Origin of the sequence: Kitasatospora sp. NBC_00240 (assembly GCF_026342405.1) — a bacterium.
GTDB lineage: Bacteria > Actinomycetota > Actinomycetes > Streptomycetales > Streptomycetaceae > Kitasatospora.
This window is the reverse complement of record NZ_JAPEMU010000001.1, coordinates 5,387,739-5,443,921: the sequence shown is the minus strand read 5'-3', so window position 1 is coordinate 5,443,921 and position 56,183 is coordinate 5,387,739. Positions and strand designations below refer to the sequence as shown.

The 56,183-nt window shown below is 74.9% G+C and carries 52 protein-coding genes (1 of these 52 only partly in view); 26 read left to right on the top strand and 26 right to left on the bottom strand.

Annotated elements, in window-relative coordinates; translation table 11 throughout:
* Nucleotides 1–1,108, top strand: the 3' portion of a protein-coding gene (locus OG689_RS23125) for a SpoIIE family protein phosphatase (RefSeq protein ID WP_266322820.1). Its footprint begins 524 nt before the window's first position; 1,108 of the gene's 1,632 nt are visible here — the last part of the coding sequence; the start codon falls outside the window, past its left edge; its stop codon occupies nt 1,106–1,108.
* 193 nt (nt 1,109–1,301) lie between these two features.
* Here the strand turns inward: OG689_RS23125 and OG689_RS23120 are convergent, their stop codons facing one another.
* From OG689_RS23120 to OG689_RS23105, 4 genes are all read right to left on the bottom strand, one after another.
* Nucleotides 1,302–1,652, bottom strand: a complete 351-nt coding sequence (locus OG689_RS23120; protein WP_266322819.1) for a DUF2516 family protein — start codon at nt 1,650–1,652, stop codon at nt 1,302–1,304.
* A gap of 241 nt (nt 1,653–1,893) precedes the next feature.
* Nucleotides 1,894–2,466 carry a hypothetical protein gene (locus tag OG689_RS23115; RefSeq protein ID WP_266322818.1) on the bottom strand — a complete coding sequence of 191 codons (573 nt, stop codon included), beginning with the start codon at nt 2,464–2,466 and terminating at the stop codon, nt 1,894–1,896.
* Nucleotides 2,467–2,484: 18 nt separating this feature from the next.
* Nucleotides 2,485–2,949, bottom strand: coding sequence for a helix-turn-helix transcriptional regulator (locus tag OG689_RS23110; protein WP_266322817.1), 465 nt, complete (start codon nt 2,947–2,949; stop codon nt 2,485–2,487).
* 160 nt (nt 2,950–3,109) lie between these two features.
* Complete coding sequence (locus tag OG689_RS23105; RefSeq protein WP_266322816.1) at nt 3,110–3,553, bottom strand: SRPBCC family protein; 444 nt, start codon at nt 3,551–3,553, stop codon at nt 3,110–3,112.
* 326 nt (nt 3,554–3,879) lie between these two features.
* Here OG689_RS23105 and OG689_RS23100 point away from each other — a divergent pair, with 326 nt between their 5' ends.
* A complete protein-coding gene (locus OG689_RS23100) occupies nt 3,880–4,707 on the top strand; it encodes an alpha/beta fold hydrolase (RefSeq protein ID WP_266322815.1) in 828 nt (275 codons plus the stop codon).
* A 12-nt stretch (nt 4,708–4,719) separates the two neighbouring features.
* Here the strand turns inward: OG689_RS23100 and OG689_RS23095 are convergent, their stop codons facing one another.
* The 5 genes from OG689_RS23095 to OG689_RS23075 form a co-directional block, all read right to left on the bottom strand.
* On the bottom strand, nt 4,720–5,832 hold the full coding sequence (locus OG689_RS23095) for a MerR family transcriptional regulator (RefSeq protein WP_266322814.1): 1,113 nt from the start codon (nt 5,830–5,832) through the stop codon (nt 4,720–4,722).
* A 92-nt stretch (nt 5,833–5,924) separates the two neighbouring features.
* Nucleotides 5,925–6,830 (bottom strand): RNA polymerase sigma-70 factor, encoded by a 906-nt coding sequence (locus OG689_RS23090; protein WP_266322813.1) that lies wholly within the window; start codon nt 6,828–6,830, stop codon nt 5,925–5,927.
* A complete protein-coding gene (locus OG689_RS23085) occupies nt 6,827–7,384 on the bottom strand; it encodes a carboxymuconolactone decarboxylase family protein (protein WP_266322812.1) in 558 nt (185 codons plus the stop codon). Before OG689_RS23085 ends, OG689_RS23090 begins: the two co-directional genes overlap by 4 nt.
* 136 nt (nt 7,385–7,520) lie before the next feature.
* Nucleotides 7,521–7,862, bottom strand: a complete 342-nt coding sequence (locus OG689_RS23080) for a hypothetical protein (RefSeq protein ID WP_266322811.1) — start codon at nt 7,860–7,862, stop codon at nt 7,521–7,523.
* Nucleotides 7,863–7,864: 2 nt separating this feature from the next.
* Nucleotides 7,865–11,110, bottom strand: a complete 3,246-nt coding sequence (locus OG689_RS23075) for a DEAD/DEAH box helicase (RefSeq protein WP_266322810.1) — start codon at nt 11,108–11,110, stop codon at nt 7,865–7,867.
* 243 nt (nt 11,111–11,353) lie between these two features.
* Here OG689_RS23075 and OG689_RS23070 point away from each other — a divergent pair, with 243 nt between their 5' ends.
* Entirely contained in the window at nt 11,354–11,965 is a 612-nt protein-coding gene (locus OG689_RS23070) for a YceI family protein (RefSeq protein WP_266322809.1), read from the top strand.
* Between the two features lie 207 nt (nt 11,966–12,172).
* Here the strand turns inward: OG689_RS23070 and OG689_RS23065 are convergent, their stop codons facing one another.
* On the bottom strand, nt 12,173–13,147 hold the full coding sequence (locus OG689_RS23065) for a LysR family transcriptional regulator (protein WP_266322808.1): 975 nt from the start codon (nt 13,145–13,147) through the stop codon (nt 12,173–12,175).
* Nucleotides 13,148–13,259: 112 nt separating this feature from the next.
* Between OG689_RS23065 and OG689_RS23060 the strand changes: the two genes are divergently transcribed.
* Nucleotides 13,260–14,570: an MFS transporter gene (locus OG689_RS23060; RefSeq protein WP_266322807.1), complete on the top strand. Its 1,311-nt coding sequence runs from the start codon at nt 13,260–13,262 to the stop codon at nt 14,568–14,570.
* 10 nt (nt 14,571–14,580) lie between these two features.
* Nucleotides 14,581–15,063, top strand: coding sequence for an Appr-1-p processing protein (locus OG689_RS23055; protein ID WP_266322806.1), 483 nt, complete (start codon nt 14,581–14,583; stop codon nt 15,061–15,063).
* A 38-nt stretch (nt 15,064–15,101) separates the two neighbouring features.
* Here the strand turns inward: OG689_RS23055 and OG689_RS23050 are convergent, their stop codons facing one another.
* Nucleotides 15,102–15,650: a GNAT family N-acetyltransferase gene (locus OG689_RS23050; RefSeq protein WP_266322805.1), complete on the bottom strand. Its 549-nt coding sequence runs from the start codon at nt 15,648–15,650 to the stop codon at nt 15,102–15,104.
* Between the two features lie 97 nt (nt 15,651–15,747).
* On the opposite strand from OG689_RS23050, the gene OG689_RS23045 reads away from it, so the two are divergent.
* The 3 genes from OG689_RS23045 to OG689_RS23035 all read left to right on the top strand — a co-directional run bounded on the left by OG689_RS23045 (nt 15,748) and on the right by OG689_RS23035 (nt 17,742).
* Nucleotides 15,748–16,158, top strand: coding sequence for a hypothetical protein (locus OG689_RS23045; protein WP_266322804.1), 411 nt, complete (start codon nt 15,748–15,750; stop codon nt 16,156–16,158).
* 9 nt (nt 16,159–16,167) lie between these two features.
* Nucleotides 16,168–16,737 (top strand): DCC1-like thiol-disulfide oxidoreductase family protein, encoded by a 570-nt coding sequence (locus tag OG689_RS23040; RefSeq protein ID WP_266322803.1) that lies wholly within the window; start codon nt 16,168–16,170, stop codon nt 16,735–16,737.
* A 201-nt stretch (nt 16,738–16,938) separates the two neighbouring features.
* Nucleotides 16,939–17,742 (top strand): TetR family transcriptional regulator, encoded by an 804-nt coding sequence (locus OG689_RS23035; RefSeq protein ID WP_266322802.1) that lies wholly within the window; start codon nt 16,939–16,941, stop codon nt 17,740–17,742.
* 109 nt (nt 17,743–17,851) lie between these two features.
* On the opposite strand, the gene OG689_RS23030 is transcribed toward OG689_RS23035, so the two are convergent.
* From OG689_RS23030 to OG689_RS23000, 7 genes are all read right to left on the bottom strand, one after another.
* Nucleotides 17,852–19,147, bottom strand: coding sequence for a GNAT family N-acetyltransferase (locus tag OG689_RS23030; protein ID WP_266322801.1), 1,296 nt, complete (start codon nt 19,145–19,147; stop codon nt 17,852–17,854).
* A gap of 135 nt (nt 19,148–19,282) precedes the next feature.
* Nucleotides 19,283–20,695 (bottom strand): C40 family peptidase, encoded by a 1,413-nt coding sequence (locus tag OG689_RS23025; RefSeq protein ID WP_266322800.1) that lies wholly within the window; start codon nt 20,693–20,695, stop codon nt 19,283–19,285.
* Between the two features lie 192 nt (nt 20,696–20,887).
* Complete coding sequence (locus OG689_RS23020) at nt 20,888–22,009, bottom strand: hypothetical protein (RefSeq protein WP_266322799.1); 1,122 nt, start codon at nt 22,007–22,009, stop codon at nt 20,888–20,890.
* 71 nt (nt 22,010–22,080) lie between these two features.
* A complete protein-coding gene (locus tag OG689_RS23015; RefSeq protein ID WP_266322798.1) occupies nt 22,081–23,988 on the bottom strand; it encodes a threonine/serine exporter family protein in 1,908 nt (635 codons plus the stop codon).
* A 117-nt stretch (nt 23,989–24,105) separates the two neighbouring features.
* Nucleotides 24,106–24,795 (bottom strand): VTT domain-containing protein, encoded by a 690-nt coding sequence (locus tag OG689_RS23010; RefSeq protein ID WP_266322797.1) that lies wholly within the window; start codon nt 24,793–24,795, stop codon nt 24,106–24,108.
* A gap of 206 nt (nt 24,796–25,001) precedes the next feature.
* Nucleotides 25,002–27,365, bottom strand: coding sequence for a hypothetical protein (locus OG689_RS23005; RefSeq protein WP_266322796.1), 2,364 nt, complete (start codon nt 27,363–27,365; stop codon nt 25,002–25,004).
* A gap of 184 nt (nt 27,366–27,549) precedes the next feature.
* The gene (locus OG689_RS23000; protein WP_266322795.1) at nt 27,550–29,508 is read right to left on the bottom strand and encodes an ATP-binding protein; all 1,959 of its coding nucleotides are present in this window, start codon (nt 29,506–29,508) and stop codon (nt 27,550–27,552) included.
* A gap of 380 nt (nt 29,509–29,888) precedes the next feature.
* Between OG689_RS23000 and OG689_RS22995 the strand changes: the two genes are divergently transcribed.
* On the top strand, nt 29,889–30,206 hold the full coding sequence (locus OG689_RS22995) for a hypothetical protein (RefSeq protein WP_266322794.1): 318 nt from the start codon (nt 29,889–29,891) through the stop codon (nt 30,204–30,206).
* Between the two features lie 91 nt (nt 30,207–30,297).
* Here the strand turns inward: OG689_RS22995 and OG689_RS22990 are convergent, their stop codons facing one another.
* The gene (locus tag OG689_RS22990) at nt 30,298–31,473 is read right to left on the bottom strand and encodes a TetR/AcrR family transcriptional regulator (RefSeq protein WP_266322793.1); all 1,176 of its coding nucleotides are present in this window, start codon (nt 31,471–31,473) and stop codon (nt 30,298–30,300) included.
* A 324-nt stretch (nt 31,474–31,797) separates the two neighbouring features.
* Here OG689_RS22990 and OG689_RS22985 point away from each other — a divergent pair, with 324 nt between their 5' ends.
* Nucleotides 31,798–32,955 (top strand): acyl-CoA dehydrogenase family protein, encoded by a 1,158-nt coding sequence (locus OG689_RS22985; protein WP_266322792.1) that lies wholly within the window; start codon nt 31,798–31,800, stop codon nt 32,953–32,955.
* A gap of 121 nt (nt 32,956–33,076) precedes the next feature.
* Nucleotides 33,077–34,762, top strand: coding sequence for a class I adenylate-forming enzyme family protein (locus OG689_RS22980; protein ID WP_266322791.1), 1,686 nt, complete (start codon nt 33,077–33,079; stop codon nt 34,760–34,762).
* Nucleotides 34,763–34,922: 160 nt separating this feature from the next.
* On the opposite strand, the gene OG689_RS22975 is transcribed toward OG689_RS22980, so the two are convergent.
* Nucleotides 34,923–35,186: a hypothetical protein gene (locus OG689_RS22975; RefSeq protein ID WP_266322790.1), complete on the bottom strand. Its 264-nt coding sequence runs from the start codon at nt 35,184–35,186 to the stop codon at nt 34,923–34,925.
* 189 nt (nt 35,187–35,375) lie between these two features.
* On the opposite strand from OG689_RS22975, the gene OG689_RS22970 reads away from it, so the two are divergent.
* Complete coding sequence (locus tag OG689_RS22970; RefSeq protein ID WP_190211276.1) at nt 35,376–35,693, top strand: cupin; 318 nt, start codon at nt 35,376–35,378, stop codon at nt 35,691–35,693.
* A gap of 60 nt (nt 35,694–35,753) precedes the next feature.
* Here the strand turns inward: OG689_RS22970 and OG689_RS22965 are convergent, their stop codons facing one another.
* On the bottom strand, nt 35,754–36,347 hold the full coding sequence (locus OG689_RS22965) for a TetR/AcrR family transcriptional regulator (RefSeq protein WP_266322789.1): 594 nt from the start codon (nt 36,345–36,347) through the stop codon (nt 35,754–35,756).
* Nucleotides 36,348–36,482: 135 nt separating this feature from the next.
* Here OG689_RS22965 and OG689_RS22960 point away from each other — a divergent pair, with 135 nt between their 5' ends.
* The 8 genes from OG689_RS22960 to OG689_RS22925 all read left to right on the top strand — a co-directional run bounded on the left by OG689_RS22960 (nt 36,483) and on the right by OG689_RS22925 (nt 44,611).
* Entirely contained in the window at nt 36,483–38,039 is a 1,557-nt protein-coding gene (locus OG689_RS22960) for an MFS transporter (RefSeq protein ID WP_266322788.1), read from the top strand.
* Nucleotides 38,040–38,401: 362 nt separating this feature from the next.
* Nucleotides 38,402–38,698 (top strand): Sec-independent protein translocase subunit TatA, encoded by a 297-nt coding sequence (gene tatA, locus OG689_RS22955; RefSeq protein ID WP_266322787.1) that lies wholly within the window; start codon nt 38,402–38,404, stop codon nt 38,696–38,698.
* A gap of 468 nt (nt 38,699–39,166) precedes the next feature.
* Nucleotides 39,167–40,504, top strand: coding sequence for an ATP-binding protein (locus OG689_RS22950; RefSeq protein ID WP_266322786.1), 1,338 nt, complete (start codon nt 39,167–39,169; stop codon nt 40,502–40,504).
* Entirely contained in the window at nt 40,501–40,926 is a 426-nt protein-coding gene (locus OG689_RS22945) for a roadblock/LC7 domain-containing protein (RefSeq protein ID WP_266322785.1), read from the top strand. Before OG689_RS22950 ends, OG689_RS22945 begins: the two co-directional genes overlap by 4 nt.
* A complete protein-coding gene (locus OG689_RS22940) occupies nt 40,923–41,279 on the top strand; it encodes a DUF742 domain-containing protein (protein WP_266322784.1) in 357 nt (118 codons plus the stop codon). The genes OG689_RS22945 and OG689_RS22940 overlap by 4 nt, the downstream gene beginning before the upstream one ends.
* Nucleotides 41,257–41,865: an ATP/GTP-binding protein gene (locus OG689_RS22935; RefSeq protein ID WP_266322783.1), complete on the top strand. Its 609-nt coding sequence runs from the start codon at nt 41,257–41,259 to the stop codon at nt 41,863–41,865. The genes OG689_RS22940 and OG689_RS22935 overlap by 23 nt, the downstream gene beginning before the upstream one ends.
* Nucleotides 41,866–41,936: 71 nt before the next feature.
* The gene (locus OG689_RS22930) at nt 41,937–43,493 is read left to right on the top strand and encodes a cytochrome P450 (RefSeq protein ID WP_266327359.1); all 1,557 of its coding nucleotides are present in this window, start codon (nt 41,937–41,939) and stop codon (nt 43,491–43,493) included.
* The gene (locus tag OG689_RS22925) at nt 43,475–44,611 is read left to right on the top strand and encodes a cytochrome P450 (protein WP_266322782.1); all 1,137 of its coding nucleotides are present in this window, start codon (nt 43,475–43,477) and stop codon (nt 44,609–44,611) included. The genes OG689_RS22930 and OG689_RS22925 overlap by 19 nt, the downstream gene beginning before the upstream one ends.
* 79 nt (nt 44,612–44,690) lie before the next feature.
* On the opposite strand, the gene OG689_RS22920 is transcribed toward OG689_RS22925, so the two are convergent.
* Nucleotides 44,691–46,118, bottom strand: coding sequence for an MFS transporter (locus OG689_RS22920; protein ID WP_266322781.1), 1,428 nt, complete (start codon nt 46,116–46,118; stop codon nt 44,691–44,693).
* A gap of 137 nt (nt 46,119–46,255) precedes the next feature.
* On the opposite strand from OG689_RS22920, the gene OG689_RS22915 reads away from it, so the two are divergent.
* Nucleotides 46,256–46,891, top strand: a complete 636-nt coding sequence (locus OG689_RS22915) for a MerR family transcriptional regulator (protein ID WP_266322780.1) — start codon at nt 46,256–46,258, stop codon at nt 46,889–46,891.
* Nucleotides 46,892–47,027: 136 nt separating this feature from the next.
* Nucleotides 47,028–47,591, top strand: a complete 564-nt coding sequence (locus OG689_RS22910) for a potassium channel family protein (RefSeq protein ID WP_266322779.1) — start codon at nt 47,028–47,030, stop codon at nt 47,589–47,591.
* On the opposite strand, the gene OG689_RS22905 is transcribed toward OG689_RS22910, so the two are convergent.
* The 3 genes from OG689_RS22905 to OG689_RS22895 all read right to left on the bottom strand — a co-directional run bounded on the left by OG689_RS22905 (nt 47,592) and on the right by OG689_RS22895 (nt 51,414).
* Nucleotides 47,592–49,217: a protein kinase gene (locus OG689_RS22905; RefSeq protein WP_266322778.1), complete on the bottom strand. Its 1,626-nt coding sequence runs from the start codon at nt 49,215–49,217 to the stop codon at nt 47,592–47,594.
* A gap of 323 nt (nt 49,218–49,540) precedes the next feature.
* Nucleotides 49,541–50,575 carry a hypothetical protein gene (locus OG689_RS22900; protein WP_266322777.1) on the bottom strand — a complete coding sequence of 345 codons (1,035 nt, stop codon included), beginning with the start codon at nt 50,573–50,575 and terminating at the stop codon, nt 49,541–49,543.
* Entirely contained in the window at nt 50,572–51,414 is an 843-nt protein-coding gene (locus tag OG689_RS22895) for an RNA polymerase sigma factor (RefSeq protein WP_266322776.1), read from the bottom strand. The genes OG689_RS22900 and OG689_RS22895 overlap by 4 nt, the downstream gene beginning before the upstream one ends.
* A gap of 368 nt (nt 51,415–51,782) precedes the next feature.
* Here OG689_RS22895 and OG689_RS22890 point away from each other — a divergent pair, with 368 nt between their 5' ends.
* From OG689_RS22890 to OG689_RS22875, 4 genes are all read left to right on the top strand, one after another.
* Complete coding sequence (locus tag OG689_RS22890; protein ID WP_266322775.1) at nt 51,783–52,466, top strand: hypothetical protein; 684 nt, start codon at nt 51,783–51,785, stop codon at nt 52,464–52,466.
* A gap of 154 nt (nt 52,467–52,620) precedes the next feature.
* On the top strand, nt 52,621–53,349 hold the full coding sequence (locus OG689_RS22885) for a VC0807 family protein (protein ID WP_266322774.1): 729 nt from the start codon (nt 52,621–52,623) through the stop codon (nt 53,347–53,349).
* Nucleotides 53,350–53,495: 146 nt separating this feature from the next.
* The gene (locus OG689_RS22880) at nt 53,496–54,248 is read left to right on the top strand and encodes a tyrosine-protein phosphatase (RefSeq protein WP_266322773.1); all 753 of its coding nucleotides are present in this window, start codon (nt 53,496–53,498) and stop codon (nt 54,246–54,248) included.
* Complete coding sequence (locus tag OG689_RS22875) at nt 54,245–54,691, top strand: GNAT family N-acetyltransferase (RefSeq protein WP_266322772.1); 447 nt, start codon at nt 54,245–54,247, stop codon at nt 54,689–54,691. The genes OG689_RS22880 and OG689_RS22875 overlap by 4 nt, the downstream gene beginning before the upstream one ends.
* Before the next feature lie 858 nt (nt 54,692–55,549).
* On the opposite strand, the gene OG689_RS22870 is transcribed toward OG689_RS22875, so the two are convergent.
* Nucleotides 55,550–56,041, bottom strand: coding sequence for an NUDIX hydrolase (locus tag OG689_RS22870; RefSeq protein WP_266322771.1), 492 nt, complete (start codon nt 56,039–56,041; stop codon nt 55,550–55,552).
* Nucleotides 56,042–56,183: the final 142 nt, after the last annotated feature.

The following is a 56,183-nucleotide window of genomic DNA, read 5'->3' as shown; positions in this document are numbered from 1 at the left end:
GGACGGGCTGCGCGAGCTGCTGCGCCGGGCCCCGCAGACCGCCGTGGTCGTCCTCACCGACGCCGCCGGCGCCGAACTGGGGGCAGCCGCCGTCGCGGCGGGTGCCCAGGACTTCCTGATCAAGCACGAGACCAACGGTCCGCTGCTCGCCCGGGCCCTGCGCTACGCGGTGGAGCGCAAGCGGGCCGACGAGTCGCAGCGGCGGCTGGTCGAGGCCGAGCTGCGCGGCCAGGAGAACGCCCGGCTCCAGCGCCATCTGCTCCCGACCCCGCTGCTCGACGGCGCCGGGCTCGCCTTCACCCGGCGCTACCGCCCGGGTCGCCGCCGGGCCCTGCTCGGCGGCGACTTCTACGACGCCGTCCGCACCGACGACGGCACCGTCCACGTGGTGATCGGCGACGTCTGCGGGCACGGCCCCGACGAAGCCGCCCTCGGCGTGGCCCTGCGGATAGCGTGGCGCACCCTGGTGTTCGCCGGCCTCACCGGCGAGGAGCTGCTGACCACGCTTCAGCACGTGCTGGAGCACGAGCGCCGCAGCGACGAGATCTTCGCGACACTCTGCATGCTCGTCATCGAGCCCGGCGACGACCCGACCGGTCCGGCCGCCCGCACCGACCGGACCGCGAAGGCCACGAAGCCGGCCGGCGCCCCGGCGGTCACCCGGGCCGACGGCCGGAGCCCGGCGGCGGACGGCGCGGTCGAGCACGCCCGGCTCTACCTCGCCGGGCACCCCGTCCCGCTGCTCCTCGGCCCGGACCACACCCCCGAGCTGCTCCCCGCCGGGCAGGCCGGCCCCGCCCTGGGGCTGCTCCCCTGCGACGACTGCGAGGCCGCCTGGCCGGCGCAGCGGCTGGAGCTGCGGCCCGGGTGGCGCCTGCTGCTCTACACCGACGGGCTGGTCGAGGGCCGGGTCGGCGCGGGCTCCCGGCGGCTCGGCCAGGACGGCCTGGCCGAGCTGATCGGCGACCACCAGGCCGCCGGGCTCACCCGGGGCCGGCTGGTCGACAGCGCGATCGCCGAGGTCGAGGAGCTCAACGGCGGGGCGCTGACGGACGACGTCGCCGTCCTGCTGCTCGAACGCAATCCCGCCCCGCTGATCCTGGGCTGAGCTGGTCCTGGGCCGAGCTGCTCCTGGGCCGAGCTGGTCCTGGGCCGAACCGAACGGCGTCCCGCGGCCGGGGCCGCCTTCGGGCGGCGCCCCTCCAGGCGGTGCGCCGTCCGGGGATGAGAACGCCGACGGGCCGGGTGCCTGCGCACCCGGCCCGTCCACGCACGGCCGGCCCGTCCTGGCCGACCTGCCGTCACCAGGGCCCGTAGGGGCCCGTGTTCCGCTTGTTGTTCCCGCCCCGACCGTCCGTCAGCTGCTTGATCGCCGGTCGGACGTCGACCATGTAGACGATCGCGGCGACCAAGCCGCCGAGCGTCAGGAAGCTGTACAGGAAGTTCGCCCCGAACAGCAGGTCGAAGCCGAACGCGATACCCAGGAGGATCAGCCAGAACGGCTTGCTCTTCTTGTCGGCCGCCCGGTAGGCGTCGTCCCGCCGGCTCGCGGCGTCGAGCAACGCGGCCAGCTTGAACCCCAGGATTCCGACGGCCAGCCACCAGAAGGGGTTCAGGAAGTCGAAGGCCAGCACCTGGCCCAATCCGCCCACTACGGTCTCCTCACTCAGGCCCGCCCCGTTACGGCGGCGACGCCGCCCTTCGCGGCATGGCCACCCTGCTCGTTCAGGTGACAACGTACCGGGGCACCCGAATGTGCCCGGGCCCGCCCGGCTCGGCGGGCACCGCCCGCCGGCCGGCAGCTCGTGGCTGCCACGCTCCGCCTACCCGCCGGGGCGGGTGATCACCCGTCGCGGACCTCCCGAGGTCCGCGACGGCCGCCGTCCGCGGGTACTACTTCTGGGTGCTGCTCCGGCGCGCCCGCGGGGCCTTCTTCTCCGTCGGCCCCTCGGCGTCGGCCGCGTCGTCCCCGCTCGCGTCGCCCGTCACGGGCGCGTCGTCCTCGCCGTCCTCGTCCTCGACGAGCTCCGCCTCGACCGGCTCGGCCTGCTCGGGGACGGCCGTCCGGGGCAGCTCGCCGGCCTCCTCGCCGCGGCCCTTGTCGACCACGCCCTTGCCGCGGACGGCCAGCTCGTCGTACGTCTCCTTGGCCTTCACGGCCAGCTCGACGGCGCGGCCGACCTGCTGGAGCGCGAAGGTCTGCGCCTTCTCCTGCAGCACCTTGAGGTCGGTCGGGAGGGTGTTGACCGACTCGGTCACCTTGGCCTGCGCCTCGACCAGCCGGGCCTGGGCCTCCTGCAGTCGCGCGGTGGCGCGCTCCTGGGTGGCCTTGCGGTCCGCCGCGAGCGCCTCGACCTTGCCGGGCACCTCCCGCAGCTTCTCGTAGGCCAGGTCGCCGGCACCGGCGAGGGCGTACAGCGGGGTCGGGTCGTTGAGGGTCTTCTTGATCTCGTCGGTGATCGGCATGGCTGGTCCTCCTGGCGTCTAGATCTCTCGGTCGCGGCCGGCCTGCGCGGTCGGCTGCTCGGCCCGCGGTGCGTCCTGCTCCCCGTCGGCGGCCTGGTCCTGCTGCGGGGCCGCACCCTTGCGGGCCGGGCCCCTCGGAGCCGTGTTCTCTCTCAAGAAGGTGTCGTAGACCGCGAGCAGCGCGTGCTTCTGCTGCTCGTTGATCAGGGGGTCGGCCAGGATCGCGGCCCGTAGTTCGAGGCCCTCCCCACGCCGCTCCTCCAGAATCCCGGCCTGGACGTAGAGCGTCTCCGCCGAGATCCGCAGCGCCTTGGCGATCTGCTGCAGGATCTCCGCACTCGGCTTGCGCAGCCCGCGCTCGATCTGGCTGAGGTACGGGTTGGACACGCCGGCGGCCTCCGCCAACTGTCGGAGCGAGTACTGCGCGGTGCGCCGCTGCTCGCGGATGTACTCGCCGAGCGAGCCGACATTCAGTGAGGCCATGGCCCCAGCCTGCCCGACCGTGCTTGCAATTGCAAGCACATTGCTAGCGGGAGCAACCACGCGTGTCGCCCCGCCGCGCCCGCGGCCTCCCGTCCCGACCCCCGCCGCACCGACCCCGCAGGCGGCGGCCCCTGGAAACCACGCAGGAGGCCCCGGAGCTTCAGGAGGCCTCGACCGCCGCCTTGATCCGCCGGGCGAAGGCGTCGGCGTCCTTGCGTGCCGCGCTCAGTGCCAGCCCGACCAGGAGCTTGCCCACGCCGTGGCCCTCCAGGTCGTTGAAGACCCGCAGCCTGGTCCCGCCACCGGGGCTGGGCTCCAGGTCGTAGCCGCCCTCGGCGGTCACCAGGTTCTTCGAGATCTCGGTCCAGCGGATCCGGCCGGGCGGGTCGAAGGCGGTGATCCGGAACTCGCGCCGGGTCTTCATCCCGGCGTCCTTGACCGTGCTGGCGTAGACCGTGCCGACCCCGGTCGGGCCGTCCGTCCGCTTCGTCATCTCCAGCACCCGGGGGCTGAACCGGCGGTCGTTCTCGCCGTTCGCGAGGAACGCGAAGACCTCAGCCACCGGACGGTCGATGTCGACCGTTCCCTCGAAGCGACCGCCCATGAGCACTCCTCTGATCGCTCGCGCCCGGCCCGGGAGTCGAACGCGAGGTGCGGGGCCGGCCGCCCGGCACGCGGGGAGCCGGCGTCCGGAGCGCCGGCGCGCGGGATGCGCGATCCGGCGGCCCGGGTGCGGGCATCATCCCAAACCCGTCGGGGAGCACCCGGCAGGCTCGCCAGCACACCCGGGAGCCGGCCCGCCGGCAACCACCGCGACGGTCGAAGCCCCTCCCCTGCAACCCCGGTGACACCCCGGCACCCGCGGCGCCGCCCGGTGCGGCAGGCCGAATTCCGTGGAAGGGCGCCCGCCCGGCATGTGATCATGCCCGGATGCCGCACTTCACCTCGTACGACGGAACCCGGCTCCGGTACGACACCGCCGGCGACGGCCCGCCGCTGCTGGCGCTCGCCGGCGGGCCCGGAATGGACGCCCGCTACCTGGGGACGCTCGGCGGGCTCGACGCCGGGCGGACGGTGGTCAGGCTGCACGCCCGGGCGACCGGGCTCTCCGACGTCCCCGAGGACCGGGCGAGTTGCTCGTTCGCGGCGCAGGCCCGGGACGTGGAGGAGCTGCGCCGCCACCTCGCGCTGGAGCGGGTCGACCTGCTCGCCCACTCGGCCGGCTCGCTGGTCGCCCAGCGGTACGCCGCCGAGGCCCCCGAGCGGGTCGGCCGACTGGTGCTGGTGACGCCGGTGGGCCGGGCGGCGAGGGAACCGGACGAGGCGGAGCTGGCGGAGATCCGGGCCGGCCGGGCGGGCGAGGCCTGGTACCCGCAGGCCGCGGCGGCCGAGCGGAGGCTCGCCGGCGGGGCCGAGCCGACGCCCGAACTCCTGGCCGAGATGGCCCCGTTCAACTGGGGGGTCTGGAACGACGCCGCCCGCCGGGAGACCGCCCGGCCGCTCGTCCCCCCGCCGCCGTGGCTCCGGCAGGCCTTCTACGCGTCGGCCGGCGAGCCTGTCCCCCTGCCGGGGACCGAGATCCTGGCGCTCGCGGGCGCCCTGGACGGCCTGATCGGTACCGCGCCCGCCCGGCTGGTCGCCGCCTGCCATCCACGCGCCCGACTGGAGGTACTGGCCGGCTCCGGCCATCGGCCGTGGATCGAGGAACCCGGCCGGTTCGCCTCCCTGGTGGGGGAGTTCCTGTCCGGCCGGGGATGACTCCTCGTCCGCTCAGGCGAGTTCGGGGATCCGGACGGGCATCAGAAGCGAGAAGGTACCCTCCCGGCCGGCCGCGCGGATCGCCAACGGGGTGATCGGACTGCCGAGTTCGAGCACCAGCTGCTCCGAGGCGCCGGCCCGGAGGGCGTCCAGCAGGAACTCCCGGTCGACCGCCACCTGGACGGCCTCGCCCGAGGTGTCCTCGGCCGGCCCCCCGGCCGCGGACAGCTCGCCGTCCGGGCCGACGCTGAGCACGGTGACCTCGTAGTCCGCCCCGTCCGCGGCGCGCTTCATCAGCCGCACGTCCGCGTCGGTCACCGCCCGGCGCAGCGCCGAGGCCGTGATCTCGACCCGCCGGGTGTGCTCCAGCCGGATCAGCCGCCGGTAGTCCGGGTAGTCGTGGTCCAGGCCGGCGCCCTCGATCCGGTGTCCGCCGGCCTCCAGGGCGAACCGGGCCGCGCCGACGGTCAGCACGGCCTCCGCGCAGCCGGTGAGCAGGGCGCGGGCGCCGTCCACCAGCGCCGCCGGGACGATCGCGGCGGCCGGCGAGGCCGCGGCGGCGCCGTCCACCGCCCGGGCGGGCACCGCGGCGAGCGCCATCCGGTAGCGGTCGGTGGCGACCAGCCGCAGCTGCTCCCCCTCGATCTCGAACAGCACCCCGGCCAGGACGGGCAGTTCGGGGTCACCGCCGACGGCGAAGCGGACGGCGTCCAGGGCGGCCGCGAGTTCGGCGGCGGCGAGGGTGACGGTGCTCTCGGGACGGATCGGGTTCATCGGGTGCTCCCTCTGGTCGAGAAGTGCTCGGACGAAGGAGAGCTCGCGCCGGGCGTCGGACAGTCCGTCCTCCAGCCGGCGCAGGTGCGCGTCGACGATCCGGTGGGCCTCGCCGGTGCCGGGCACCGCCGTGAGGACGAGCCGGATCTCGGCCGGCGGCAGGCCCACCCGGCGCAGCCGTCCGACCAGCCTGGCGTCGGCCAGCTGCTCGGGCGCGTACCAGCGGTACCCGGTCTGCGGGTCGACCCGGGCGGGCCGGAGCACGCCGGCGCCGTCGTAGAACCGCAGGGCGCTCACGGTGAGGCCGCTGTCCCTGGCCGTCTCGCCGATGCTGCGCATGTCGCTCTCCATACCGGGGACTCTGGGGGCTCGACCAGGTCGAGGGTCAAGCCCGGCTTCCGGCGGCCGTGGGACCGGTGCCGGAACGAGGGCCGGTCAGGCGCTCAGGCCGGCCCGCCGGGCCGCAGGTGGGTGAGCTTGTCGGGGTTGCGCAGGATCCGGAGTTCGCCGATCCGGCCGTCCTCGATCTCCAGGACGACCACCGAGTCGACCCGCCCGGCCGCGTCGATCAGCAGGCCCGGCCGGCCGTTGACGTCCACCTCGTACACCCGCAGGTCCTCCAGCGGGTCGTTGGCCAGGACACCGAGCAGGAAGCGCGCGACCTTGTCCGCGCCGCCGATCGGCCGGATCGCCGCCTTGACCCGCCCGCCGCCGTCGCTCCAGGCGGTGACCGAGGGCGCGAGCAGCTCCAGCATCCGGTTGAGGTCGCCGCCGAGGCAGGCCGCCAGGAATTCGTTCGTCACCTGCCGCCGGACCTCGGCCGGCGCGTCGAAGCGCGGACGCCTGGCCTGGACGTGCGACTTCGCCCGGTGCCCGACCTGCCGCACCGAGGCCTCGCTGCGCTCCAGCGCCTCGCCGATCTCCGGGTAGGAGAACCCGAAGACCTCCTTGAGCACGAACACCGCGCGCTCCAGCGGCGACAGGCTCTCCAGCACCACCATCATGGCGTACGAGACGGACTCGGCCATCTCGACCTCCTCGGCGGTGTCCGGCGCGGTGACCAGCGGCTCGGGCAGCCACGGACCGACGTACGCCTCGCGCTGGACGGCGGCCGAACCCAGGCGGTTCAGCGCGAGGTTGGTGACGGTACGGGCCAGGAAGGCGCCGGGGTTGTCGACCCGGGTGGTGACCTGGCTCCAGCGCAGCCAGCTGTCCTGCACCAGGTCCTCGGCGTCGGCGACGCTGCCGAGCATCCGGTAGGCGATGCCGAAGAGCATCCGGCGGTGTTCCTCGAAGACGGCGAGGCGGTCGGGGCCGGCCGGGTCGGGCTGCGGGGCTTCTTCGCTCACCCGCCCGACGGTAGCGCACAGGCCTCGGAGAAACCCTGGCTGGTCAGGCCGAACGCGATGTTCACCCGGGAGCGCCAGTTCTCCAGCGCGACCATCGCGGTCAGCTCGACGAAGGCGGGCTCGCCCAGCCGGGCGATCAGTTCGGCGGCCAGTTCGTCGGTGACGGCGGGTTCGGTCTCGGTCATGGCCTCCGCGTACTCCATCACCAGCAGTTCCAGCGGGGCGAAGACCTCCTTGCTGTCACGCCACCGCGGCACGGCTTCGACCTTCTCCGGTGCCAGTCCGAGGCGGCCGCCCTCCCAGTGGCCGAAGTCCATGCACCAGGAGCAGTTGATCCTGGCGGCGGTGGCCATCACCGCGAGGTGCTTCAGCGCCGGGTCGAGCGCGGTCCACTTGGCGGCGCGCTGCTCCAGGCGGAAGTACGTGGACAGCACCTTGGTGTTGTGCCCGAGGGCCTGGCCCGGTTCGAGGACCTTGCCGTAGGTGCGGCGGGAGTACCACTCGCCGACGCGCATCAGCAGGGTCCGGGGCGGTTCGAGCGAGATCCGGGACATGGTGGCCTCCTGTGCTCCTGCGTGGCCCGGCCGGCCACGCTCTCCACAGGGAGGACCGGACAGCCCCGCGGAACGTGACATCCGTGCGGGATTTCTTCCGGAGAGGCCCACGGACGGCGTGCGGCGACCGGCGGCCTCAGGAGGTGAAGGCCCGGTACGCCGGGTCGAGCAGGGTGGCCAGGTCGCGCCCGCGCACGGTGATGCCGGACGGTCCGAGCCCGGCCCGGGCGGTGGCGGCAGCGGTGGCGGCGGCCTCCGGGCCGTCGTCGGGGGTGTCGCGAAGGGTGAAGTCGCCCTGCCAGTAGTCCGCCAGGCAGTCGGTGAGCGGCCGCTCCCCGGGCCCGGCCGCCGGATCCGGCCCACGGCCGCCGCCGGGCCCCAGCAGGCCGGCGGACCCCTCGACGGCGACCGCGGCGTCGGGGACGTCCCCGGGGAGCGCCGGGTCCTGCGGTGCGGGTACGGGCGTGGGCACCGGCATCGCTACTCCTCCCCCACCGCGTCGGCGGACAGGGCCACCAGGGCGCGCAGTTCGTCGGCCGGCAGCTCGGTCAGCCAGTGCTCGCCGGCGCCGACCACGGCTTCGGCGAGGGCCCGCTTGGACTCGATCATCTCGGCGATACGCTCCTCGACGGTGCCGACACAGACCAGCCGGCGGACCTGGACGTCCCGGCGCTGGCCGATCCGGAACGCCCGGTCGGTGGCCTGCTCCTCGACCGCCGGGTTCCACCAGCGGTCCAGGTGGATCACCTGGTTGGCGGCGGTCAGGTTGAGCCCGGAGCCGCCGGCCCGGAGCGAGAGCAGGAAGACCCCGGGGCCGTCCGGTGTTTGGAACCGGGCCACCAGCTCCTCCCGCCGGCGCTTGGGCACGCCACCGTGCAGGTGCAGCACCTCCTGGCCGAGCCGCTCGGCCAGGTACGGCTGGAGCAGCCGGCCGAACTCCGCGTACTGGGTGAATACGAGCGTCCGGTCGCCCTCCGCGGCGGCCGCCGCGAGGATCTCCACCAGCCGGGCCACCTTGCCCGAGCGGTCGGCCAACGCCGAATCATCGTGCAGGAGTTGGGCCGGATGGTTGCAGACCTGCTTGAGCCTCCCGATGGCCGCCAGCACGGTGCCGCGCCGCTCGACGCCGCGGATGCCCTCGACCCGGTGCAGCAGCTCGGCAACCACCGCCTGGTAGAGGCCGGCCTGTTCGGTGGTGAGGTTGCACCAGACCGTCATCTCCTGCTTCGCGGGCAGTTCGACGGCGATCGCCGGATCGCTCTTCAGTCTGCGCAGCACGAACGGCGCGGTGAGCCGCTGCAGTTCGGCCGCCACCGCGGCGCTGCCGTGCTGCTCCACCGGGATCGCGTACAGCTCCTTGAAGCCGGCGGCGGAGCCGAACAGGCCCGGGTTGGCGAAGTCCAGGACGGCGTGCAGCTCGGCCAGCCGGTTCTCCACCGGGGTGCCGGTGAGCGCGATCCGCTGGGTGCTCACCGGAAGCGAGCGGATCGCCCTGGCCTGGGCGGTGGCCGAGTTCTTGATGGACTGCGCCTCGTCGGCGACGATCCGGCGCCAGCGGACGGCGGCCAGGGCCCGGGCGTCGCGCTGCACCAGCCCGTAGGTGGTGATCACCAGGTCGGCGCCGCGGACGGCCGCGCGCAGCTCGTCCCCGGTGGGCCGCCCGGCGCCGTGGTGGACGTACAGCCCGAGGGCCGGCGCGAACCGCTCGGCCTCCCGCTGCCAGTTGCCGACCAGGGACATCGGGCAGACCAGCAGGGTGGGCCCGGTGACGCCCTCGGCCCGTTCGACGGCCAGCAGGGCGAGGGTCTGCACGGTCTTGCCGAGGCCCATGTCGTCGGCGAGCACCGCGCCGAGGCCGAGGCCGGCCAGCGACCGCAGCCAGGCCATACCCCTCTCCTGGTAGGGGCGCAGGGTGGCCCGGAAGTCCTCGGGGAGCACGGCTCCGGGCGCCCGGGCGACGGCCCGGCCGGCCAGCAGGTCGCCGAGCGGCCCGTCCGCGTGGACGGCCGTCACGGGCAGCCCCACGATGCTCGCGCCGGGGTCGAGCGCCGTCCGGAGCACCTGGGCGGTGGGCATCGCGCCCTCCTGGTGGCGGGTGAGGAAGGCCAGCGCGGCGGCGATCTGCCCGGCGTCGGCCTCGATCCACCGGCCCCGGATCCGGACCAGGCCCTGTTTGGCCTCGGCCAGTTCGGCCAGTTCCTCCTGGCTGAGGGTGAGGTCGCCGAGGGCGGCCTGCCAGCGGAAGGCCACCACGGCGTCCCGGTCGATCTGCCCGGTGCTCTCCACGATGCCGGCGGCAGGGGTGCGCACCTCCAGGGCGAACCCGAGCGTGGGGCGGTGGCGCCACCAGGTGGGGAGCAGGACGCCGAAGCCGGCCGCGGTGAGTTCGGGCGCGGCGGTGCGGAGGAAGTCGAGGGCGCCGGCCCGGTCCAGCGGCAGGGCGGTCGGGTGCAGGGCCCGCCGGGCCTCGCGCAGCACGGGCCAGTGCAGGGCGGCGCGGTCGAGTTCGGCGCTGTAGGCGTCCAGCGGGTCGTCCGTCCGGCGGGCGAAGGCGGCCAGGGCGGCGCTGCCGAACCTCAGGTCGGCGGCCGGGACCAGCAGGGAGGGCTCGTCGGCGGCCTGGAGCAGGAACTCCAGCTGCCAGTGGTCGTCGGAGGGGCGCCCCTCCGGGTCGTCGGGGTCGGGACCGGAGGGTTCCAGCAGCCGGAAGCAGAGCCGGAGCGGGGCGTCGGTGGGCGCCGGGCCCGCATACCAGGCGGCGAGGCGCTGTGCCAGGGCGGCGAACTCGGCGGGCTCGTCCGGGCCGGGCCCGGCGTCGGCCGTGCCGCTGTCGCTCCCGCCGCTCCCGTCACCTCCGCCGGTCCTGTCGCTCCGGCGGGGCTCGATCCGGCCGTCGGTGGTGGTGAGCGCCGCGAGCCAGCGCTCGGCGGCCGTGCCGGCCCCGGGGCCGGCGGAACCCCCGGGAGCGCGGGGGCCGGTCCGCAGCAGCGGGGGGCCGTCGGCGAGCACGGCCCGGGCCTCGGCGTCGACCATCACCTCCAGCAGCTCGGCGACCAGGTCGGCGCCGCCCCGCCCGGCCGCCGGGCCGGGCCACTCGCCGCGGCAGACCGGCGGGCAGCCGGCCGCCAGCTCGGTGGCCTCGCGCCGCCCGTCCTCGTCCAGGGCCGGGTGCCAGCGCGCGTACGGCTCACCGCCCTCGACCGTGGGCAGGGGCCGGGTGCGGCCGCGGTGGACCAGCCGCCAGGCGAGGTCGTGCACGCCGGTCAGCCAGCGCAGCGAGGCGCCGTGGGTGACCTCGACGCGCCCGGCCCCGGGCAGTTCGGCGGTGGTCACGGCCCAACGGGGGTCGAAGAGTTCACCGAGCAACTGGGCCGCGGCGGCGGGGTCGAAGAGCAGGGCCGGCACCCGCCAGGGGGTGAGCGAGCTGCCGCCCCGGCTCGGCGGTACCGGAAGTTCGGGGGAGGGCGTGGGTAGACCGCCGAAGGTGGGCAGCCGCAGCGTGGCCCAGCGCTCGGGGGCCTGGTCGGCGAGCCAGCCGAGCCCGGGGCCGATGCCGGTCAGCAGGCCCGCCACGGCGGAGGCGGGGCAGGCGTACGGGTGGGCCCGGCCGGCCCGCACCGGGCCGTCGGGCCCGGCCGGTGCCGGCTCGGCGGGGTGGGCCCGGGCGTCCTCGGCCCAGAGGGCCAGCCGCCCGTCCGCCCGCCAGAGCGCGTGCAGGGCGTACATGGGCGGGCCTTCCGGTCTGCGGTGACGGCTTCGGTCGACGGTCCTCGAAGCGTATCGGCACCGGCGGACATTCGAACGGACGAGCGATCTCCACCCGGGGGGCAATGACACCGGCCCCGACCTGCCCCCACCCCCACTTCCAAGAATCCGGCGCGCCGCATGGTTGAACTTTGAACGAAGCGGTGTATGGTGGAGCCATCAAGTTGAAGCCTAAACAAAAGGCTTCGAACCGAAGGAGGAGCCATGGGCCTGTTCAACCGCACCAAGACCGCCGACACCGCCACCGCCGTCGTGGAGGCCCCGGCCGGCCCCGGCCTGGGTCACCTGACCGGCGACTGGGCCATCGACACCACGCACAGCCAGGTCGGCTTCTCCGTACGCCACGCGATGGTCACCAACGTCCGCGGCGCGTTCACCGAGTACGACGGCAAGCTCCACCTGGACGGCAGCAACCCCGGCAACTCCTCCGCCGAGATCGTGATCAAGGTCGCCAGCATCGACACCAAGCAGGCCCAGCGCGACGAGCACCTGCGCACCGGGGACTTCTTCGCCGCCGAGGCCCACCCCGAGATCACCTTCCGCAGCACCTCGGCCGAGCGGCTGCGCGACGACAGCTACCGCATGATCGGTGACCTGACCATCAAGGGCACCACCCGTCCGGTCGTCCTCGACCTGGAGTACACGGGCAGCGCCACCGACGCCTACGGCGCCGAGCGGGTCGGCTTCGAGGGCGCCGCCACCATCGACCGCACCGACTGGGGCCTCAGCTACAACGCCGCGCTGGAGACCGGCGGCGTGCTGATCGGCGAGAAGGTCAAGCTCAACTTCGACATCTCGGCGGTCAAGGCGGCCTGAACCCCGTCGGCCCCGGAGCCGGCCCACCCGACGGCGGCCCGGCCCGGGCCGCCGCGGGCCCGACCCACCGGAGCCGGCCCCGCCCGTCGATCCGGGCCCGCCCCGCCCGCCGGGGCCTCCCGGCTCGACCGCGCCCCCTCTCCGCCCCTGCCGCCCCCCGACGGCAGGGGCGGCGCCATGCCCGCCCGCCGGCCACCGCCCCTCCGGTCAGCCGGCCAGCAGGGCGGCGTCCGCCGCCGGCAGCCAGCTGCCCGCCGAGCGTCGCAACCAGCCTTCCCCGCCACCGAGCTCGGCGGCCGCAGCGATCAGCGCGTCCAGCCCGGGGTGGCGCGGCTCGGGCCGGTGCACCAGCCCGATCAGGCTCAGCGGCACCGGCCGCACCAAGGGCAGGGTGACCGCGCCGGGGATCCGCGGGCCGCCGGTGGTGGTCAGCATCGGCTCGCCGTGCCGGGCGAGATAGCGGGCGGTCTCGTCCACCCCGACCGGGGCCACGTGCGGCTCCGCCGCCACCAGTCCGTGCTCGCCGAGGAGCCGGGCCCCGAGGTCGGTCCATTCGGTGGTCGCCGGGTTGCCCGCGCAGATGTCCACCGGGTGTCCGGCCAGTTCGGCGAGCGGCAGTTCGGTGCGCCCCGCCAGCGGGTGCCGGCCGGTCATCATCACCGCCATCTGCTCCAACCGGACGGGCACATGCACCAGTTGGGCCCGCTGACCGGCGGGCAGGCCGGCGAAACGCCCCATCGAGACGTCCAGCCGATGGGCGAGCAGCTCGGCCGCGGCGGCGGCGAGTCCGCCGTGGAACCGGGCCAGCAGCTCACCCTCGGGCCAGGCCTCCCGGACGTGCGCGAGCAGGCGGCCCGCGGTGAGGTCGTCGCCGGTCACATCGCTGTTGAGGTCCAGCAGCAGCGGTCGGTGCCCGGATCCCACCGTGGTCGCGAGGATCTCGTCGTGCAGGAGCAGCAGTCGGCGGGCGCGCGGCAGCAGCCGGGCACCGGCCGGGGTGAGCTCGACACTGCGGGTGGTGCGGGTGAACAGGGCGCCGCCGAGGGCCCGTTCGAGCGCCTTGATGTCCCGGCTGAGGGCCTGCTGGGCGATGTGCAGCCGCTCGGCGGCGCGGCCGAAATGCAGGGTCTCGGCGGTGGCGACGAAGCCGCGCAGCAGGCGGGGGTGCAGGTCACGGGGCATGGCGGCGATATTAACAACAGTCCGTTGTCAATAAGGCGAAACAGGTGTTGGACCGATCGGCCGCTCCCCCACGAGGCTGGAGGCATCCGCCGAACCCCCGCCCTGGAGACCCGTGTTCGCCTCGTACCGCCGCATCCTCGCCGCCCCCGGCGCCCTCGCCTTCACCCTGACCGGACTGCTCGGCCGGCTCGCCCTGTCCATGACGGGCGTCTCCACCGTGGCGATGATCGCCGCCCGGCGCGACTCCTACGCGCTGGCCGGCACCGTCTCGGCGGCCGGCCTGGTCACCGCGGCGGTCGGCCTCCCGCTGGTCGGACGGCTGGTGGACCGCTACGGCCAGGCCCGGGCCACCGTCCCCGCCGTCCTCGGCGGCGCGGTGCCGCTCGCCGGGCTGCTGCTCTGCGTGCACCTCGGGGCGCCGGACTGGACGCTCTACGCCTGCTGGATCGGATGCTCCTTCAACCCGAACCTCGGCGGCATGGCCCGCGCCCGCTGGGCGCACCTGTTCCGGGCCGACCCCGAGGCCCGCCACGTGGCCAACGCGCTGGAACAGGCCCTGGACGAGGCCTGCTTCATGGCCGCCCCGGTCCTGGCGATACTGCTCTGCACCTCACTGTTCCCCGAAGCCGGCCTGATCACCGCCGGGACGCTCGGCGCCGCCGGCGCCCTGCTGTTCGCCGCCCAGCGCCGCACCGAACCCCCCGTGCAGCCACCCGCACCCGACGGCCGCCGCCCGGGATCGCCGCTGCGCCGGCCCGGCCTGCGGGTGATGGCGCTGACCTTCCTCGCCACCGGCGCCGTGTTCGGGTCGATGGAGGTCACGACCCTCGCGTACGCCGACGCGCTCGGCCAGAAGTCGCTGGCGGGCCCGCTGCTGGGCCTGGTCGCGGCCGGCTCCTGCGTCGCCGGGCTGGTCTTCGGGCTGGTCCGCCCGCGCCGGGCACCCGCCGTCCGCTTCCTGTTCGGGGCGGCGGCGATGGCGCTGCTCCTGCTGCTCCCGCTCACCGCGGCGCTGGCCGGGGCCGGACTCGGTGTGCTCGCCGTCGCGCTGTTCGTGGCCGGCACGGGCACCGCTCCGACCATGGTGACCGGGATGACCGTGGTCCAGGAGCTGCTGCCGCGACGGCAGCTCAACGAGGGCATGTCGGTGGCGGTCTCCGCGCTGCTGGCCGGCATCTCGGCCGGCGCGGCGGCCGGCGGCGTCATCGCCCAGCACGCGGGCCCGGGGGCCGGCTACCAGCTGACCGCGGGCGCCGCCGTCCTGGCCCTGCTGATCGCGCTGGCCGGGCGCCGCGCTCTGGGGCGGAGGCCGGCCGCGGCCACGCCGGTGACCGCGTCGGAGGCGGGGTCAGGAGCGGGCGCCGGGCCGGAGACCGGGCCGGGCGCGGACATGGCCGGGCACCCTGTCGGTGCCGACCGCTAACCTCTCCGCCATGACGGCGACCATCGACTACGTCCGCGGCGATGCCACCGCCCCGCAGGGCAAGGGCGTGAAGGTGATCGCCCACGTCTGCAACGACCTGGGCGGCTGGGGCAAGGGATTCGTCCTGGCACTCTCCCGACGCTGGCCGGAGCCGGAGGCGGCGTTCCGTCGCTGGCACCGCGAGCGCGCCGCCAACGACTTCGGCCTGGGCGCCGTGCAGGTGGTGCAGGTGGAGCGCCTGGTCCACGTGGCGAACATGGTCGGCCAGCGCGGGATCCGGACCAGCCGCTCCCAGGGCGTCCCGGTCCGCTACCCGGCGATCGACGCCGCGCTCGCCCGGCTCGCGCCGCGGGCGCTGGCGCTCGGCGCCTCCGTCCACATGCCGAGGATCGGCTGCGGCCTGGCGGGCGGACGCTGGGAGCTGGTCGAGCCGTTGGTCCTCGCGCGGCTGACCTCCGCCGGGGTGCCGGTCACGGTGTACGACCACGACTGACGGCGCCACGCCTCCCCGGGCGTCGCGGCGGGGCGGCCTCAGCTCCGGGCGCCCTGGGCCGCCCAGGTGTACTCGTACTCGGGCAGGGTGAAGCCGCCTGGGAAGAACCCCTGCCGGGCGCCGGTCCGCCGGCCGCCCTCCCGCTCGTAGAAGGCGACCGCCCGGGTGTTGTCGCGCAGCACCTCCAGGTAGAGGTCGGCGCCCGGGTGCCGCCGCGCGACATGGGCGAGGGCGGCGCGCATCAGCATCCCGCCGGTGCCCCCGCCGGTACGGCCGGGGCGGACGTGCAGGTTGTCGAGCAGGATCCGGCCGTCGGGCTGCGGGACGAGGTAGGCGAAGCCGACGGTCTCCCCCGCGGTCTCGGCGATCAGCAGCTCGGGGGTGTTGGCGGGTTCGCCGTAGTCGACGCCCAGGCGGAGCGTCCAGAGTTCGCCGCGCTCGGCGGCCAGTCCGTCGCCGAGGGCCCGGTCGGGCACGATCCCCGCGTAGGCGGTCCGCCAGCTTTCGGCGTGCAGGGCCGCGACGTCCTCGGCGTCGTCGATGCTCCCGACTCTGATCGTCACGTCCTGGCCGCTCCGCTTCGTCATGGGGCGAGCCTCCCACAGCAACCGCTTGAACGTGTTCAAAACTCTCGCTACAGTCATCTCCACAAGGTTTTGAACGCGTTCGAAAAGGGTGGTCCCGATGGACTTCACAGTGGTCAGCTACGCCGTCTACCTGCCGATCGCCACCGGACTCACGGTCTGGGTGGCCCGCACGCTCTCGACCAACGGCAAGATCTTCCTGGCCGACGTCTTCGCCGGCGACGAGAAGCTCGCCGACGCGGTGAACCACCTGCTGCTGGTCGGCTTCTACCTGCTCAACCTCGGCTTCGTGGCCCTGTGGATGAAGACCGACGACAAGATCACCGGCACCCAGGGCGTCTTCGATGCGATGTCCGTCAAACTCGGCACCGTGCTGCTGGTCCTCGGCTTCATGCACCTCGCCAACGTCTACGTGCTCAACCGGATCCGCCGCCGCGGCACCCTGGAGCGCGGGCAGCGCCCGCCGGTCGCGCCGCAGGGCTTCCTCGCGCCGCGCCCGGCCCAGGCCTGAGGCCCGCCGGTGCACACCGCGGCGGACGCCCCGCCGGTCACCCGGATCACCGTGCTGCACGACCCCGGCTGCCCGCTCTGCCGCCGCCTCACGGCCTGGCTGCACGACCAGCCCCAGCTGGTACCGCTGGACTTCGTCGCGGTCGCCTCCGCCGAGGCCCGCGAGCGGTACCCGGACCTCGACCACGACGCCAGCCTCGGCGAGATCACCGTGGTCGCCGACACCGGGGAGGTCTGGCGGGGGCCGCAGGCCTTCGTCACCTGCCTCTGGGCACTGGCCGCACACCGGCCGCTCGCCCGACGGCTCAGTACTCCGGCCGGCCTCCCGCTGGCCAGAGCGGCGGCGTTCGCCGCCGGCAGGTACCGCGCGGCCACGGGAGCGGACCGTGCCGGACCGGGTGCGGAGGGGGCATCCGGTACGGCACGGACCGACGACAGCACCTGGGCGAGCGGATCACCGGCCGACCCGGTCGGCGCGGCCCGGACGGACGACAGCGCCTGGGCGACGACCTGGCCGGGGGCGCTCCTGGCGGACCAGCCGCCCCGCTGCGGCGACGGCGCCTGCGCCAGGTCGGGCTAGGCTCGACCACCGTGGACGACGTGACACCGACGAACGGCGTGGACAACACCGACCGGCAGCACCGGGGCGGCGACGGAGGCGGACCACCCGACGCCCTCGGGCGGAGCGCCGGTGACCTCGGCGGATCCGGTACGGCGGTCCGGCGGTCCGCCCCGGCAGGCGGGGCCGGCCGGGCCGCCACTCCGACAGGAGCCGTGAGCCGTGACTGACACCCCGGTAGGCTCGGCCAGCGTGGACGAGCCCAAGGACAGCGACAGCCCGAAGGACGAGCGCACTCCGGTGGCCCCGGAACTGCCCGGCGGCCGGGCGCTCCCGAAGACCGGGAAGAGCGAGCAGACCAGGGCTCTGATCCTGGAGACCGCGATGCGCCTCTTCAAGGAACGCGGCTACGACAAGACCACCATGCGGGCCATCGCCGCCGACGCCGGGGTGTCGGTCGGCAACGCCTACTACTACTTCGCGTCGAAGGAATTCCTGATTCAGGGGTTCTACGACCAGATGACGTACCAGCACGCGGCCGACGCCCGGGCCCGGATGGCCGGCAGCAAGGACTTCGCGGAGCGCCTGGAGATCGCGCTGACCTCCTGGCTCGACTGCGCAGCGGAGTACCACGAGTTCGCCTCGCAGTTCTTCCGGACGGCCGCCGACCCGACCAGCTCGCTCAGCCCGTTCTCGAACGAGTCGCACCCGGCCCGGGCGACCGCGGTCGAGCTGTTCCGCGAGGTGCTGACCGGCTCCGAGCTGGCGCCCAAGCTGGACGCCGAACTCGCCGAGCTGCTGCCCGACCTGCTCTGGCTGCACCTCATGGTCGTCGTCCTGTACTGGGTCTTCGACCGCACCCCGGACACCGAGCGGACCAGGGAGTTCGTCCGGCGCTCCACCCCGATGGCCGCGCGGGTCATCAACCTGTCGCGTTACCGGGTCTTCCGGCCGATCGTCCGCGACGCCAAGGGCCTGATCCAGGACTTCATCCTGCCGACCATCGGGCGGACCCAGGCCGGCTGAGCGGAGCCGCGACCGGCACCCCGGACGACCGCGGCGACGTCCGCGAGCCCCCGCCCCGGGAGGGCAGGGGCTCGTCGCACGACCGGGGACCGGACGGACGGACGGACCGTCAGAAGCCGTCCGGGTTCCACGGCCGGGCCGGCGTCCGCAGCAGCAGGTCGGCCTGGGCGACGGCGCCCGGGCGCAGCTCGGTGACCAGGGCGGCGGCGGCCAGCCGCGCGACGCTCTCACCGCCCAGGTAGAGCGAACCGAGCGGGCCGACGCCGAGTGCGAGGTCGGGCTCGTCGGTGGTCGCCGTGCAGCGGCCGGTGCCGTCGGCGGCGGCCTCGACGGCCCAGCGGCCGTCCGCGTACCCGAGCGGGTCGGTGACGTCCAGCACGATCCGGCCGGGCGCGCCGTAGCTGCGGGCGGCGAAGGCCGCCTCGGCGTCGAGCACCCGCAGCCAGGTGAAGTCGGAGTTGTCGGCGTACGGGGTGGCGGCGCGCGGCTCGGTGAGCAGCAACGGCAGCGGGTCGTCGGGGGCGAGGTTCTCGACGACGACCTTGCGCACCCAGTCGACGGAGAAGAGCAGACGCCACAGCTCGACGGCGGTGGGCATGTCCTGGGCCTGCAGGTCGAGGACGGTGAGGGTGCAGTCGGGGTAGCTGCCGTCCCAGTTGTCGTCCACCTTGTAGGCGACCAGGCCGGTGACGGTGCCGGTGGCGTCCCGGTGCAGGGCCACGAAGGGCTCCTGCCACTCGGGGCCGGGGGCCTTGACGTCCCCGGTGCGGACCCGCCAGCCGGTCTCGGTGCGGGTGATGGCGCCGGGCTGGGTGCGCCGCCAGCGCTCGTGGAACTCGGGGCCCACCTTGCGCACCTCGGCCATGGTGGCGAAGTCGACCCGGCCGCCGGGCACGGTCGGCAGCCCCCGGCGCAGGCCGCCGGCCCGCAGCAGGTCGATGTTCCAGCCGTGGGCGACGGTGGCGGGCCCGAAGCCGTACCGGCCGTAGATGTTGTACTCGGCGGCGATCAGGATGGCGACCGGGTTCCCGCGCTCGTGCGCGGCGGCCAGGTCGCGGGTCATCATGGCGCGCAGCAGGCCGCGCCGGCGGTGGGTGGAGCTCACGGTCACGGAGGTGATCGCGTCCGCCCGGACGGTCGCGCCGCCGGGGACGGTCAGCTCGGTGTCGAAGCTGCGGAACGTCCCGACGCAGCGTTCGCCGTCGTAGGCGCCGAGCGAGCGCCCGGGCTCGAAGCTGAGCCGCCGGTACTCGGTGGCCTCCCCGGCGTGCGGCCGGAGGAAGCCGACCGCGAGCGCGCGGTCCCAGCCGGGGATGTCGTCCTCGGTGATCGCCCGGATCTCGGTGCTGTCGTCCTGCCGGCCCCGACCCGGATCGCGGGTCCCGCCGTGTCCGTTGTCGCCCATCGCCCCACCGTACGACCGGCCGCCGGCCCGGGCACCCGATTTTCGGCCCGGCGGGGCGCACCGGGAGGCCGTGGTCGGGCGGGAAGCCCGCGTCCACGGGCGACCGGAGGTCCGGCCGATCGGGGCCGCCGCCCCTCAGGGCCGGGCGTAGAAGTCGGGCGTGCCCATGATCCAGAGGCTGGCCTGCTTGATCGGCATGCCGGCGCGGGGTGCCTCGATCATCTTGTCGTCGCCGATGTAGAGGCCGACGTGGTGGATGTCGGCGGCGCGGCCGGTGTCGCTCCAGAAGACCAGGTCGCCCGGGCGGAGCTGGCGGTACGTCACGGGGGTGGACTCGGCGTACTGGTCGGCGGCGAAGTGGGTGATCCGCCGGCCGCCGGTGCGCCAGGCCATCATGGTCAGCCCCGAGCAGTCGTAGCCGTCCGGGCCCTCGCCGCCCCAGATGTACGGCAGGCCGATCTTGGAGCGGGCGAAGGCGATCGCGGCCTCCGCTCCCTGTGCCGACCACACGCCGGGGCCGTCCGGCGGCGCGGCGGGTGGTCCGGCGGGCTGCTCCTGGGCGGACTGGTCGGCCGCCGCCCTGGCGGCCTCGGCGGCCTCCGTCGCTGCCCTCTCCGCCGCCGCCCTCTCCATCGCTGCCTTCTCCGCTGCCGCCTTGTCCGTCGCCGCCTGCGCGGCCGCGGCCGCCTCGGCCGCGGTCCTCGCCGCCGCCTCGGCGGCGCGGGCCGCGATCGCCTCCTGGGCCTCCCGGCGGCGGCGTTCGAGTTCGACGGTGGTGTGGCGGGCGGCAGCGAGCTCGCCGAGGAGCTGTTCGCGGCGCCGGCCGATCTCGGCCACCTTTGCCCGGCCGGTCGCGACCTGGGCCTGCGCCTGGTCCCGGGCGGTCCGCACCTCGCCCGCGGCCCGTTCGGCGGCGGCGGTGGCCTCCCGGGCGGCGGCGCCGGCGCGGGTCGCGGCGGCGGCGGTGCCGGTGGCGGCGTCCAGGATCTGCCGGGTACTGCCGCTGACCACCCGGACGACGGCCGCCTGGGCGCCGGCCGCGCGCGGGCCGGGGGCGCCGATCAGTGCGTCGATCGCGGAGAGTTCGGCGGTGGCGCCCTGGCGGTAGGTCTCGGCGGCCAGCCGGGCCGCCTCCTCGGCGGCGGCGTGCCGGGCGAGTTCGGCGGCGGCGGCCAGCCCGAGGGCCCGGCTCTCCGCGAGCCGGGCCCGGGTGAGCCTCGCCTGTGCGCCGTTGTAGTTCTCCACCGCCCGTTCGGCCGCCAGGGAGGCCTGCTCGCTTTCGCCCTGGGCGGCGGTGAGCCGGGCCTCGGCGGCGGCGCTCGCGGCGGCCCGGCGGTCGGTGTCGGCCCGGGAGCGGGCGATCTCCTCGGCGGAGGGGTAGCCCTCGCCCGGGTGCGGCCCGCCCGGTGGCGGGCCCGGCTCGGCGGGCGCCGCCGGCCCGGGGGCGTGCGGTACGGCGGCCGGCGCGGGGGCCGCGCCGGCCGCCGGGAGGGCGCCGAGGGTGGAGGTCAGAGCCAGCAGGAGGATCGGCAGGAGTCTGCGTGTCACGGGTGTCCTTCTCACGCGTCCGACGAGCGGCCGGATGTCTCTTCGGTGACAATTCGGTCACGCGTAGTGATCATCTCAAAGGCACCGATTCCCCGGGCCGACCCGGGCCGGGCAGCCGGGTGAGATGTCGGACCATCCGATCGGACGCCGGTCGCGACGGTGCACGGCCGGCCCCCGCCGGCCTCCGGTCGGCTACCGGCGGACCCTGGGCGTCCGCGGCCGCAGGTGCCGGTGGGCCGGGGTGGTGCCCGCCGGGGGCTGCCGCGGGGTGGGGTCGGTCGCGCCGGGCCGGACGGCGTACGTCCGGCTGCGGCCGGCCCGGACGGTGCGGCGGCGCAGGCCGGCCTGCCGGCGTTCGCCGTCCTGCTCGTGCAGGGACCCGCCGGGGGCGCCCGGTGCGGGTGCGGGCGCCCGGCGGACGCCCGCACCCGAGCGCCGGTCGGCGAGCCGGGCCGAGCGCCGGGCCAGGGCGCGGGCCTCGTGGGCGTCGAGGTGGGCGCTGGCCCGGGCGGCCATCCGCTCGGCCACCCGGTGGGTGGCGGTGTGGTGGGCGGGAACCTTGTCGGGTGCTCCGGCGATCAGGTCGAAAAGCCAGGTGCGGGCCCGGTCCGCACGCCGGTGGAGCAGGCGCTCACGCCGGAGCGCACGCGCCCTGCGGCGGGGGCGGGTGGCGTACCGCCAGCGCGCCCAGGGGCTGCTGGGGCGGGCCAGCCGGATCGCGCCGATCCAGGACAGGCCGGGGACCATGATGCCCAGCAGGCCGGTCCAGACCTTGCCCTTGAGCAGGGCGACGATCGACACCAGCGCGTTCACCACGATCACCGCGACCAGGCCCCAGCGGGTCTGCTGGCTGGGCACCACGCCGAGCGGGACGTACCCGGTGAGCAGCAGTGCGGTGATCAGAATGCCGAAGATCACCGCGTCCACCGACTTGCGGCCCTGCTCGCTCCAGTAGACGTCGTCCAGGTGCAGGATCAGCGCGAACTCGTCCAGCACCAGGCCGCAGCCGATGCCGAAGCTGAGCCCGAACCAGTCGATCCACGGGTGCCCGCCGTTGGTGGCGAACACCCCGATCCCGCCGACCAGCAGGAACCCCAGCCCGAACACCATGTGGTGGATGTGCAGGCCGCCCGGGGTGATGTTGCCCGGCCACCAGCGGACCTCGGCGCGGATCATCCGCACGCTGAACCGGATGCAGACGAAGGACACGATGAACCCCACCAGCAGCAGGAAGAGCGGCTGTTTGTGCGCGGCGACGATGTGCTGCTGGTAGCCGTCCAGCAGCGAGTCGAGGCTGAGCTGTGCGAGGTGCATGGGTCGTACCTTCGTTCCTGGTGCCGCACCGGATGGTCCGCCCGCCCGGTGCCGACGGGTCTAACGTCCGTTCAGAAGCCCCGGGTGCGCTTGGCGGCGCGCCGGGGGACGGCCGGGTAGAGCGTCAGCGGCTCCGTGCTGCCGGGGATCTTCATGAACAGACGCGCGATCTCACCTCCGAGGTTCACGCCGATGGCGAGGGCGAGGGCGATCGCGGCGGCGCGGGTGATCGAGACCAACCCGGCACTGGAGTGGCCCTGCGCGAAGGAGAGCATGCCGAGGTAGATCGCCGAGCCGGGCATCAGCGGGCCGATCGCCGCCGTCACGTACGGGAGGGCCGACGCGTACCGGTAGCGGGCCATCAGCTGGCCGAACAGGCCGACCAGGCCGGCCGCGACGCCGGTGGCGACGATCGGGGAAACCTGGGCGTTGTAGACCAGCACCCCGTAGCTGGACCAGCCGACGACGCTGTTCAGGGTGACCAGCAAAAGGTTTCTGCGCGCGGTCTGCAGCAGCATCGCGAAGGCCAGCGTCAGCACCATCGCGGCGATCAGCTGGACCGGCGGGTAGTTGATCCCGACCAGGCTCTCGTCCGGGTTGAGCTTGGCGTGGAAGCCGACGCCCAGGTAGAGGATCAGCATCACGCCGATCACGATGCCCGCGACCAGGTAGATCACTTCCAGCAGCCGGGCGGCCGCGGTGATGTAGAAGCCGGTGAGGCCGTCCTGGACGGCCGCGACCATGGCCCGGCCGGGCAGCAGCGCGAACAGCCCGCCGGTGATCACGACGGACCCGCGCAGACCGAGGTCGTTGAAGGAGAGCACGATGCCGGAGACCGCGGCCGGCATCGCGGCGACCACGAACTGGTAGAACTCCGGCAGTCCGCGCCGGGCGATCAGCGAGGCCAGCCGGTCGCCGAGGATCGCGGCGACGAAGGCGTTGGCGAACACCAGCCAGGCCTTGGCGTCCAGTCGGCCGCCGACCAGGAAGGTGGCCGCGCCGGCCAGCAGCCCGGTGGTGAGCGAGAGCAGCCAGACCGGGTACGGGTGCCGGTTGCGGCGGATCTCGGCGAGCCGGCGGTACGCGTCGTTGACCGTCACCTGCTCGGCGGTGATGTCGGCCACCAGCTTGTAGACGGCGGCGAGCCGGGTGTAGTCGGAGGTGCGGCGGCGGACCACCCGGTCGGCGGTGACGGGGGGCTCGACCAGAGAGGGCTGGTGGGAGATCCCGATCAAGGTGAAGGTCACCTGGGGCTCGCAGTGGTCCAGCCGGTAGGCGTGGGCGATGCCGAGCATGGCGGCCTCGACGTCCTCCGCCGCCTCGCCGCTGGCGAGCAGCAGTTCGCCGATGCGCAGCGTCAGGTCGAGGATGCGCGGGACGTTGCGCGCGGTCGCCTCGGACTGCCGCTCGCGCGGGGTGCGCTCGAAGGCCGGGCGCTCGGACATGGGCGTGCGCAGCAGGGTGCGCATCCGGTCCGGCCAGGGGGCGTCGCCGGGGGCGCCGGGGTTCAGGGTGGGGACGGCGATCCCGTTCGGCGGGGTGTAGCCGGCGGCGCGCCAGTCCTCGGGGCTGAGGGTGTCCTCCGGGCCGGGCGGCAGCGCGGCGTCGGACGGGTCGTCGCGGCCGGTCCCGGCGGGGCGGGCGGTGACGGGACCGGCGGTGACGGAGCCCGCCAGCAGTTCGGCGGTCCGCAGCCCGGTGGCCCGCAGCTCGGCGGCGCGGGACCGGTCGGCACTCGACCGAGCGGCGCGGGACTCGGCCGCCGGCGCCTCGACGGACGGGGTCAGCAGGCCCTCGGTGGCGGGGGCGGCCGGGGCGAGCGGCACGGCGGCGGAGTCGGCGGGCGGGGTGGGGTGGCCCAGCAGGCCCTCGGTGGGCGGGGCGTCGGAGGGGTGCACCTGACGGGTGTTCCGGGCGGGCCGGGCCGCCCTGCCGCCTCTGGCCTTCTTGCCGCCGCCCGGTCGGCCCCGCTTCGGCACTTCCGCTCCTCGCCGCCCCTGGTGGCCGGGCCACCCTTCGATCTTCGGTTACACCTTGCCCGATCGAACTCCCGGACGCACATGTACGTGGTGGCCTGCCGGGTCGGCGCCTTGGGCCTACCGGGCGCGGTCGGCGGCCGGCTCCTTGCTGTCGCCGACCGCGTGACGGTCGGCGTCCGCCCGGCCGGCGCCCCGCCGGGCCCGCAGCAGCTCGATCGCGACCGGCACCACGGAGAGCAGCACGATCGCGATCAGGATCGGCTCGATGTTGTCGCGGACGAAGGCGATCCGGCCGAGGAAGTGGCCGAGCACGGTGACGCCCGCGCCCCAGAGCACCCCGCCGATCACGTTGAACAGGACGAAGGTGCGGTAGTTCATCCGGCTCACCCCGGCGACGACCGGGGTGAAGGTCCGCACGATCGGCACGAACCGCGCCAGCACGATCGCCTTGGGCCCGTGCCGCTCGAAGAAGGCGGCGGCCTTCTCGACGTTCTCCTGCTTGAAGAGCCGGGAGTCGGGCCGGCGGAATAGGCCGGGGCCGACCTTGCGGCCGAAGAGGTAGCCGACCTGGTCGCCGGCGACCGCGGCGGCCACCACGAGCAGGCAGACCAGCCAGAGCGGCTGGTGCAGGTAGGTGCCGCCGGCCACCAGCATGCCGGTGGTGAAGAGCAGGGAGTCGCCGGGCAGGAAGAAGCCGATCAGCAGGCCGGACTCGGCGAACACGATCGCCAGGATCCCGATCAGGCCGAAGGCGGAGATCAGGGTGGTCGGGTCGAGCCAGGACGGGCCGAGGGCGAGGCTGGTCACGGTGGCGGCACTCCTGAAAGGTCGACGCTTGGCAATGAAAGAGTAAAGCATTCGCCAAGTCGCCGGGCCGTCCGCCGGGGACGGACCGTCAGATCACCGCTCGCCGTCCCGCCCACCACCGACTCCCCCGCGGACGACGCCGCCCCGGCCGCTGCCGATGAGGGCAGCGACCGGGGCGGTGCTGACGGGACGGGAGGGCCCAGGGGTCAGAGACCGTAGCGCGCGACCGTCTCCTCGTGCCGGGCGGTGTCCGCACCGGCCGCCTTGGCCAGGTCGAGCCAGGCGAGCGGGTGCTTCCAGCGCTTCGTCAGCCGCTGCAGCAGGGCGTCCGCCGCGGCCGCCCGGGCCGTGGGCGGAACGCCGACGGCCGCGTAGATGCCGGGCAGCATCTCGTCCTCGTCCTTGGGGTCGGTGACGGCGTACTCGTCCGAGCTGTAGGCCCACACCGCGTACCCGGCCTCGGACAGCTCCTGCCGGAAGGCCGCCCACTTCTTCTCCCCGGGCCAGGCGCCGTCGATCCACCAGGTGGTGTAGCCGGCCGGGTCGAGCAGGGTGAGCAGCTGGAACACCGGCCGCCAGCGCTCGCGGACCTGCTGCGGCGCGTCCTCCCCCGGCGGGCGCTCCAGCAGAGCGGGGGCGAAGACCACCACGTCGCCGTGGTTGAGGTCCAGGTCGTCCCCGAGCACCGGCAGCAGGCGGGCGGTGGCCGGGCCGGTACGGACGGCCGGCAGGTCCGCGGTGGCGCCGTTGGTCCGGGCCGCCCGGACGGTGACGAGCTGCCACTCCTCGTCCACCGGGCCCTCGGGCTCGTCGAACTGGATGCCGATCCGGGCGCCGGCCGCGCGGACCGCGGCCCAGTCACGGTTGGCGGTCGCGGCGGTGACCAGGTGCCAGAGGTCGGGCTCCTGGACGGTGCGGTGCTGCTCCTCCGGCGAGGTCCCCTCCGCGGGCAGGGCGTGCAGCAGGATCTCCTCGTACAGCCGCTGGGCCCTCGGGTGGTCGCCCAGCTCGGTGGCGGCGGCCGCGGCCAGCCGCCGGGTGTTGATCCGGGTCGGCTCCTCGGCCAGCAGGGCGGCGCAGTGCTCGCCGACCTCGACCCAGCGGCTCTCGGCGGCGGCCCAGCGGGCCCGCGTCCAGTGCGCGTCGGCGGGGCTGGTGGCCATCAGGCGGTCCGCGAGGCGGCGCACCCCGTCGCCGTCCCCGGCGTCGATCAGGACGGCGCCGAGCAGGCCGGTCAGCGCCTCGTGGCCCGGGTCCTGGTCCAGCCGCTCCCAGAGCAGGTCGGCGGCGGCCCGGGTGTGGCCGAGCGCGCCGAGCAGCCCGGCGAGGTGCAGCACCAGGTCGGTGGCCTCGGCCCGGTCGCCGCGGTGCCGGCTGCGGGCCGCGGCGATCAGGTCGGCGTCGGCCTCCGGCGCGCCGGGCTCCGGGCGGGCGGCCAGCAGGGCGATCAGCTCACCCGGCGGCACCGGCAGCTCCGGCTCGGGCAGCGCCTCGGCGGCCGCCCGCAGCGCGGCGACCTGCTCGGCGACGCCGTCGGTGCGGCGCAGCTGGGTGAGCTTGCGCTCTCCGGTGGCGGCCAGGGCCAGCGCCACCGTGCGGGCGCCGCGGGCGAGGGCGAGCCGGCCGGCCGCCAGCAGCAGGTCCACGCAGGGGCGGTGGGAGCCGGTGGAGTCCAGGTAGCCGACCCAGCCGGTCAGGGCGGCGCCGAGTTCGGCGGTGTTCTCGTGGGCACCCGTGGCGTGCAGGATCTCGATCGTGGCGACCCAGGCCGGCCGCAGGTCGGGGTGCTGCTCGGCCTCGTCGGCCGAGGGCAGCAGGGCGAGCGCCTCCTCGGTGCGGCCGAGCCGGGCCAGTGCGCGGGCCCGCAGCATGGCGCCCCAGCGGCGGTCGCTCTCGTTGAGTTCGGCGCCGCGGGCGCGTTCGGCCTGCTCGGCGGTGTCCAGCAGGGCCAGCACCTCCTCGTCCCGGCCGAGCAGGTGCAGGGTGCCGGCCCGGGAGTGGTGGAAGTGCAGCGAGAGCCGCTGGCCGGCGGCCCGCATCCGGGTGGCGGCGGTGTCGAGGTGGCTGAGCGCGTCGGCGGGGCGGCCGTCGTCCTCCAGCGCGTCGGAGTACTCGCGGGAGAGGCAGTCGAAGCAGGCCCGGGCAGGCTCGATCCGGTCCAGGGTCTCGCCGAGGACGGCGAGCCGCTCGGGTACGTAGCCTGGGCCGTCGACCCGGGCGTGGCAGATGGCGAAGTCCTGGACCACGCAGACGGACTGCGGGCAGCTCGCGGTCTGCTCGCGGTGGGCGAACTCCAGCAGGTCCACGGCCTCGGGCAGGGCCTGCTCGCCCTGGTGGCGCTTGTTCAGCAGGTTCTGCATCCGCCAGTGCCGCAGGTAGACCTCGACCCAGGGCAGGTCGAGGGCCCGCGCGGTGGCGACCGCCTCCGGGAACACCGCGTCCAGCTGGTCGTTGCGGCCCTCGTTGGCGTGGCCGGGGAGTTCGTAGACGGCCTCGGCGAGGCGGTGGTGGCCGGCCTCGGCGAGCTGCTGGTGGGCGTCGTGGACCCAGGCCCAGATGTCGGTGCTCATGCGGTCTCCCCCTGCGGGTGGTGCTGTGCGCTGCTGACGGATGCGCTGATGACGGACGGGCGGCGGGCGGGTGCGGCGCCGGCGGACGCGGCGGCGGGCGGCGGTCCGCCGCCGACGGGTGTGCGGCCCGGCTCCGCCGGCGCGGCCGGGGCCGGCGGGCGGGGCCCGGCCGGGTGGTGCGGGTTCAGGCTCCGGCCCCCTCGTCCGGCCGGGTGCCCGAGGCGCCGGGGAACGGGTCCGGGAGTACGTCCGGGAGGGTGTCGGGGACGGCGGGCAGGCCCGCGGGCAGAGCTGCCGTCAGGGCCGAGACGGCGGTGCCGATCCCGGCCAGGGCGGCGGCCAGGTCGCCCTGCGGCGAGGTGCTGGACGGCCCGGCGGCAGCCGCCATGATCACCTTGAGCGAGCGGAGCAGGCCGGCCGCGGTGGCCGCGCCGGTGTGCCCGCAGCGGTAGGCGGTGAGCAGGTCCTGGACGGCGGGCGCGGCCAGGTTGAGGTACAGCCGGGCCTTCACCTCGCCGCCGGTACGGGCGGTGAAGGCCCGGGCGAGCCGCAGCGCGGCGGACGGGATCCGCGCGTCCGCCTGGTCGTCCTCGATCCTGGCCTTGAGCTCCGCCTCCCGGTCGGGGACCAGCACGAGCGGCAGGCCCGGCGGCTCGAAGCGGGCCGGTACGAGCTGCTCGCCGTCGTCCGCGAGGGCCGCGGACAGCCAGGCACGCTCCTCGGCGGGCAGCGGACGCTCGGGGTCGCGGAACAGCTCCCGGTTGCCGTGCTCGCTGCCGAGTTCGACGATCCGACAGTCCCGGAGCCGGGCGTAGCGGCGCAGGAACGGCAGCACCGCGTACCGGTCGCCGCGCGCGATCGGGACCTGCATCGCGCGGTACAGCATCTCCTCGAAGCCGCCGCCGCTGCCGAGCGCGATGTGCACCGCGCCGCCGCCGGCCGCCCGCAGCGCACCCGCCGTCAGGTCGCCCTGCGAGGTCGGGACGGGCACGTCGTCGGCGAGCAGGGTGAACAGCCGGTCGTCGCAGAGCGCCGCGCCCAGCAGGTCCTGGCCGTGCCGGGCGAGGATCCGGCGCCAGGCGGCGGGCCGCAGCCGGGCGGTCTCGTACAGGCCGTCCACGACGGCGTCGGCGAGGGCCTGCTGGAGCGCCCGGTAGTGCTCGTCGCGCTGGAGGTCCTCGCGGCTGGCGGTGGGGGTGAGCCGGTGGGACTCGACGACGCCGCCGACGAAGCCGGCCCAGCCGGGCAGCAGGTCGCGGGCGTCCTCGGAGAGCAGCATGCCGCGCAGGTAGACGGCCAGGTCGCGGTTGTCGCTGCTGCCGTACGTGCCGCCGTCCTGGACCCAGAGCAGGCCGACCGCGTCGGTGCCGCCGGCCGCCGGGCCCACCGGGAAGGCGGCGAGCGGCTCGAAGCGGCGGCCGAAGGCGGTGGCGAAGCGCATCCGGGCGGCGTACAGGTCGCCGGCCGGCTCCTCGCGCCAGGGCACCGGCACGTCGTTGACCGGCCGCTCGTCGTCGCCGACGAAGACCGGGACGTTCAGCAGGACGCAGTACCGGCCGAGCACCTCGCGCAGCGCCTGCTCGTCGGCCAGGTGGGCGTGCTCGGTCTTCAGGGTCAGCTCGACCACGCTGCCGGGGGTGCCGCGGGCGGCGACCGGCTCGACGCTGTACTGCTCGCCGCCGCGGCTGCGGTAGCGGTGGCCGAGGGCGGGCTCGCGGTGCGAGGTGGTGGTGACGGTGACCTCGTCGGCGATCGAGAAGGCCGACAGGAAGCCCAGGCCGAACGCGCCGATCAGCTCGTCGTTGCCGGTGACCTCGCGCAGCAGCCGGGTGTAGCCGGTGCCGACGGTGGCGAGGTAGGCGTGGATCTCCGGCTCGGTCAGGCCGGCGCCGGTGTCGGCGATGCTGACGGTCCGCCGGGCCGAGTCGCCGCGGACCCGGATCGTCGGGGTGTGGCCGCCGTCCGGGTCCTCCAGCCGGCGCCGGGTGTGCGAGTCGTGGGCGTTCTGCACGAGTTCGCGCAGGGCGACCAGCGGCGTGGAGTAGAGGTGCGTGGCGAGGACGCTCACCAGACCGCCGAGGTCGACCTCGGTCGTACGCAGATCCTCGGTGGGCGCGGGGTCGGGGCGGTGGCCTTCAGACATGAGGCCTCAGTGTGCCAGTAGGACTATTGCCTGGACCATTCCTTAATCGGACGGCCTTGCGACGGGAAACCTGGGCGTCAAACCAGGATTGACGCCCCACCGCCCGGAAAGGGAGGTTCGACCGCGTTCCGTCGCCCGCCCGGACATCCGAACGGGCCCGCGAACGGAGGAGGTTCATCATTGGGCCGTATCCGGGGAACGGCCTCGGGTGTTATCCGGTTGTTCCACTTTTATGACACCATCGGGCGAATTGTGCTCCATTCGGTGGAACCGGGCCGCGCCCTGGTGAATGCTGGACGTGCGACGTCAGGCAACGGCGCTCCCCGGGGCGGCCACCCCGAGGGCGCCATTTCTCGCACCGATCCTTCAGGGAGACCATCGTGTCCCGCATTCGCGCAGTCGCCGCTGTCACCGCCCTCGGGGCGTTCCTCCTCGCGGGCATCGGCACCGCCCAGGCCGGCAACGGCGCGGGTTCCGAGAGCCACTCCGACAGCAGCGTCGTCAGCAGCGTCGGATCCGGCAACCTCGTGGGCGGCGTGCACGGCAACGCCGACGGGTCGCAGCAGTCGGCCACCGGCTCGGGCGGCAGCAACCAGCACGACTCCACCGGCGTGACGGGCAACGCCGGTGCGGTCGGCGCCCTGCAGGGCAACGGCAACCTGGCGGCCAAGGTCTACTACCCCTTCGTCCTCTACTAGGGCGGATCGGGTCCGGCTCGGCACCGGGCCCGCACGACCATCGGGAGCGGCCCGGCCGGCACACCCGGCGGCCGGGCCGTCCGCCGGCGGCTCAGAGGCCGAGCACGGCCCGGGCCATCCGCTCCAGGCAGTCCGCGAGGTCCGCCCGCTCGCTGTGCGGGCGGTGCCGGACCCCGTCGTTGACCAGGGCGAACATCGAGTGCACCCGGATCCGGGCCTCCGCGTCGTCGTACTCCGGGCGGACCTGCCGGAGCAGCCCGACCCAGGTCCGCAGGAAGTCCCGGCGGAAGTCCACGGCGACCTTGCGGTCGACCGGAGCCAGCCGCTCGGTCTCGCTCAGCATGGCGCCGAGGTAGTGGCCGTGCCGCCGGGCGAAGCCGACGTACGCCCGCAGCCCGGCCTCCAGCGCCGCATCCGCCGGGGTCGCGCCGGTGATCGCGGCCCCGACCTCGTGCCTCAGCCGCTCACGGCTGCGCACCAGCGAGGCGGCGAGCAGGGCGGCCTTGCTGTCGAAGTGGTGGTAGACGCTCGGCCCGGACATGCCGACGGCCGCCCCGAGCTGATCGGTGCTCACATTGTCGAAGCCGCGCTCGTGGAACAGCCGCACGGCGGCCGAGAGCAGCTCCTCCCGGCGCCCGGGCCCGGCCGGGGGCGGACCGGCGAGGACCGGCGGCTCCACCCGGGCACCGGCGAAGCCGACCGCCAGCAGGGCCGTCCCGATGTCCCGCAGCAGCCGCTCGAAGCGCCGGCGCGGCGGCGCGAAGCCGTGGTGGGACAGGCCGCCGTAGACCGAGAGCGCCGACCAGCAGAGGAACTCCGCATCCGCCTGGGCCAGTTCCGGCCGCTCGACGCGCAGGACGCCGGCCATCAGCCGGACGTCGGCGCGCAGTTCACGGCGCAGCTCGGCCCGCCGGCGGGCCGGGAGCAGCCGCGAGTCGCGCTGCCAGAGGGTGCCGAGCGGGCGGTGCTCGATCGCCACGGTGCTGAGTGCGGCACAGAGTTCCGCCGCTCCGCGGGCCGGGGCCAGGGCGCCGCCGAGGGCGTCCAGGCCGGACCTGACCACCTGGTGGAGGAGTTCCGGCTTTCCCCGGACGTGCCGGTAGAGCGCGGGGGCGGTGATGCCGAGGCCGGCCGCGACCTCCGCCATCGAGACCTGGTGGTAGCCGCCGCGGTGGAACAGGTCGGCCGCGAGGCGCAGGATCTGCGCCCGCCGCCCGGCCGGGCGACTGCTGCCGCCGCCGGGGCGCACCCGCCGCACCTCGGCCACCGTTCCCTCCGCCCGCTCGCTCCTCGTCACCCCGGCCCGGCCCGCCGTTCGCGCCGCCGGGCCGCGCCTGCTCCCCGCCGTCCGCTCCGCGCCGTCCGCCTCGTACCGTCCACCTCGCGGTGTCCGCCGAGCCCGGCCGGCAGCCTAGCAAGGATTCACTTAACAGCGGATCGTCCCAGGTGAACCGTCCATCGGCCGGCTGCGGGAATCCCCGGTGACAGCTCTGGACAGCGGAAGCTACCCGCGATTAACTTGTGCCGCGATCCTCCTGGCCGCCGCGTGCGCCAGGCCCCCCGCTGGAGCACCACCGAAGGGAGCGCCACCGTGCGCCGCACCGTGTTCAACGAGGACCACGAGGCCTTCCGGGAGACCATCCGGGACTTCATCGCCAAGGAGGTCGTCCCGGTCTACGAGAGCTGGGAGGCCGAGGGCCACCCGCCGCGCGACTTCTACCGCAAGCTCGGCGCGCTCGGCGTCTACGGCATCGAGGTCCCCGAGGAGTACGGCGGCGCGGGCGAGACGGGCTTCAAGTACCAGGCGGTGGTCAGCGAGGAGTGCGCCCGGGCGGGCGTGACCTTCGGGTCCTCCGGCGTGCACACCGGCCTGGTGCTGCCGTACCTGATGGAGTACGCCGACGAGGAGCAGAAGCAGCGCTGGCTGCCCGGCTTCGTCTCCGGCGACATCATGACGGCGATCGCGATGACCGAGCCGGGCGCCGGCTCCGACCTCGCGGGCATCACCACCACGGCCAGGCTGTCCGAGGACGGCACCCACTACGTGCTGAACGGCGCCAAGACCTTCATCACCGGCGGGGTGCTCGCCGACCTGGTCCTGGTGGTCTGCCGGACCGCGCCGCACGACCCGGCCGACCGCCGGGCGGGCCTGTCGATCCTGTGCGTGGACACCACCTCCGAGGGCTACGCCGTCGGCCGCAAGCTGCAGAAGATCGGCCTGCGCACCTCCGACACCGCGGAGCTCTCCTTCACGGACGTCAAGGTGCCGGTCGCCGACCTGCTCGGCGAGGAGGGCAAGGCCTTCGCGTACCTGACCCACAACCTGGTGCAGGAGCGGCTGGCGATCGCGGTGGGCGCGTACGCCTCGGCCGCCGCGGCCGTGCAGTTCGCCGTCCGGTACGTGAAGGACCGCAAGGTGTTCGGCAAGGCGGTCGCCGAGTTCCAGAACACCAAGTTCACGCTGGCCGACTGCGAGGCCCAGGTGGTCGCCCAGCAGTCGATGGTGGACCGCGCCCTGGAGCTGTACCAGAGCGGCGAGCTGACGGTGGCGGACGCCGCCGCGGCCAAGCTGTTCTGCACCGAGTCGGCATCCGAGGTGATCGACAAGTGCCTCCAGCTGCACGGCGGTTACGGCTACATCCTGGAGTACCCGATCGCCCGCCTCTACACCGACAACCGGGTGTTCCGGATCTACGGCGGCACCAGCGAGGTCATGCGCACGATCATCGCGAAGTCGCTCGGCCTGTAGCGGCAGACCCCCTGCGGGAGGCCCCCGGTGCCGGGCGGCCTCCCGCAGGGGGGAGCATGGCGGCGGCGGGCCGGCCGGTCCCGCCACCGGCCCCGCCGGTCCCGCCGCATCCGAGGACGTCATGACGAGCGACTCGCTCCGTTCGGTCACCCGCGCACGGGCCGCGCTCGTCGCGCCCGGCATGCCCTTCGCCGTCACCGCGACCGGAGCCGGCCCGCGGTACACCGGCGGCCCGGCCACCCTGCGCGACGTCCTCGACGCCACCCGGGCGCACGGCGAGCGGCCCTTCCTGGTCACGTCCGGCGGCGCCCTCGGCTACGCCGAGCACCACGCCCGGGTCGCCGCCCTCGCCCACCACCTGCTGGACGCCTACGGCCTGCGGCCCGGCGAGCGCGTGGTGATCGCGATGCGCAACCTGCCCGAGTGGCAGATCGTCTTCTGGGCCACCCAGGCCGCCGGCCTGGTCGCCGTCCCGTTGAACGCCTGGTGGCAGGAGCGGGAGCTGGCCTACGCCCTGGACGACTGCGAGCCCGCCCTGGTCGTCGCGGACCAGGAGCGGGCCGACCGGATGCGGCCGTGGTTCGCCCGCCGGGCCGGGGCCGGCCCGCGGCTGCTGACCGTCGGCGGCCGGCCGCACCCCGGCGCCGACCGCTTCGAGGAGTTGCCCGCCCCGGCCCCCGGCGTGGCGCTGCCCGACCTGCCGCTCGATCCCGACGGCGACGCCACCCTGATCTACACCTCGGGCACCACCGGGCGCCCCAAGGCGGTCGCGGCCACCCGTGCGGCCTGGTGCGCGGCCCTGCTGGGCCCGCGCTTCTTCGCCGCCACCGCGGTGCTGTGCGCCGGCGGCGACCTCGCCGAGGTGCCGCCGCAGACCACCCTGATGACCTATCCGTTCTTCCATGTCGCCGCGTTCAGCACGCTGCTCCCGCTGATGGCGAACGGCGGGACGGCCGTCCTGATGCACCGGTGGGACCCGGCCGAGGCGCTGCGGCTGGTCGACCGGCACGGGGTGACCACCTTCGTGGGCGTGCCCACCACCGCGCTGGGCCTGCTGGACGCCGCCGACCGGGCCGGGGCGCAGCTGCCCACCCTGCGGATGCTGAGTACCGGCGGCGCCGCCGCCCCGCCCGGGCTGGCCGCCAGGATCAGGGCCCGGTTCGGCGGCCGGGTGGAGGCCCGCAACGGCTACGGGCTGACCGAGACCTGCGGCGGCGTGCTGGCCAACCTGGGCGACCGCTACCAGGAGCACCCGGACAGCGTCGGCCGGCCCTGCCCGGCCGTGGAGGTGCGGATCGCCGGCCCGGACGGCGCGACACTGCCGGACGGCGAGGTCGGCGAGCTGTGGCTGCGCGGGCAGCCGCTGTTCCGGGGCTACGCGGGCGACCCGGAGGCCACCGCGGCCGCCTTCAGCGACGGCTGGTTCCGCACCGGCGACCTCGCCCGGCTTCGGGGCGGCGAGGTGTACGTCGTCGACCGCCTCAAGGACATGGTGGTCCGGGGCGGCGAGAACGTGTACTGCGTCGAGGTGGAGGGCGTGCTCTGCGACCACCCGGCGGTGGCGGACGCCGCCGTGCTCGGCGTGCCGCACCCGCTGCTGGGCGAGGAGGTCGCCGCGGTGGTCGTGCTGCGCACCGGCACGGCGCCGGACGAGGACGGGCTGCGCTCACATGTCGCCGGGCGGCTGGCCGCCTTCAAGGTGCCCGCCCACCTGCTGTTCCATCCGGGACCGCTGCCGCGCAACCCGACCGGGAAGCTGCTGAAGCCGGCCCTGCGCGAGCAGCTCGCGGCCCTGCTGCCGGGCTGACCGCACCGACTCGACCGCGCCGGCCCGACCGCACCGACCCGACCGGCCGGCCGGCCGCCGGGCGGGGCACGCCGCGGCCGCCCCGGCGGACTGCCGGGACGGCCCGGGCCTGCGAACCGTACGGGGACGGCGGGCCCGGGGGCCGGGCCGCCCCGGGCGGTCAGTTCGACGAGCCCTGCTGCGCACGCCAGACTTCCCAGCCCGCCATCGAGGCGGCCTTGGCGTCTTGCAGCTTGCGGCTCGCCAGCTGGGACGGTGGGGTGTCCAACTGCCGCACCCAACTGCGCCCGGCGGAAGCGACGGCCACGCTCACCATCACGGCACCGGCCACGCCGAGGACGGCCCCGACACCGGTGAGCACCACACCGCCGACCAGCAGGCCGCGGTTGAGCTGGATTCCACTGAGGACATTCTGATTCGCCATGGGTCCACCATCCGCGAGCCCGTCCACCCCCGCATCCCGGGCAGGCCGGGGCGGCGCGGAATTGCTCCGACCGGGTCCCGGGTCCACCCGGCCGGCGGCGCCACGGGCCGTCCGGCGGCCGCGCCCGGCATGCGGATCCCGGCCGGTCGGCCCTAGGGTCGCGGACGGGGGCCCCGCCAGGAGGACGCGATGGACGATCTCGTACAGCTCGCCGACGAACAGGCCGCGAAGGCCGCCGCCAGTGCGCACGGCCGCAGCGCCCACCTGCTGATCCATGACGGGGTGCTGCGCCAGACCGTGATCGCGCTGACCGCCGGCACCGCCCTGGACGAGCACAACGCGCCGAGCGCCGCGAGCCTGCAGGTGCTGCGCGGCCGGGTGTCGCTGACCATCGCGGGCCGGCGGCTGGAACTGTCCACCGGGCAGTTGCACCCGATCCCGCAGGAACGGCACGGGCTGCTGGCGCACGTGGACTCGGTGGTCCTGCTGACCGCCGTCACCAACTGACCCGGCGTCCGAAGCCACCCCGCGCCGCCCCGGGCCGGCGCCCGGCCCGGCCCTGCGGGCCTACGGCGCCGCGACCGTCCGGGGCACGCTGTCGTCGACCAGCCGCAGGCCGCGCAGCACGTCCCGGCCGGTGGGGGCCAGTTCGGGCGCGGCCAGCCACTGGGCCGCCAGCCCGGCGAGCAGGGCCTGGTAGAACATGCCCCGGGCCAGCTCGGTCTCGTCGTCCGGCACCTCGGGCAGGCCCTGGAAGAGCGCGGCCAGCCCGAGCCGGCCCTCCTTCTGCACCGCGGCGAGCTGCTCCTTGAGTTCGGGGGCGTGCTCGACCTGGGCGATCGCCTCGAACTGGGCGGCCCACAGGCCCCGGTGTTCGGCGAAGGTCTCCAGGACGCCGTCCCAGACCGCGACGAACCGCTCCTCGGGGTCGTCGGTGCCGCCGTCCGCCCGGGCCACCGCGCCGGCCAGCGCGCTGCCCCACTCACCGACGGCCTCGATCAGCGCCAGGTTGAGCAGCGACTCCTTGGAGCCGAAGTGGTAGCCGATGGCCGCCAGGCTGACGCCGGAGGCGGAGGCGATGTCCCGGGCGGTCGTGCGCCCGTAGCCCTTCTCGTACAGGCAGCGCTTGGCCCCGGCCAGCAGGTCTTCTCGATTTCCCATGGCTCGATGCTACGACAGACATGGACGGATGTCTTGCACGAATGAACCAGACATATGAGTAAGACAAAGGAGCGAGACGGTCGATCTAGACATGCGTACTAGACAAGCGTCTGAAACGCTCGTACTGTCTTCCCCATGACCGCAACCCACGGCCTCGCCGGCCGCCGCGAATGGATCGGCCTCGCCGTCCTCCTGCTCCCCGTCCTCGTCCTGAGCATGGACATGGGCGTCCTCTTCTTCGCCGTCCCGTTCATCAGCACGAGCCTGGCGCCGAGCGGCACCCAGCAGCTGTGGATCATGGACATGTACTCCTTCCTGCTCGCCGGGTTCCTGATCACGATGGGCGCCCTGGGAGACCGGATCGGCCGCCGCCGGCTGCTGATGATCGGCGCCGCGGGCTTCGCCGGGGCCTCGCTGCTCGCCGCCTACTCGGGCGGCGCGGACCAGCTGATCGCCGCCCGGGCGCTGCTCGGCATCACCGGGGCCACCGTGATGCCCTCGACCCTCGCGCTGATCCGCAACATGTTCCACGACCCGAAGCAGCGCCAGGTGGCGCTCGCCGCCTGGGGCGGCGTGCTCACCGCGGGCGCCACCCTCGGGCCGGTGGCCGGCGGGCTGATGCTGAACCACTTCTGGTGGGGCTCGGCCTTCCTGATCGCCATCCCCGTGATGGCCCTGGTGCTGGTCGCCGCGCCGTTCCTGCTCCCGGAGTACCGCGCGCCGAAGTCCGGCAGCTTCGACCTGCTCGGCGCGGTGCTCTCGATGGCCGCGATCCTGCCGGTCGTCTACGGCGTCAAGACCGTCGCGGTGGACGGCTGGAGCCTGCTGCCGGCCCTCGCCCTGCCGGCCGGACTGCTGATCGGCACCGCCTTCGTCCTGCGCCAGCGCACCGCCGCCCACCCGCTGATCGACCTCGGCCTGTTCCGCATCCGCACCTTCAGCGGCGCGATCACCGTCAACACCATCGCGATGTTCGCGATGATGGGCTTCGCCCTCTTCACCTCGCAGTACCTGCAGCTGGTCAAGGGCATGAGCCCGCTGACCGCCTCGCTCTGGTCGCTGGCGCCGAGCGTCGGCGTCGGTGCGGCCGTCGGCCTGGCCGGCGCCCTGGCGGGCAAGGTCCGCCCGGCGCACCTGATGGCCGGCGGCTTCCTGATCGGCGCGGCCGGCTTCGGGATGATGACGCTCGTCGGCCCCGACTCCCCGCTCGCCCTGATCCTGGTCGCCGCCGGGGTGCTGGCCGCCGGCAGCGTCGGCACCATGACCCTCACCGCCGAGATGGTGGTCGCCGCCGCACCGCCGGAGCAGGCCGGCGCCGCCTCCGCCACCTCCGAGACCGCGGTCGAGCTCGGCAGCTCGCTGGGCATCGCCCTGCTCGGCGCGGCCGGCGCCGCGATCTACAAGAGCCGGCTGGACGGCCGGCTGCCGGCCGGGGTGGACGGCGAGGCGGCGAAGGCCGCCCACGACACGCTGGGCGGCGCGGTCTCGGTGGCCGGCCAGCTGCCGGGCCGGCTCGGCGGCGACCTGCTGGACGTCACCCGGTCCGCCTTCACGGACGGCATGCACGTGGCCGCGGTGGTCGGACTGCTCTTCCTGCTCGGTGCCTCGGTTGCGGCCCACCGGCTGATGCGGCACCTGCCGGTGCCGGCCGCCCCCGCCGGGCGGGAGCAGCCCGAGCCGGCCGCCGTCTGACCGTCCCGGCCGGGACGGCACACCCCCGGGCGGGGGCGGCGGAGGCGGGCGTACCCGCCGGCCGCGGCCCCGCAGGAGTGAGCCCGCCCGGCCGCCGGCCCTTGCGAGTCATCGAGAGCCCCCTCCCCCTCGGGAGGGGGCTCCGACGTGATGTCCCCGCAGGTCGGAGCGGCTTTCCGGCCGGCCGGACGGTAGCCCGCGGCACGCCGGGCCGAGCCCCTGAATCCACCCCTGGGGCCCCGGCTCTTTGACCACCGTTTCCCGCCCGGTGTATACGTTCGCCGTCTTGGCCAGGCATACTGGCCAAGCCGGGCGATTTGCCCGGCGACAACGGCGAGAATCGAAGGGACCGGTGGTCAGGGATGCTGCGTAACGGTCTGGAGCCCTGGCACCTCCTGGTGGTGCTGGCTGTCATTATCCTGCTCTTCGGATCGAAGAAGCTGCCCGAGATGGCGCGTGGGCTCGGCAAGTCGATGCGCATTCTCAAGGCGGAGACCAAGGCCCTGCGCGAGGACGACGCCCCGGCCGACGGTGCCGCGTCGAACGCCACCGCCGCGTCCACCGCGTCGCCGGCTCCCGAGCAGCCGCGTCCGGCGGCCGTGACGCCGTCGAACGTCACCACGGCTTCCGAGACCACCAAGTCGGCCACCGGCGCCTGAGCCCGGCCGCACCCGAAGGCTCTGCGGAGCCCGCGATCCGTCCTCCGACGGATCCGGGCTCCGTTGTCGTTCCCGGCCCGTCCGTGACGCCTCCGATGCCCGGGCCGGGCCCCGGGAGGCCGGGGCGGCCGGCTTTCTTCGGCGTACCGCGCCGCCGGGGCGGCGCCGACTCCGCGGGCGGGACCCCCGGCGGGCGCCCCCGGCCGCAGCCGTCGAACAGGTGGTGTCGATGGGGCTATTGATGCTGGTGGGGCCACAGGGACTGGTGGAACACAAGTGGCATCAGCCCCGATCCGAACAGTTCGATTTTCGACAAAACCGCTCCATTGCAGTCACATTGACGCAACATCAAAAAGTGTTCACCAGATCACCATGCGAGACGAACCTCTGACAATGCGTCGTCAATCCGCTTAGGATGACCGCGGCCTGTCACCCACCGGTGGATCGTTCTTCCGCCACGAGGATCTGATGACCCCACACATACCGGACGCCGTTTCATGGTGCCTGGCAGCCGGGGCGCTCGCCGCCGCCGCGCTGCTGCTGCGCCAGCGGCGGATCACCGGCTCGCTCGGCGAGCGGATCGGCGCTCTTGAGGACTCCGTGGCCGCCCGGGACGAAGCCGCCCACCGGCTGGCCGCCGTGCAGGCGCCGGCCCTCGCCACCGCGCCGCACGCCCTCCCCGGCGACCTCCCGCCGGCCGCCGACGCGAGACTCGCCGGAACCGCGTTCGCCGGCCACCTGCACAGCGTGCTGGAGCAGTTCGCGGGCGCCGCGGCCCTGGCCCGGGACCGCGCCGACCAGTCCGCCAAGACCGCGCTGAAGGGCGCGGTCCGCGCCCTCCAGGGCCTGGCGAACGAGCAGCAGCTCTCCATCTCCGACATGCAGGACCGCCACGACGACCCCGACGTGCTGCGCGACCTGCTGGAGATCGACCACGCCAACTCCCAGTTCGGCCGCCGGGCCCAGGCGATCGCCGTGCTCTGTGGCTCCTGGCCGGGCCGCCAGCGCCGGGTCTCCGCACTCTCCGACGTGGTGCGCGGCGCCAAGTCGCGGATCCGCGACTACCGGCGGGTCGAGGTCCGGACCCAGCTCGAACTCGCCGTGGTCAGCCGGGCGGTGGAGCCGGTGGTGCTCGCCGTCGCCGAACTGCTCGACAACGCGGCGCGGCACTCCCAGCCCAACACCACGGTGGAGGTCAACCTCCAGCCCGCGCACAACGGCGCCTGCGTGGTGATCGACGACGCCGGGGTCGGCATGGACGAACGCGAGGTCCGCCGGGCCGGGTACCTGCTCTCCGGGCAGCGGGCGGTGGACGTCACCCGGCTCGGCGACCCGCCGCAGTTCGGCTTCGCGGTGATCGGCGTGCTCGCCGCCCGCTACGGCTTCAGCGTCTCCGTCGACACCCGCTCGCCGTACGGCGGGGTGCGCGCGGTGCTGTTCCTGCCGAGCGCCCTGCTGACCCAGCCGGAGCCCGAGACCGAGCCGGAGCCGGCCGCCGCCGCACAGCCCGCCCCCGCCGCGACCGCCTTCCCCGCCCCCGCCCCCGCGCCGGCCCCGGCCTTCCCGGCCGAGCCGCTTCGGCAGACCGCCGGCGGCCTGCCGAAGCGACGCCGCCGGCACGCCTCGCCGGAGCCGGCCGCCGCCGCACAGCCCGCCGCCGACGCCCGGCTCGGGTCGGAGGCCGACTGGGACGCCGCCTGGGGACGCTCCGCCGAGGACACCGCACGCCGGATGGGCGCCTTCGCCCGCGGCACCCGGGCCGGACGCGCCGCCACCACCGACCCCGAAGGGACCCCGCAGGCATGAACAGCCCGCTCAACAACCACCTGGACAACGAACTCGGGTGGATGCTCGACGACGTCCTGCTGGTGCCCGAGGCCCGGCACGCCATCCTGCTGTCCGCCGACGGTCTCCTGCGCGCGCACTCCCGCGGGATCTCCCGCGACGAGGCCGACCGGCAGGCCGCCGCCCTCTCCGGCCTCCAGTCGATCAGCCGCTCCACCTCGGGTTTCGCCGGGCGTGAGGGCACGCCCTGGCGGCAGACGCTGATCGAGTTCGCCGACGGCTACGTCTTCCTGGTGGCCGCCGGCCCGGGCGCCTACCTGGCGGTGTCCGCGAGCGAGGCCGTCGACATGGAGGCGGTCAGCTACCGGATGCAGAAGCTGGTCGACCGACTCGGCAAGGAACTCACCAGCCCGCCGCGCCACGACGCCGGCCTGCGGACATGAGCGGCGCCCGGCGGCTCAAGGGTCTGGTCCGGCCGTACGTGGTGACCGACGGCAGGTCCCACCCCAGCCGCAACACCTTCGACCTGGTCACCCTGGTCAGCGCGATGCCGGACCGCCCGCTCGCCGGCCTCAGCCCGGAACGCCGCCGGATCGTCGAACTCTGCCTGCTGGGCGCGCTGTCGGTGGCCGAGGTGGCCGGCCACCTGCACCTGCCGGTGAGCGTCACCAAGGTGCTGCTCGGCGACCTCGTCGACAGCGGCCACATCATCACCCGGGCTGCCGTGCCGCGCACCCCGCAACCCGATTCCCAGCTCCTGCGGGAGGTACTGCATGGCCTCCGGGCCCGTCTCTGACATCTACCTGGCCCCGAGCGTGCGCACCGCCGTCAAACTGCTGGTCGTCGGGCACTTCGCGGTCGGCAAGACCACCTTCGTCGGCACCCTCTCCGAGATCCCGCCGCTGCGGACCGAGGAGCGGATGACCCAGGCCGGCGCGCTGGTCGACGACCTGGCCGGCGTGCACGGCAAGGACACCACCACCGTCGCCCTGGACTTCGGCCGACTCACCCTCAGCGAGAGCCTGGTGCTGTACCTCTTCGGCGCGCCCGGACAGCAGCGCTTCACCCCGCTCTGGCGGGACATGGCGTACGGGGCGCTCGGCGCGCTGGTGCTCACCGACACCCGCCGGCTGGAGCAGTCCTTCGCCGTGATGGACCTGCTGGAGGAGCACGGCCTGCCGTACGCCGTCGCCGTCAACCGCTTCGACGGCGCACCGGAGTTCGCCGAGGAGGAGCTGCGCGAGGCGCTCGACCTGCTCCCCGACACCCCCCTGGTCAGCTGCGACGCCCGGGACACCGGCTCGGCGACCCGCGCCCTGGTGACGCTCGTCGAGTACCTGTCCGCCCGTGTCGAGGACCCCACCGAACTGGAGCCCGCGTGACCCACCCCGCCCCGCCCCCGGGCTGCCCGGCGCACAACGCCGACGGCGACCTCGCGGCGTTCGGATTCCCGCTGTACGACAAGGAGTTCGCCACCGACCCGAACGCCGTCTACGCGCACCTGCGGCAGTACGGCGCGGCCGCCCCGGTCGAGCTGTACCCGGGGGTGCGGGCCACCCTGGTGACCTCGTACGCGGCCGCGCTGGACGTGCTGCGCACCCCGGAGACCTTCTCCAAGGACCCGCGCCGCTGGAAGGACCTCAACCGCGGGGTGATCGCGCCGGACAGCCCCGCGCTGCCGATGATGGCCTACCGGCCGAACGCGCTGTTCACCGACGGCGCCGACCACGCCCGGCTGCGCGGCGCCATCAACGACAGCCTGGAGCAGGTCGACCCGGTCGCGCTGCGCGGGTACGTGGAGCGCAGCGCCGACGTGCTGATCGACCGCTTCGCCGCGCTCGGCGAGGCCGACCTGGTCCGCGACTACGCGCGCACCCTGCCGCTCCTGGTGTTCAACGAACTCTTCGGCTCCCCGGCCGAGTTCGGTGACCGACTGGTGGCCGGGATGTCCGGGATCTTCGACGGGGTCGACGCCGAGCGGGCCAACCAGGAGCTCACCGCCTGCCTGCTGGAGCTGGTCGCGTTGAAGCGCTCCCGGCCCGGGCCCGACATCACCTCCTGGCTGATGTCCCACCCGTCCCGGCTGACCGACGAGGAGATGCTGCACCAGCTGGTGCTGCTGATGGGCGCCGGCACCGAGCCGCAGCTCAACCTGATCACCAACGCGCTGCGGCTGCTGCTCTCCGACGACCGCTTCGCGGGCAGTCTCGCGGGTGGCAGCCTGCCGGTCGACGACGCCCTCGACGAGGTGCTCTGGACCGACCCGCCGATGGCCAACTACGCCGTGCACTTCCCGGTCCGGGACGCCGAGCTCGGCGGGGTGCGGCTGCCCGCGGGCGACCCGGTGGTGATCAGCTTCTCGGCCGCCAACAACGACCCGACGCTGGCCGCCGAGCACCGTACCGGCAACCGGGCCCACCTGGCCTGGAGCGCCGGTCCGCACACCTGCCCGGCGCAGAGCCCGGCCCGGCTGATCGCCACGGTCGCGGTCGAGAAGCTGCTGGACCGCCTGCCGGACCTGGAACTCACCGTCCCGGCGGACGAACTGCCCTGGCGGCCGGGGCCGTTCCACCGTGCGCTGGCCGCCCTGCCGGTGCGCTTCCCGCCGGCGCCGGTGGCCACGGCGGCCGGCCGTGGCGCCGCGCCGCAGCAGGCCGCCGGGCGACCCACCGCGCCCGAGTACCCCGCAGCCGACCACCCCGCACCGGAGCACCCCGCACCGCACCCTGCCGGGCCGGACGCCGCCGACGCGTACCGCGCCGCTCCCTCCACCGCGGCGCCGCAGCGCGCCGCGGGCAGCACGGCCGCACCGAGCACCGCTGTACCCGGACGCCCCGCCGAGACCCCTGGAGAGACCTCATGGCAGCCCCTTCAGCCACTTCCGCCGCTTCCTGCCCCTACGCCCTCGACCCCACCGGCAGCGACATCCACGGCGAGGCCGCACGAGTCCACCAGGACGGGCCGGTCGCGCGGGTGGAGCTCCCTGGTGGCGTGGTTGCGTGGTCGGTAGGCAGCCAGGAGCTGCTGAAGCAGCTGCTCACCGACCCCCGGGTCTCCAAGAGCGCCCGCCGGCACTGGACCGCGTTCATCAACGGTGACATCCCGGCGGACTGGCCGCTGAACCTCTGGGTCGCCGTGGAGAACATGTTCACCGCGTACGGCACCGAGCACCGGCGGCTGCGCAAGCTGGTCGCCGCCGCCTTCACCGCCCGCCGCACGGAGGCCATGCGGCCCCGGGTCGAGCGGATCACCACCGACCTGCTGGACGCCCTGGCCGCCGCGCCCGCCGGGGAGCCGGTGGACCTGCGGGAGGGCTACGCGTACCCCGTCCCGATCCAGGTCATCTGCGAGCTGTTCGGCGTGCCGGAGGAGGCCCACGCGGGGCTGCGCGCGTGCGTGGACGGCATCTTCAACACCAACGCGACGGCCGAGGAGGCCCAGGCCAACGTCGTCGCGATCTACGGCATCCTGACCGAGCTGGTCGCGCTCAAGCGCAAGGAGCCGGGTGACGACCTGACCAGCGTGCTGCTCAGCGTGCGCGACGAGGAGGCGGACGGCGAGGGCTCGGCCCAGCTCAGCGAGAGCGAGCTGGTGGACACCCTGCTGCTGCTGATCAGCGCCGGCCACGAGACCACCGTCAACCTGCTCGACAACGCCATCCACCTGCTGCTCACCCACCCCGAGCAGCTGGCGCACGTGCGGGCCGGCCGGGCCTCCTGGAACGACGTCATCGAGGAGGCGCTGCGGCTGCGCTCGCCGGTGGCCAACCTGCCGCTGCGCTACGCGGTCGAGGACATCCAGGCCGGGGACGTGCTGATCCGCAAGGGTGACGCGATCCTGGCCGCGTACGCCGCCGCCGGGCGGGACGCGGCGGTGCACGGCGCCGACGCGGACGTCTTCGACGTGACCCGGGCCGGCAAGGAGCACCTGGCGTTCGGCCACGGGGTGCACTTCTGCCTCGGTGCGCCGCTGGCCCGACTGGAGGCGGCGATCGCCCTGCCCGGGCTGTTCGAGCGCTTCCCCGACCTCGCGCTGGTCGAGCCCGACGGGAAGCTCCCGCCGGTGGAGTCGTTCATCTCGAACGGCCACCTCGCCCTGCCGGCCGTCCTGCGGCCGGCCGCGGGGTAGTCGCACGGCTCGACGGACCCGGGGCGCGGCAGGCCGTCCGCCGCGCCCCGGGCCTGCGGCGGCCCGGCCCACGCCCGCGTCAACGGACCCCCGCCAGGGCCTGCCGCTCGGCGCCGGCCGGCCGCCGGGGGCGGGGCCGGCGGATCAGCAGTCCGGCGACGGCGCCGAGCAGCACCACGGCGGCGCCCAGCCAGAGGGACTCCCGCAGCCCGTGCTCGAAGGCGGCGGCCGGGCCGGCCGCCGCGGCGGCCCTGGCACTTCGGCTGAAGACGGTGGTGAGCACCGCGATGCCCAGCGCACCGCCGAACTCGCGGACGGTGTTGTTCACCCCGGAGGCCTTGTTGTGCTCGTGCTCGGCGACACTGCCGATCACCGTCGCCGGGTTGGCGGCGAAGACCAGGCCCATGCCGACGCCGGCCACCGCCAGGGCCGGCACCAGCGAGCCGTACGAGACGCCCGGGCCGACCAGCAGGGCGAGCCAGCCGAGGGCCGCGGCCTGCATCACGCAGCCGAGGGCCTGCAGGACGCCGCCGCCGATCCGGGCCACCACCGCGCTGGCGAGCGGGACCACGACCACCGGCGCGGCCGTCCAGGGCAGGGTGCGCAGGCCGGCCTCGAACGGCGAGTAGCCCATCGGGCCCTGCAGGTACTGGGCGAGGAAGAAGATCGAGCCGAAGACACCGAAGTACATCACCAGCGCCACCGCGTTGCTGAGCATGAAGGACCTGATCCGGTACATGCCGGCCGGCACCAGCGGTTGCCGGGCCCGCCGCTGCTGGACGGCGAAGAGGGCCAGCAGCACGACCCCGCCGCCGAGGCCGGCCAGCGTCCGGGGGCCGGTCCAGCCGTGGTCGGCGGCACCGACGATGCCCCAGACCGCGACGACCACGGAGGCGGTGACCAGGGCGACGCCGGCCACGTCGAGCGCGCCCTCACGGCCCCGGCTCTCCCGGACGGCCCGGCGGACGAGCGGCAGCGCGAGCAGTCCGACCGGGACGTTGATCCAGAAGATCCAGTGCCAGGCCAGGCCCTCGGTGACCAGGCCGCCGGCCAGCGGCCCGATCGCGACGCCGAGCCCGTTGACGCCGCCCCAGACGCCGACGGCGAGTGCCCGCCGGGCCGGCGGCACGGCGGCCACCGCGAGGGTGAGCGAGACCGGCAGGATGGCGGCCGCCCCGGCGCCCTGGAGCGCCCGGGCGGCGATCAGCTGGTCCGCGGTGCCCGACAGGCCGCAGGCGGCCGAGCCGAGGGTGAACAGGGCCACGCCCCAGAGGAAGACCCGGCGGCGGCCGAAGCGGTCGCCGAGCGCGGCGCCGGCCAGCAGCAGTCCGGCGAAGGCGAGGACGTAGCCGTTCACCACCCACTGCAGCTCGGACTGGCCGATCCCCAGGTCGGCGCTCATCTCGTTGAGGGCGTTGGTCACCACGAGGTTGTCGAGGGAGACCATGAACATCGGGACGGAGGTCGCCAGCAGCGCCCAGAGCGCTCCCGGCCGGTTCTCTGGCATGACCCGGCTCCTTATGGATAGCAATACTGTTCACTATCGATAATGGACAGTATGGGTATCCATCCCGGGGGGACGCAAGGGCCGCTCGGAAAAAAGTGGAGATGTAAGCTATCCATACCGTTGGAGAGGGAGAGCCCATGCGCATCGGAGAGCTGAGCACCCGGACCGGCGTCCCGGTGCCGACCATCAAGTACTACCTGCGCGAGGGCCTGCTGCCCGCCGGCGAACTGACCAGCCCCAACCAGGCCCAGTACGGCGACGCCCACGTCCGGCGGCTGAAACTGGTCCGCGCCCTGCTCGACGTCGGCAAGCTCTCCATCGCGGCCACCCGGACGGTGCTCGACTCGATCGACGCCCCCGACAACTCGCTGCACGACCGGCTCGGCATCGCCCAGCACGCCCTCAACCCGGCACCCGCCGGCGACCCCGACTCCGCCGAGCTGCTGGAGGCCCGGGAGCTCGCCGACCGGCTGATCGCCGAGCGCGGCTGGCTGGTCGAGAGCCCCGGCCCGGCCCGGGACACCCTGACCCAGGTCCTGCACAGCTACCTCGAACTCGGGCAGCAGGACCTGCTCGCGGTGCTCGACGACTACGCGAACGCCGTCGAGAGCCTGGCCGCCTCGGAGATCGCCACCGTCGGCCGCCGCCCCGACCCGGACAGCCAGGTCGAGGGCGTCGTCCTCGGCACCGTGCTGGGCGACGCGCTGATCACCGCCCTGCACCGGCTTGCCCAGGAGGACGCCTCGGCCCGGGCCTTCGCCGCCCTGGGCTGACCGACGGCCGCGCCGGACCGCACCCCCGGACCGCATCCCCCGGACGGAGCAGGCGCCCGGGCGGACCCGGCCGCCGGGCCACAGGCTGGAGAGGGCTGTGCCGAAAGCCCTGGACCCCAGTCGCAGGATGGTGCCCGTGGAGACGTGGACCCCCAAGCTGATCCGCGGCGTGGCCTCGGTGGTCGGCGGCTTCGCCGCCCTGATGATCGGCTACTTCACCCTCCCCCTGGAGTTCTTCGGGCCCGAGCGGCCCGCCCTCAGCTGGCTCGTCTTCGGCACCGCGCTGACCGTGCTGACGGTGCTGCTGCTCCGTAAGACGCTGCAGGTGCTGACCCAGGTGGGCGGCCGGCCCGGGGTCGGCCTGGCGTTCCTGATCCTCCTGTCGATGGTGGTGTTCTCCGCCGGCTACTTCGTGCTGGCCCAGGACAACCAGTTCAACGACCTGCGGACCAGGCTGGACGCGCTCTACTTCACCGTGATCACCATGTCGACCGTCGGGTACGGGGACATCACGCCGACCGGGGACGAGGCTCGGGTGGTGGTGATCCTGCAGATCTTCTACAACTTCGTCTTCCTGGCGGCGGCCGCGGGCAGCCTCAGCAACCGGGTGCGCGGCCAGATCGCCGCCAGGGTGCGCGAACCCCACCCGGAGCCGGGGCCCGGTCCGCCGCCCGGGCCGGGACCGGAACCCGACCCCTGATCAGCTGTCGTTGTCGGTGACGCCCGCCCCCGGCCGCACCGTGTTGAGCAGCACCGTCAGCCGGGCCTGCCAGTTCAGGCTGGTCGCGGTGTCGATCGCGTGCTTCTTGGCGAGGTCCCGGACGATCCGCTGGGCGTCCTTCAGCTCCTGCTGCGCGTCCGCCTCCTGCCCGGCGGCGAGCGCCTTGCCGGCGTCGTCCAGGGCCCGCAGCAGCTCGGCCTGCTTGTCGCGCTCCTTCTGCAGCTGCGCCTTCGCCACCAGCTCGCGCAGCGCGAGGAGCTGCGCGGCCGGGCCCTGCAGCTTGGTCGGTGCCGGTGACGCCGTGGCGGACGGCCGGGCGGTCGACGGCGCGGCCGTGGGGCTGATCGGTACGGGGCTGCCGGCGGCGCTGCGGGTCACGGCGGGCGGGGTGCTGCTCTTCCCCGCCGGCGGTCCGTCGAGGGCGACGATCGCGATCACCGCCGCACCCGCGACCCCGGCCACCCCCAGGGCGCCGAGCAGCAGCGGCCGGCGCCGGGCCGGCTGTCGCGCCCGGCCCGTGTCGCCGAAGGCGGCCCCGTACGGCGGCGCCTGCCCGGCGGAGGGCATCACCGGCACCGGCGGCATCAGGGCGGTGGCGGGGCCCGCGTGCCCGGGCGGCGCCGGGTGACCGGTGGCCGGGTGGTGGCCCGGGCCGGGCACCGGCGGCAGGACGGTGGTGTGCTGCTGGTCGGCGCCGTTCTGCGGCCCGCCGGGGAAGAGCGGCCGGGCCAGGTCGGCGCCGGCCAGCAGCTCGGCCGTCCGGTCGGCGGCGGAGCCGGTCGGCAGGGCGGGGACGGCGGCCAGGAGTTCGGCCCGGGCCGCGGCCGCGTCGTAGGGGCGGTCCCCCGGGTTCTTGGCGAGCAGCCGCAGCACCGCCGCGTCCAGCGCCGGGGGTATGCCGGGGCGGCGGGCGGACGGCGGCAGGGGCTGCTCGGAGACCTGCTTGAAGGCGATCGCCACCGGGGTGTCGGCGGTGAACGGCGGCTCGCCGGTGAGCATCTCGGTCATCACGCAGCCGACCGCGTAGAGGTCGGAGCGGCCGTCCACGGCCGCGGCGGTGGCCTGCTCGGGCGAGAGGTAGGCGGCGGTGCCGAGCACGGTCGCGGCCTGGGTCAGCCCGGCGCCGGAGGAGCCGGCCCGGGCGATGCCGAAGTCGACCACCTTCACGCCGCCGTCGTACGTGATCATGATGTTGCCCGGCTTGATGTCCCGGTGCACCAGGCCCGCGCCGTGCGCCACCTCCAGCGCCTCGCAGACGGCCGCCGCGATCCCGACCGCGCGCTCGACCGGCAGCCCCGGCTGCTCGGCCAGCAGGGCGGCCAGCGAACGGCCGTGCACCAGCTCCATGACGATGTACGGCGAGCCCTGGTCGACCCCGGAGTCGAAGACCATGACGATCCGCGGGTGCGCCAGCATCGCGGCGTGCTGGGCCTCCCGGCCGAACCGCTCGGCGAAGCGCGGGTCGTCGGCCAGTCCGCCGTTGAGCACCTTGACGGCGACCTGCCGGCCCAGGACCCGGTCGACACCCCGCCAGACGGTGGCCATGCCGCCGACCCCGAGTATCTCCACGAGCTCGTAGCGCTCGTTCAGCGCACGTCCGATCACTGGAACCGCTCCCCTCACCGTCCCGCGCCCAGGGCTCCTGGTCGCCTCGCGCACCTGTGCACGATAGCGGCCGTGCCCCGGCGGGCCCTACGGATCCGGGCCCTACGGATTCGGGCCCTACGGATTCGGGCCCTACGGATTCGGGCCCTACGGATTCGGGCCCTACGGATTCGGGGCCTACGGATCCGAGGCCGCCCCGCCCTGGGCGCGGCCGACGGGCGCGCGCGGGGCGCAGCGCCGGGCGGCGGCCGGGGTCGTGACGAAAAGGTCCGGACGGGCGGTGGGTCCGGGGGGATTCACCCGCCGCCCGTCCGGAGTTCGGGTCACCTCGCGGTGGAGGTGCTGCCGGACCGCGCGGGCGGCAGCCCGGAGCGGTCCTCGGTTCGGCCGACGGCCGTCTCGGAGGACTGCGGGGCGCCGCTCCGGCTGCCCTGCGTCCCGTCCGCGGCCGTGGGCGAAGCGCCGGTGGTGGCCTGGTCGCCGCCCTCGCGGGCGCTGCCGGCCGTGCCCGCGCGCACCGCCGCGCAGTAGCCCTGGATCTTCTCGGTGCCGCCCGCCGCCTTGAGCAGCGGGGCGTACCGGGCGTCGGCGGCGAGCGAGCGCAGGGTCTTGCCGTGCACCTGGGCGTCGGCCAGGTCCTGGCAGAGGGCCACCAGTTCGGGTACGGCGGTCGGGCCGCCGGGCGTCGGCGAGGCGCCCCGCTCGCCCGGACCGGCACCGGGCCGGGTGGCCGACGACGTGCCGGGGGCGTCCCCCGGGCCGGGGGACGCGGTGGCGCCCGGGACGCTCGCTCCGCCGGGGGTGACGGACCCGCCGGAGGGGGCGAAGGAGCCGCCGGGCGAGGAGCCCGGCCGGGCACCCGTCTGCTTGCCCGACAGGGTGCCGGGCGGCGTGCCCGTGGACATCTCGGGGGTACCCAGGGCCGCGGGCCGGCCGCTGCCGGACTGTCCCCCGCCGAGCGCGGCCGGCAGATGGCCGCCCCCGGCCGCGACCGCGACCCCGCCGAGCGCGCTGGCCGCGAGCGCGACGACGGCGGCCTTGGCGCTGAAGGCCTGGGCCAGCGCGGCGGGTGCCATCGATCGTCTCCGGGGCGGTGCGGCGGTAACGGAAGCAGGGACAGGTACGGCGGTGGGACGGGCGGCCAGCCGGAACGCGGCCAGGGCCGCCTCCTCACCGGAGAGTTCGCCCTCCGCCGGCGGGGCAGCCGCAGCGGTGAGCAGGGCGGCCAGCGCCTGGTGCCCGCTGTCGCCGTCCTCTCCGGTGAGGGAGGCCTGACCGCCCGGCGTACCAACCGCCGCACCGCCGAGCAGCTGCTCGGCGGTGTCGCGGTCGATCCGACGGGATCGGTTGGTGCTCATCTCAAGTCCTTCAGCGTCGCGGTCCTGGGTTCTGTCACACCCTGCGGAGATTTTTTCTGGGGAGCTCCCCGGTGGGGTATCCCGGCCTCGGGCGCACCGGTGCGCTCCAGCAGCTTGGCGAGTCCGCGCAGCCCGCGGTGGGCGGCCATCCGCACGGTGCCGGCCCGCTTGCCGAGCACCCGGGCGGCGCTCTCCGCGTCCAGCTGCATGACCACCCGCAGCAGGACGGCCTCGGCCTGGTCGCGCGGCAGCCGGGAGATCAGCGCGAGCGCGTCGGAGGTGCCGACGGTGGCGAGGGCGGCGCCCGCGGTGTCGTCGCCCGAGGCCAGTTCGGCCAGGTACTCCAGCGGCAGGTCGGCGGTGGGGCGGCGGCGTCTGCTGCGCAGGTGGTCCAGCGCTCGGTTGCGGGCGACGGTGGCGGCCCAGCCCCGGAACCCGTCCGTGTCCCCGGAGAAGGTGTGCAGGTCGCGGGCTATCTGCAGCCAGGTCTCGGAGGCTATGTCCTCGGCGTCCTGGGTGTCGCCCGGCCGGCTGCCGACCAGCACGCGCAGGTAGCGCAGCAGTCCGGGCTGGACCGCGCGGAACAGCTGCCGGAACGCCTCCTCGTCGCCGCCCTGTGCGGCGGTCAGGGCCGCCGTGAGGTCGGCCGGGCCGTCGGGCCGGCGGCCGGCGGTTCTCTGTCCGGCCGGGTCGGTGGATCCCCCGGCGGGGCTCACGGCAGGGCGGGCCGCCGGCTGGTCCAGCGGGTGGCCGGCCGACCGGGATCGCGGCGGCGGTACGAAGTCGGGGGCGCCGACACCACTGTCGGTTCCGGCTCCGGGGCGGTCTGCACTGTGCACTCGCCCCATCATGCGGCATCCGGCCCCCGGCCGGACGGGTGCCCGGTGAACTCCGTGTTGCGGCGGACGGGACCAAACCCCCTGCCCGGACGGGTCCAAAGGCCCGGTGGGCGCTGCCGTTCGCCCGCAGCCCCGACACCCGCACCCCGCATACGTTGAAGGAGAACCGGAGCGACACGGAATCTCCACGGCTTCTTCATATCCGTGACCCCGCCGTCCGTCGGGCGATCACCGCCCCGCCCTCCGCCCACCCAGGCCGCCCCCGGGGCCGCCCACGCGCCCCCTTGCGGCACCCCGCCCGCCCGCCGGACGGGCGCCCGCACCGTGCCCACGCCCGCCCCAGCCGCCCCGCCGACCAGGAAGACGTGATGAAGACCGCCCAAGAGCTCTACACGGACGGGCTGCGCGACCACTTCGCGCCCGCCATGCGCGCCCTGGGCCTCAGCGGATGGCGGCACACCTTCAGCCTCCCCGACGAGAGCCGTTGGGCCCTGATCGGCGTCGTCCGCCGGCCCCGTTGCGACCGGGTGAGTTTCACCCTCGACCTCAGCCTGACCGGCAAGCAGGACTGGGCCGACAGCGGCCTCCCCGGCCTGCGCCCCGACCCCCGGGTCCCCCACCGGGTCGAGACCTGGCGGGCCCGGATCGGGGACCTGCTGCCCGTGGCGGACGAGATGTGGTGGGAGGTGCTTCCCGGCCCGCGCTGGCAGGTCGCCGTGGAGGACGCCGTCGCCGCCGTCCGGCACTACGCCCTGCCCGAACTGCTGCGCCTGGTCGACCGGGGCCGCACCGGCGAGACCTACCTCGCCCGCGCCGACCTCGCCGACGTCAACGCCGCCCTGCTGGACGCCTCGGTCGCCCGGATCCAACGCGCCGAGCTCGCCGACAAGTCGCTCGTCCTCACCGGCGCCTGGAACCGGGCCGACCCGGTGGCCCGGGAGGTCCTGCAGGGCGTCGCCGAGGGCTTCCTCTCCGCCGGGGACGAGCGGTTCCGGACGGTCCGCTGCGTGGACACCCTGGGGCGTGAACTCTGGCTCTTCCCCGACGAGTAGCCCTCCCGGGCGCCGTATCACGGTCGCTCCCATGACAGTTGTCACGCCGATCCGGCAACGGAAGGCACTGCTGGGGCGGGTGGCCCGATCGCCAGACTGGAGGCACGACGCGGGGCGGACCGCCCGGCGCGAACTCCCGGCGGAGGCAGCCACCATGAGCCAGACCCTGAGCAGCACCGGCACCCGCACCACCACCGCGAGCACCGACCGCGCCACCACCGCGAACGCCCGCTCCGCCTACACCCCGCTCGCGGTCGACGTGCTGGCCCCGCTCGGCGGCTACGTCCTGCTGCACTCCGCGCTGGGCCTGAGCCAGGTCGCGGCCCTCGGCCTGGCCAGCGTCATCCCCGCCGCCCGGACCGTCCTCGGGCTGCTGCGCGAACGCCGGCTCAACACCTGGGCCGCCCTGATGCTCACGATGAACCTGCTCGGCCTGGTGCTGGCCGGCGTCACCGGCGACGCCCGGCTGATGATCGCCAAGGACGGCCTGCTCAGCGGAGCGGTCGGCCTGGCGGTGCTGGCCTCGGTCGTCGCCGGGCGGCCGCTGATGTCCGGCGTCCTGATGCCCTTCCTGACCAAGGGCGACCCGCTCCGCACGGCCGCCTGGGAGCGGCTCGCCGGCGGCCGGGCGGCCGCCTCACGGGCCTTCCGCCGGCACGAGCGCGCCTTCTCCGCCGTCTGGGGCCTGGCCCTGTCCGGTGAGTGCGCGGCCCGGGTGACCGGTGCCTTCACCCTGCCGGTGAGCACCATGGCCTGGCTGTCGACGGTCTTCCTGGTGGCCGCGATCCTGGTCGGCGCCCTGGTCGGCCAGGCCGCCGCCGACCCGATGGAGAAGCTCGTCCGGGCCGAGGCCGCCGCCCTCCCCGAGCCCGCCGCCGCCTGACCCGGCGACCCGCCCGGACGAAGCCGGCAGGCCCCGGGCCGGACCTGACGCGGCATCGGGCAACGGGTCCGTTCCGGAACCACCGGACCGCCCCAGGAGTCACAACAACAGGGGGCGACCGCCCCCACCGGACACGGGGGGAACCGATGACAGACACCGGCACGCAGGCCGAGAGGCGCACCCTGACCTGGGACGGATGCCTCAACGTACGGGACCTCGGCGGCCTGCCCACCACCACCGGGGGCCGTACCCGCCGCGGCGCCGTCGTCCGGGCCGACAACCTCGACCGGCTCACCGCCGAGGGCTGGGAGGCCCTGCGCGCCCACGGCATACGCACCGTGGTCGACCTGCGCAACGCGGACGAGTACAAGCCGCTGCTGCCCCGGCCCGCCGATCTCGACCTGGTCCGGATACCGCTGGACGAGCTGGCCGGCGCGGACTGGTGGCAGCGCTGGGGCGAGCTCGACGGCACCCCGCTCTCGCTGCGCCCCTACCTCGACGAGTGCCCCGGCGCGATCGCCGAGATCGTCAGCACCGTCGCCCGGGCCCGGCCCGGCGGGGTGGTCGTGCACTGCGGGGCGGGCCGTGACCGTACCGGCCTCGCCGCCCTGCTGCTGCTCTCCCTGGCGGGCGCCGAGCCCGCCGCGATCATCGCGGACTACCTGCTCAGTGGCCCCAACCTGCGCCCGCTGTGGGGCATGCTCGGCCGCCCCGACGAAGGCGAACTGATCGCCGCCGCCCTGGAACGGGCCGGCACCACGGCCGGCGACGCCCTGCTCGCGACCCTCGACGGTTTCGACCCGCAGGCCCGGCTGCTCGCGGCCGGCCTCGACCCCGCCGACCTGGCCGCCGCCCGCCGCCGCCTGCTCGACCCGCAGGCTGCGACGATCCACCCGTGATATTCCGCACCGCGACCCGCCAGGACCTCCCCGCGATCATCGCCCTGCTCACCGACGAGGAGGGGGTCACCGACCCCGCCGGCGTCCGGGTGGACGAGGCCTATGACCGGGCCTTCGACGCCGTGGACGGCGACGCCCGCAACGAGATGCTCGTCCTGGACGAGGGCGACGGCACCGTCCTGGGCTACCTGCAGCTCACCTACATCCCCGGCCTCGGCCGGCACGGCCAGGAACGGGCCCTGCTGGAGGGTGTCCGGGTCCGGGCCGACCGGCGCGGCGAGGGGCTGGGCCGCCGGCTGATCGGCGAGGCCGTCGAGCGGGCCCGGCGACGCGGCTGCACCCTCGTCCAGCTGACCAGCGACAAGCGCCGCACCGAGGCCCACGCCTTCTACGCCTCGCTCGGCTTCGCCGGCAGCCACGACGGGTTCAAACTGAGCCTCTGACGGCAGAGTTGCCGAGCGCGGGCCGCCGGGTACGGGGCTGCCGGGACGCCGACCTCCGGGCCGCCGGCTGCCGGGAGCCGGGGGCGTTACCGGCGGCGCCCACCGCCGAGGCGCTCCCGGATCGCCCGCATGGTGGCACGTAGCTCGTCCCACCCGGGCGTTCCTGGGCGGACGACCTCCCCCGCCGGCCGCCCGGCGCCGGGCGCGGCCGGTCCGGCCGGCTCGGGGGGCGGTGCGGCGCAGGCCGGTGCGGCGGGAAGGCCCTCCGGCGTCCGGTCGCGATGCTGCGGTCCACCGGTGTGCTCCAGGTCGTCGGGGCCGGCAGGCCCGGCGGTCCTCGGTCCGGCCGGGAGGGGCTCGGCCGGGGCGGGCCCGGCCGCTGCGGCCGCTCCCCCCACGCTCAACAACGCCCGCACGCGCCCAGTGGTTACGGGCCGGGAAAGACCAGCCGTCGTCCTGTCCTGGTAGTGGGCTTCCTGGTCGGGCCCGCACGTGCGGATCTGTGAGCCGGCACGTGCGGACCTGCTCGAACCCGCACGTGCGGAGTTGTTTCTGCCGGCGCCCTCGCCGGACGGGCCCGCACGGGCGGACTTACGGGCCGGGTGCCCGGGCACGGGGCCGGGGTGGGCGTCGCGTGCGGAGTTGTCGGCGCGTGCGGAGCTGTCGGCGGGCGCGGTACGGACAACGGGCGAATCTTTCGGCCAAGAAAAATCTGACAGGCGGTCGCAGCGGTCTGATCCCCCGGATGCTACATCCGGGGGATCTTCCGTTTTCCCTGCACATCAAGGGATATGACGGTACATCAGTTCGATCGTTCGCTCCTTGGCGCGGCCACGGACGATAGCACCCCGGGGTCGCTCAGAAGCCGGAGACGGGGCTGGTGACGACCCGCACCCGCCCGTCGGTTCGCGCCTCGAGCCCGGCCGCCAGCCGCAACGAGCGGGCCGGGCCGAGCAGTTGGAGAGCCTCCTCGACGGGGGCCCAGCGGTAGCTGTCCAGTTCGCCGGCCGGGAGGGTCACCGGGGTGTCGCCGGCGATGCTGCCGAGGTCGAAGAGGAAGTGGATCGCGGGGTGGTCCAGCTCGGCGGACGGGTGCGTCCAGGCCACCACCAGTAGCCCACCGGCCTCCCGGACGATCCCGGTCTCCTCCTCCAACTCCCGTGCGGCGCAGGCGTCCGGGCCCTCACCGAGATCGATCGTGCCGCCCGGGAACTGCCAGTGCTCGCGGTAGCCGGCCTTCACGATCAACACCCGCCCCTGCTCGTCCTGGAGCAGGCAGCCGGCGGCCGCGTACGCGCGCGGCAGCGAAGCGAGCCATTCGTCACGGGACTTCAGCGGGCCGTCCGACATGGTGACTCCTTCTGGAGTGCGCGACCGGCGGACCGGCGCGCGATCGAGAATGTGCGCCCCCACTGTGCCACGGTCCGCCGGGGCGGGACCGGGGGAAGAACCACCGGCCGCGACCCCGCGTGCCCAGCCTGCTCGGCCCAGC

Excerpts from the sequence above, each read along its gene's own strand:
- OG689_RS23115 (WP_266322818.1), bottom strand. The coding sequence starts at position 2,466 with ATGCCGATCACCGACGAGATCAAGAAGACCCTCAACGACCCGACCCCG.
- OG689_RS23110 (WP_266322817.1), bottom strand. The coding sequence starts at position 2,949 with ATGGCCTCACTGAATGTCGGCTCGCTCGGCGAGTACATCCGCGAGCAG.
- OG689_RS23105 (WP_266322816.1), bottom strand. The coding sequence starts at position 3,553 with ATGGGCGGTCGCTTCGAGGGAACGGTCGACATCGACCGTCCGGTGGCT.
- OG689_RS23100 (WP_266322815.1), top strand. The coding sequence starts at position 3,880 with ATGCCGCACTTCACCTCGTACGACGGAACCCGGCTCCGGTACGACACC.
- OG689_RS23095 (WP_266322814.1), bottom strand. The coding sequence starts at position 5,832 with ATGGAGAGCGACATGCGCAGCATCGGCGAGACGGCCAGGGACAGCGGC.
- OG689_RS23085 (WP_266322812.1), bottom strand. The coding sequence starts at position 7,384 with ATGTCCCGGATCTCGCTCGAACCGCCCCGGACCCTGCTGATGCGCGTC.
- OG689_RS23080 (WP_266322811.1), bottom strand. The coding sequence starts at position 7,862 with ATGCCGGTGCCCACGCCCGTACCCGCACCGCAGGACCCGGCGCTCCCC.
- OG689_RS23075 (WP_266322810.1), bottom strand. The coding sequence starts at position 11,110 with ATGTACGCCCTGCACGCGCTCTGGCGGGCGGACGGGCGGCTGGCCCTC.
- OG689_RS23070 (WP_266322809.1), top strand. The coding sequence starts at position 11,354 with ATGGGCCTGTTCAACCGCACCAAGACCGCCGACACCGCCACCGCCGTC.
- OG689_RS23065 (WP_266322808.1), bottom strand. The coding sequence starts at position 13,147 with ATGCCCCGTGACCTGCACCCCCGCCTGCTGCGCGGCTTCGTCGCCACC.
- OG689_RS23055 (WP_266322806.1), top strand. The coding sequence starts at position 14,581 with ATGACGGCGACCATCGACTACGTCCGCGGCGATGCCACCGCCCCGCAG.
- OG689_RS23050 (WP_266322805.1), bottom strand. The coding sequence starts at position 15,650 with ATGACGAAGCGGAGCGGCCAGGACGTGACGATCAGAGTCGGGAGCATC.
- OG689_RS23045 (WP_266322804.1), top strand. The coding sequence starts at position 15,748 with ATGGACTTCACAGTGGTCAGCTACGCCGTCTACCTGCCGATCGCCACC.
- OG689_RS23030 (WP_266322801.1), bottom strand. The coding sequence starts at position 19,147 with ATGGGCGACAACGGACACGGCGGGACCCGCGATCCGGGTCGGGGCCGG.
- OG689_RS23020 (WP_266322799.1), bottom strand. The coding sequence starts at position 22,009 with ATGCACCTCGCACAGCTCAGCCTCGACTCGCTGCTGGACGGCTACCAG.
- OG689_RS23005 (WP_266322796.1), bottom strand. The coding sequence starts at position 27,365 with ATGAGCACCGACATCTGGGCCTGGGTCCACGACGCCCACCAGCAGCTC.
- OG689_RS23000 (WP_266322795.1), bottom strand. The coding sequence starts at position 29,508 with ATGTCTGAAGGCCACCGCCCCGACCCCGCGCCCACCGAGGATCTGCGT.
- OG689_RS22980 (WP_266322791.1), top strand. The coding sequence starts at position 33,077 with ATGACGAGCGACTCGCTCCGTTCGGTCACCCGCGCACGGGCCGCGCTC.
- OG689_RS22975 (WP_266322790.1), bottom strand. The coding sequence starts at position 35,186 with ATGGCGAATCAGAATGTCCTCAGTGGAATCCAGCTCAACCGCGGCCTG.
- OG689_RS22970 (WP_190211276.1), top strand. The coding sequence starts at position 35,376 with ATGGACGATCTCGTACAGCTCGCCGACGAACAGGCCGCGAAGGCCGCC.
- OG689_RS22965 (WP_266322789.1), bottom strand. The coding sequence starts at position 36,347 with ATGGGAAATCGAGAAGACCTGCTGGCCGGGGCCAAGCGCTGCCTGTAC.
- OG689_RS22960 (WP_266322788.1), top strand. The coding sequence starts at position 36,483 with ATGACCGCAACCCACGGCCTCGCCGGCCGCCGCGAATGGATCGGCCTC.
- tatA (WP_266322787.1), top strand. The coding sequence starts at position 38,402 with ATGCTGCGTAACGGTCTGGAGCCCTGGCACCTCCTGGTGGTGCTGGCT.
- OG689_RS22950 (WP_266322786.1), top strand. The coding sequence starts at position 39,167 with ATGACCCCACACATACCGGACGCCGTTTCATGGTGCCTGGCAGCCGGG.
- OG689_RS22945 (WP_266322785.1), top strand. The coding sequence starts at position 40,501 with ATGAACAGCCCGCTCAACAACCACCTGGACAACGAACTCGGGTGGATG.
- OG689_RS22940 (WP_266322784.1), top strand. The coding sequence starts at position 40,923 with ATGAGCGGCGCCCGGCGGCTCAAGGGTCTGGTCCGGCCGTACGTGGTG.
- OG689_RS22935 (WP_266322783.1), top strand. The coding sequence starts at position 41,257 with ATGGCCTCCGGGCCCGTCTCTGACATCTACCTGGCCCCGAGCGTGCGC.
- OG689_RS22920 (WP_266322781.1), bottom strand. The coding sequence starts at position 46,118 with ATGCCAGAGAACCGGCCGGGAGCGCTCTGGGCGCTGCTGGCGACCTCC.
- OG689_RS22915 (WP_266322780.1), top strand. The coding sequence starts at position 46,256 with ATGCGCATCGGAGAGCTGAGCACCCGGACCGGCGTCCCGGTGCCGACC.
- OG689_RS22900 (WP_266322777.1), bottom strand. The coding sequence starts at position 50,575 with ATGAGCACCAACCGATCCCGTCGGATCGACCGCGACACCGCCGAGCAG.
- OG689_RS22890 (WP_266322775.1), top strand. The coding sequence starts at position 51,783 with ATGAAGACCGCCCAAGAGCTCTACACGGACGGGCTGCGCGACCACTTC.
- OG689_RS22885 (WP_266322774.1), top strand. The coding sequence starts at position 52,621 with ATGAGCCAGACCCTGAGCAGCACCGGCACCCGCACCACCACCGCGAGC.
- OG689_RS22880 (WP_266322773.1), top strand. The coding sequence starts at position 53,496 with ATGACAGACACCGGCACGCAGGCCGAGAGGCGCACCCTGACCTGGGAC.
- OG689_RS22870 (WP_266322771.1), bottom strand. The coding sequence starts at position 56,041 with ATGTCGGACGGCCCGCTGAAGTCCCGTGACGAATGGCTCGCTTCGCTG.